Origin of the sequence: Caldanaerobius fijiensis DSM 17918 (genome assembly GCF_900129075.1) — a bacterium.
In the GTDB taxonomy this organism is placed as follows: Bacteria; Bacillota; Thermoanaerobacteria; order Thermoanaerobacterales; family Caldanaerobiaceae; genus Caldanaerobius; species Caldanaerobius fijiensis.
The window spans coordinates 1-57671 of the sequence record NZ_FQVH01000016.1 but is presented as its reverse complement, the minus strand read 5'-3'; the positions used below and the strand labels follow the sequence as shown (position 1 = coordinate 57671).

The 57671-nt window shown below is 40.1% G+C and carries 56 protein-coding genes, 2 tRNA genes and 2 riboswitches (1 of these 60 running past the window's edge); of the genes, 12 read left to right on the top strand and 46 right to left on the bottom strand.

Translation table 11 applies throughout. The features are described 5' to 3' along the window. The 5 genes from BUB87_RS07885 to BUB87_RS07865 form a co-directional block, all read right to left on the bottom strand. Nucleotides 1–1013, bottom strand: the 5' portion of a protein-coding gene (locus tag BUB87_RS07885; protein ID WP_073343766.1) for a M20 metallopeptidase family protein. The gene continues 148 nt to the left of window position 1, outside the view; 1013 of the gene's 1161 nt are visible here — the first part of the coding sequence; it begins with the start codon at nt 1011–1013; the stop codon falls past the left edge of the window. A 21-nt stretch (nt 1014–1034) separates the two neighbouring features. Then, nucleotides 1035–2546: a xylulokinase gene (gene xylB / locus BUB87_RS07880; protein ID WP_073343749.1), complete on the bottom strand. Its 1512-nt coding sequence runs from the start codon at nt 2544–2546 to the stop codon at nt 1035–1037. A 14-nt stretch (nt 2547–2560) separates the two neighbouring features. Continuing rightward, nucleotides 2561–3706 (bottom strand): TIM barrel protein, encoded by a 1146-nt coding sequence (locus tag BUB87_RS07875; protein WP_073343746.1) that lies wholly within the window; start codon nt 3704–3706, stop codon nt 2561–2563. Between the two features lie 14 nt (nt 3707–3720). Beyond that, nucleotides 3721–4887 (bottom strand): ROK family protein, encoded by a 1167-nt coding sequence (locus BUB87_RS07870; RefSeq protein WP_073343743.1) that lies wholly within the window; start codon nt 4885–4887, stop codon nt 3721–3723. 74 nt (nt 4888–4961) lie between these two features. Further along, nucleotides 4962–5795, bottom strand: coding sequence for an Asp23/Gls24 family envelope stress response protein (locus tag BUB87_RS07865; RefSeq protein WP_073343740.1), 834 nt, complete (start codon nt 5793–5795; stop codon nt 4962–4964). Nucleotides 5796–6020: 225 nt separating this feature from the next. Here BUB87_RS07865 and BUB87_RS07860 point away from each other — a divergent pair, with 225 nt between their 5' ends. Then, nucleotides 6021–8654: a calcium-transporting P-type ATPase, PMR1-type gene (locus BUB87_RS07860; protein ID WP_073343738.1), complete on the top strand. Its 2634-nt coding sequence runs from the start codon at nt 6021–6023 to the stop codon at nt 8652–8654. Here the strand turns inward: BUB87_RS07860 and BUB87_RS07855 are convergent, their stop codons facing one another. Together BUB87_RS07855 and pgeF are read right to left on the bottom strand one after the other, a co-directional pair. Further along, nucleotides 8655–9479, bottom strand: a complete 825-nt coding sequence (locus tag BUB87_RS07855; RefSeq protein WP_073343735.1) for an SDH family Clp fold serine proteinase — start codon at nt 9477–9479, stop codon at nt 8655–8657. It lies immediately after the preceding gene. A 153-nt stretch (nt 9480–9632) separates the two neighbouring features. Beyond that, nucleotides 9633–10442: a peptidoglycan editing factor PgeF gene (gene pgeF / locus BUB87_RS07850; RefSeq protein WP_073343731.1), complete on the bottom strand. Its 810-nt coding sequence runs from the start codon at nt 10440–10442 to the stop codon at nt 9633–9635. Nucleotides 10443–10613: 171 nt separating this feature from the next. Here pgeF and BUB87_RS14385 point away from each other — a divergent pair, with 171 nt between their 5' ends. Next, nucleotides 10614–10802, top strand: a complete 189-nt coding sequence (locus tag BUB87_RS14385; RefSeq protein ID WP_073343763.1) for an H-type small acid-soluble spore protein — start codon at nt 10614–10616, stop codon at nt 10800–10802. A gap of 76 nt (nt 10803–10878) precedes the next feature. Here the strand turns inward: BUB87_RS14385 and BUB87_RS07840 are convergent, their stop codons facing one another. From BUB87_RS07840 to gltX, 10 genes are all read right to left on the bottom strand, one after another. Continuing rightward, entirely contained in the window at nt 10879–12240 is a 1362-nt protein-coding gene (locus BUB87_RS07840) for a radical SAM/SPASM domain-containing protein (protein WP_073343728.1), read from the bottom strand. A 21-nt stretch (nt 12241–12261) separates the two neighbouring features. After that, complete coding sequence (locus BUB87_RS07835; protein ID WP_073343725.1) at nt 12262–12585, bottom strand: ArsR/SmtB family transcription factor; 324 nt, start codon at nt 12583–12585, stop codon at nt 12262–12264. 99 nt (nt 12586–12684) lie between these two features. Beyond that, complete coding sequence (locus BUB87_RS07830; protein WP_073343722.1) at nt 12685–12963, bottom strand: hypothetical protein; 279 nt, start codon at nt 12961–12963, stop codon at nt 12685–12687. Nucleotides 12964–13104: 141 nt separating this feature from the next. Next, nucleotides 13105–13503, bottom strand: coding sequence for a dihydroxyacetone kinase phosphoryl donor subunit DhaM (dhaM, locus tag BUB87_RS07825; RefSeq protein WP_073343719.1), 399 nt, complete (start codon nt 13501–13503; stop codon nt 13105–13107). 53 nt (nt 13504–13556) lie between these two features. Further along, nucleotides 13557–13907, bottom strand: coding sequence for a DUF1667 domain-containing protein (locus BUB87_RS07820; protein ID WP_073343716.1), 351 nt, complete (start codon nt 13905–13907; stop codon nt 13557–13559). Then, nucleotides 13907–15154 carry an NAD(P)/FAD-dependent oxidoreductase gene (locus tag BUB87_RS07815; RefSeq protein WP_073343714.1) on the bottom strand — a complete coding sequence of 416 codons (1248 nt, stop codon included), beginning with the start codon at nt 15152–15154 and terminating at the stop codon, nt 13907–13909. The genes BUB87_RS07820 and BUB87_RS07815 overlap by 1 nt, the downstream gene beginning before the upstream one ends. Beyond that, on the bottom strand, nt 15147–15602 hold the full coding sequence (locus BUB87_RS15190) for a (2Fe-2S)-binding protein (protein WP_327021795.1): 456 nt from the start codon (nt 15600–15602) through the stop codon (nt 15147–15149). Before BUB87_RS15190 ends, BUB87_RS07815 begins: the two co-directional genes overlap by 8 nt. Before the next feature lie 19 nt (nt 15603–15621). Beyond that, complete coding sequence (locus BUB87_RS07810; protein WP_327021794.1) at nt 15622–16596, bottom strand: NAD(P)/FAD-dependent oxidoreductase; 975 nt, start codon at nt 16594–16596, stop codon at nt 15622–15624. A 21-nt stretch (nt 16597–16617) separates the two neighbouring features. After that, on the bottom strand, nt 16618–18087 hold the full coding sequence (gene glpK, locus BUB87_RS07805; protein WP_073343712.1) for a glycerol kinase GlpK: 1470 nt from the start codon (nt 18085–18087) through the stop codon (nt 16618–16620). A 160-nt stretch (nt 18088–18247) separates the two neighbouring features. Beyond that, a complete protein-coding gene (gltX, locus tag BUB87_RS07800; RefSeq protein WP_073343710.1) occupies nt 18248–19702 on the bottom strand; it encodes a glutamate--tRNA ligase in 1455 nt (484 codons plus the stop codon). 210 nt (nt 19703–19912) lie between these two features. Between gltX and BUB87_RS07795 the strand changes: the two genes are divergently transcribed. Together BUB87_RS07795 and BUB87_RS07790 are read left to right on the top strand one after the other, a co-directional pair. After that, a tRNA-Gln gene (locus tag BUB87_RS07795) sits at nt 19913–19983 on the top strand. 6 nt (nt 19984–19989) lie between these two features. Next, nucleotides 19990–20062: transfer RNA gene (locus tag BUB87_RS07790), tRNA-Glu, on the top strand. A gap of 59 nt (nt 20063–20121) precedes the next feature. On the opposite strand, the gene pdaA is transcribed toward BUB87_RS07790, so the two are convergent. From pdaA to BUB87_RS07760, 6 genes are all read right to left on the bottom strand, one after another. Continuing rightward, entirely contained in the window at nt 20122–21093 is a 972-nt protein-coding gene (gene pdaA, locus BUB87_RS07785; RefSeq protein ID WP_234945994.1) for a delta-lactam-biosynthetic de-N-acetylase, read from the bottom strand. Between the two features lie 128 nt (nt 21094–21221). Further along, nucleotides 21222–22469 carry a serine hydroxymethyltransferase gene (locus tag BUB87_RS07780; RefSeq protein ID WP_073343706.1) on the bottom strand — a complete coding sequence of 416 codons (1248 nt, stop codon included), beginning with the start codon at nt 22467–22469 and terminating at the stop codon, nt 21222–21224. Between the two features lie 300 nt (nt 22470–22769). After that, entirely contained in the window at nt 22770–23666 is an 897-nt protein-coding gene (locus BUB87_RS07775; RefSeq protein ID WP_073343704.1) for a dipeptidase, read from the bottom strand. 15 nt (nt 23667–23681) lie between these two features. Continuing rightward, nucleotides 23682–24233 carry a GTP cyclohydrolase I FolE gene (gene folE / locus BUB87_RS07770; protein ID WP_073343702.1) on the bottom strand — a complete coding sequence of 184 codons (552 nt, stop codon included), beginning with the start codon at nt 24231–24233 and terminating at the stop codon, nt 23682–23684. 11 nt (nt 24234–24244) lie between these two features. Next, entirely contained in the window at nt 24245–25060 is an 816-nt protein-coding gene (locus tag BUB87_RS07765; protein ID WP_073343699.1) for a lipid II flippase Amj family protein, read from the bottom strand. Between the two features lie 80 nt (nt 25061–25140). Beyond that, complete coding sequence (locus tag BUB87_RS07760) at nt 25141–25872, bottom strand: class I SAM-dependent DNA methyltransferase (protein WP_073343696.1); 732 nt, start codon at nt 25870–25872, stop codon at nt 25141–25143. A 131-nt stretch (nt 25873–26003) separates the two neighbouring features. On the opposite strand from BUB87_RS07760, the gene BUB87_RS07755 reads away from it, so the two are divergent. Further along, nucleotides 26004–26876 carry a DUF2156 domain-containing protein gene (locus BUB87_RS07755; RefSeq protein WP_073343693.1) on the top strand — a complete coding sequence of 291 codons (873 nt, stop codon included), beginning with the start codon at nt 26004–26006 and terminating at the stop codon, nt 26874–26876. On the opposite strand, the gene BUB87_RS07750 is transcribed toward BUB87_RS07755, so the two are convergent. After that, nucleotides 26852–27355: a hypothetical protein gene (locus BUB87_RS07750; protein WP_073343691.1), complete on the bottom strand. Its 504-nt coding sequence runs from the start codon at nt 27353–27355 to the stop codon at nt 26852–26854. The two genes, BUB87_RS07755 and BUB87_RS07750, sit on opposite strands and share 25 nt — an antisense overlap. 140 nt (nt 27356–27495) lie before the next feature. Then, nucleotides 27496–27594, top strand: a riboswitch (SAM riboswitch). Between the two features lie 69 nt (nt 27595–27663). Here BUB87_RS07750 and BUB87_RS07745 point away from each other — a divergent pair. The 5 genes from BUB87_RS07745 to BUB87_RS07725 all read left to right on the top strand — a co-directional run bounded on the left by BUB87_RS07745 (nt 27664) and on the right by BUB87_RS07725 (nt 31260). Next, entirely contained in the window at nt 27664–28689 is a 1026-nt protein-coding gene (locus tag BUB87_RS07745; protein ID WP_073343689.1) for a methionine ABC transporter ATP-binding protein, read from the top strand. Beyond that, nucleotides 28670–29341, top strand: coding sequence for a methionine ABC transporter permease (locus tag BUB87_RS07740; RefSeq protein ID WP_073343686.1), 672 nt, complete (start codon nt 28670–28672; stop codon nt 29339–29341). The genes BUB87_RS07745 and BUB87_RS07740 overlap by 20 nt, the downstream gene beginning before the upstream one ends. Before the next feature lie 13 nt (nt 29342–29354). Beyond that, on the top strand, nt 29355–30215 hold the full coding sequence (locus BUB87_RS07735) for a MetQ/NlpA family ABC transporter substrate-binding protein (RefSeq protein WP_073343684.1): 861 nt from the start codon (nt 29355–29357) through the stop codon (nt 30213–30215). Nucleotides 30216–30306: 91 nt separating this feature from the next. Next, nucleotides 30307–30558 carry a DUF1540 domain-containing protein gene (locus BUB87_RS07730; protein WP_073343682.1) on the top strand — a complete coding sequence of 84 codons (252 nt, stop codon included), beginning with the start codon at nt 30307–30309 and terminating at the stop codon, nt 30556–30558. Between the two features lie 174 nt (nt 30559–30732). After that, nucleotides 30733–31260, top strand: a complete 528-nt coding sequence (locus BUB87_RS07725; RefSeq protein ID WP_073343679.1) for a helix-turn-helix domain-containing protein — start codon at nt 30733–30735, stop codon at nt 31258–31260. On the opposite strand, the gene BUB87_RS07720 is transcribed toward BUB87_RS07725, so the two are convergent. The 20 genes from BUB87_RS07720 to BUB87_RS07625 form a co-directional block, all read right to left on the bottom strand. After that, entirely contained in the window at nt 31237–32007 is a 771-nt protein-coding gene (locus BUB87_RS07720; protein ID WP_073343676.1) for an HD-GYP domain-containing protein, read from the bottom strand. The genes BUB87_RS07725 and BUB87_RS07720 overlap by 24 nt on opposite strands. Before the next feature lie 138 nt (nt 32008–32145). Further along, nucleotides 32146–32274, bottom strand: coding sequence for a cyclic lactone autoinducer peptide (locus BUB87_RS07715; RefSeq protein ID WP_084111028.1), 129 nt, complete (start codon nt 32272–32274; stop codon nt 32146–32148). Nucleotides 32275–32302: 28 nt separating this feature from the next. Next, entirely contained in the window at nt 32303–33154 is an 852-nt protein-coding gene (locus BUB87_RS07710) for a sensor histidine kinase (RefSeq protein WP_073343671.1), read from the bottom strand. Nucleotides 33155–33171: 17 nt separating this feature from the next. Further along, nucleotides 33172–33627: a hypothetical protein gene (locus BUB87_RS07705; protein ID WP_073343668.1), complete on the bottom strand. Its 456-nt coding sequence runs from the start codon at nt 33625–33627 to the stop codon at nt 33172–33174. Continuing rightward, nucleotides 33624–34253, bottom strand: coding sequence for an accessory gene regulator ArgB-like protein (locus tag BUB87_RS07700; RefSeq protein ID WP_073343665.1), 630 nt, complete (start codon nt 34251–34253; stop codon nt 33624–33626). Before BUB87_RS07700 ends, BUB87_RS07705 begins: the two co-directional genes overlap by 4 nt. A 133-nt stretch (nt 34254–34386) precedes the next feature. Next, a complete protein-coding gene (gene purD / locus BUB87_RS07695) occupies nt 34387–35646 on the bottom strand; it encodes a phosphoribosylamine--glycine ligase (RefSeq protein ID WP_073343662.1) in 1260 nt (419 codons plus the stop codon). 12 nt (nt 35647–35658) lie between these two features. Then, nucleotides 35659–37197: a bifunctional phosphoribosylaminoimidazolecarboxamide formyltransferase/IMP cyclohydrolase gene (gene purH / locus BUB87_RS07690; RefSeq protein ID WP_073343659.1), complete on the bottom strand. Its 1539-nt coding sequence runs from the start codon at nt 37195–37197 to the stop codon at nt 35659–35661. 30 nt (nt 37198–37227) lie between these two features. Beyond that, nucleotides 37228–37848: a phosphoribosylglycinamide formyltransferase gene (gene purN, locus BUB87_RS07685; RefSeq protein ID WP_073343656.1), complete on the bottom strand. Its 621-nt coding sequence runs from the start codon at nt 37846–37848 to the stop codon at nt 37228–37230. Continuing rightward, nucleotides 37845–38861, bottom strand: a complete 1017-nt coding sequence (gene purM / locus BUB87_RS07680; RefSeq protein ID WP_073343654.1) for a phosphoribosylformylglycinamidine cyclo-ligase — start codon at nt 38859–38861, stop codon at nt 37845–37847. The genes purN and purM overlap by 4 nt, the downstream gene beginning before the upstream one ends. Before the next feature lie 19 nt (nt 38862–38880). Beyond that, nucleotides 38881–40302 (bottom strand): amidophosphoribosyltransferase, encoded by a 1422-nt coding sequence (gene purF / locus BUB87_RS07675; protein ID WP_073343651.1) that lies wholly within the window; start codon nt 40300–40302, stop codon nt 38881–38883. Then, a complete protein-coding gene (gene purL / locus BUB87_RS07670; RefSeq protein ID WP_073343649.1) occupies nt 40269–42467 on the bottom strand; it encodes a phosphoribosylformylglycinamidine synthase subunit PurL in 2199 nt (732 codons plus the stop codon). Before purL ends, purF begins: the two co-directional genes overlap by 34 nt. 15 nt (nt 42468–42482) lie before the next feature. Further along, nucleotides 42483–43145 (bottom strand): phosphoribosylformylglycinamidine synthase subunit PurQ, encoded by a 663-nt coding sequence (gene purQ / locus BUB87_RS07665; protein ID WP_073343641.1) that lies wholly within the window; start codon nt 43143–43145, stop codon nt 42483–42485. 2 nt (nt 43146–43147) lie between these two features. Continuing rightward, nucleotides 43148–43393 (bottom strand): phosphoribosylformylglycinamidine synthase subunit PurS, encoded by a 246-nt coding sequence (gene purS / locus BUB87_RS07660; protein ID WP_073343638.1) that lies wholly within the window; start codon nt 43391–43393, stop codon nt 43148–43150. 10 nt (nt 43394–43403) lie between these two features. Beyond that, the gene (purC, locus tag BUB87_RS07655) at nt 43404–44111 is read right to left on the bottom strand and encodes a phosphoribosylaminoimidazolesuccinocarboxamide synthase (RefSeq protein ID WP_073343635.1); all 708 of its coding nucleotides are present in this window, start codon (nt 44109–44111) and stop codon (nt 43404–43406) included. Then, a complete protein-coding gene (gene purE / locus BUB87_RS07650; protein ID WP_073343633.1) occupies nt 44112–44603 on the bottom strand; it encodes a 5-(carboxyamino)imidazole ribonucleotide mutase in 492 nt (163 codons plus the stop codon). A gap of 62 nt (nt 44604–44665) precedes the next feature. Further along, the gene (locus BUB87_RS07645) at nt 44666–46027 is read right to left on the bottom strand and encodes an NCS2 family permease (RefSeq protein WP_268761618.1); all 1362 of its coding nucleotides are present in this window, start codon (nt 46025–46027) and stop codon (nt 44666–44668) included. A 174-nt stretch (nt 46028–46201) separates the two neighbouring features. Further along, nucleotides 46202–46303: riboswitch (purine riboswitch) on the bottom strand. A gap of 91 nt (nt 46304–46394) precedes the next feature. Next, the gene (guaA, locus tag BUB87_RS07640; protein ID WP_073343628.1) at nt 46395–47924 is read right to left on the bottom strand and encodes a glutamine-hydrolyzing GMP synthase; all 1530 of its coding nucleotides are present in this window, start codon (nt 47922–47924) and stop codon (nt 46395–46397) included. A gap of 9 nt (nt 47925–47933) precedes the next feature. After that, nucleotides 47934–49385, bottom strand: a complete 1452-nt coding sequence (gene guaB, locus BUB87_RS07635; RefSeq protein WP_407641831.1) for an IMP dehydrogenase — start codon at nt 49383–49385, stop codon at nt 47934–47936. Nucleotides 49386–49542: 157 nt separating this feature from the next. Next, nucleotides 49543–51774 carry a formate C-acetyltransferase gene (pflB, locus tag BUB87_RS07630; RefSeq protein ID WP_456059095.1) on the bottom strand — a complete coding sequence of 744 codons (2232 nt, stop codon included), beginning with the start codon at nt 51772–51774 and terminating at the stop codon, nt 49543–49545. 176 nt (nt 51775–51950) lie between these two features. Next, nucleotides 51951–52622: an N-acetylmuramoyl-L-alanine amidase gene (locus tag BUB87_RS07625; protein WP_234945993.1), complete on the bottom strand. Its 672-nt coding sequence runs from the start codon at nt 52620–52622 to the stop codon at nt 51951–51953. A gap of 123 nt (nt 52623–52745) precedes the next feature. On the opposite strand from BUB87_RS07625, the gene safA reads away from it, so the two are divergent. After that, nucleotides 52746–53693, top strand: a complete 948-nt coding sequence (safA, locus tag BUB87_RS07620; RefSeq protein WP_073343620.1) for a SafA/ExsA family spore coat assembly protein — start codon at nt 52746–52748, stop codon at nt 53691–53693. 46 nt (nt 53694–53739) lie between these two features. On the opposite strand, the gene argH is transcribed toward safA, so the two are convergent. After that, entirely contained in the window at nt 53740–55110 is a 1371-nt protein-coding gene (gene argH, locus BUB87_RS07615) for an argininosuccinate lyase (RefSeq protein ID WP_073343619.1), read from the bottom strand. Further along, nucleotides 55107–56318 (bottom strand): argininosuccinate synthase, encoded by a 1212-nt coding sequence (locus BUB87_RS07610; RefSeq protein ID WP_073343755.1) that lies wholly within the window; start codon nt 56316–56318, stop codon nt 55107–55109. Before BUB87_RS07610 ends, argH begins: the two co-directional genes overlap by 4 nt. A gap of 260 nt (nt 56319–56578) precedes the next feature. Between BUB87_RS07610 and BUB87_RS07605 the strand changes: the two genes are divergently transcribed. Then, complete coding sequence (locus BUB87_RS07605; protein WP_073343616.1) at nt 56579–57472, top strand: hypothetical protein; 894 nt, start codon at nt 56579–56581, stop codon at nt 57470–57472. The last annotated feature ends 199 nt before the right edge of the window (nt 57473–57671 follow it).

Genomic DNA, 57671 nt, shown 5'->3' with positions numbered 1-57671 from the left:
GGTGCAACCTGGTTGTAGAATGAAAAATCCTCTGCCAGCATCACAGGATCCATCTCTACTACAGTTTCACCAGGAATAGATTTCAAGACCAACTCGTACAATTTCTCATCATTTAACACAGGAGGATAGGTTTCCCTTATATCCATGTCTATCTTTGCACTGTTTGCCAGCGCCAATCCCCCCGCTATGCCCTGTAATTCCTCCTTTATGTTCAGAAAAACCTCTCTATTAAGAGCCCTTATAGTTCCCTCCAGCCTGACTTTATCTGCTACAACGTTTCTTACTGTACCCCCAGCAATCTTACCAAAAGTTATAACAGCACTCTCCAGTGGATCCACGGTCCTGCTTATTATGGTCTGAACATGCTGTATAAACTGCGACGCTATCACGATGGCATCCCTACCTTTTTGCGGCATGGCCCCGTGAGAACTTCTCCCGTAAATATCCACATCAACTTCAACAGCCATAGCCATAAGTGGGCCTTTTTTCAGCCCGATCATGCCCTCCGGTAAATCAGGATATATATGATACCCAAAAATACCATCAACTTTGTGCCTATCAAATACACCTGTTCTTATAAGGTTTAGAGCGCCGCCTGTTTGCTCCTCAGCGGGTTGAAAAATCAACATAACATTCTCTTTAAGAAAATTTTTATGCTTTGACAGATACTTAGCAAGGCCCAATAATATAGCCATATGTCCATCGTGACCACAAGCGTGCATAACCCCTTCATTAGCAGATGCAAACTCCACACCAGTTTGTTCCTTTACAGGAAGTGCATCCATATCTGCCCTAAAAGCATACGTCCGATTTCCTGTGCTACCTTTTAAAAATCCTATAATGCCATTTCCTGCAATCTTATTTTCATAATAAATACCCAGCGTTTTAAGGTATTGACAAATAAACTCAGCTGTATGTTCTTCTTTAAAGCTCAACTCAGGATATTTGTGCAAATGCCTCCTTATATCTGTGATTTCATCCTTTAGCGCCATAATATCTTCTTCTATATGCATAAACAATTTACATCTCCCGTTTTACGACCTGTATAAATTTTTAAGCGCAGGATACAGTTGTGTGTACAATTTATAATTTTTTTCGTATACCCCTGATACTTTTTCATCAGGATACTGTACATTTACCCTTTTTATTATTGCATCACAGGCTTCCGATACATTAGCATATATCCCTGTGCCTACCCCTGCAAGAATAGCAACTCCCAATGCAGGTCCTTCTGCTGAATTAATGGTTACTATACTGGTCCTAAAAACATCGGCCTGTATCTGCCTCCAAAGCTTGCTCTTACCCCCTCCACCGGATGCCCTGACCTCTTCGACCGGTATACCCATACCCTTTATTATTTCAAGACAATCTCTTAAACTAAACACAACGCCTTCCAGTATAGACCTTATCACCTCGTGTCTTCGATGCTTTGCCGTAAGGCCAAAGAAAACACCTTTGGCATAGGGATCCAAGTGTGGGGTACGTTCACCCATGAGATATGGCAGATAGATTAATCCTCCACAACCCGGTTCGGCCTGTTCCGCTTCTTTATCCATATATACATAAGGATCGGTATCAGTCAACATACCCAATGTTTTTTCTTCAAACCCAAAGTTATCTCTGAACCACTTTAGTGAAAGTCCTGCGCCCTGGGTCACACCCATAACATGCCATGTATCGGGTATAGCGTGGCAAAAGGTGTGAACACGGCCTTCTGGATCAATTGTAACTTTATCCGTGTAAGCAAATACCACGCCTGACGTACCTATGGTAGATGATACCAAACCCTTTTTTACAATACCATTGCCTACCGCACCGGCTGCCTGATCACCGCCTCCACCGACTACCGGAGTTCCTTCTTTTAATCCTGTCAACTCTGCCGCCTTTTTACATACCTTGCCGCTTATCACTTGGGATTCATATACCACCGGCAGCCATTCCATATTCAAACCCAATTTTTCTACGATCTCCTTGCTCCATTTTCTCTCTCTAACGTTTAAGAAAAGTGTACCGCTGGCATCAGATACCTCTGTTGCAAATTCGCCTGTGAGTTTATACCTTATGTAATCTTTAGGAAGCAATATATGGGCAATTTTCTCAAAAATTTCAGGCTGATGTTTTTTTACCCACATAACCTTGGGAGCTGTAAAACCTGTCAAAGCAGGATTTGCCGCAATCTCAATTAAACGGTCATATCCAATGATATCCGTTATCTCATCGCACTCATCGCTGCTCCTCTGATCGCACCATATGATAGCACTTCTCAACACATTACCTTCCTTATCCAGCAATACCGCACCATGCATCTGCCCTGAAAGGCCCACACCTTTTATGTCTTCCGGCTTTATACCGCTCTTTTTTATCACATTATTGAGGCTTTGACATGTAGCTCTCCACCAGTCCTCAGGGTCCTGTTCTGCCCAGCCTATCTCGGGTTGAAACATATCATATTCCACCGTACTGCTGGCAATGGTATTTCCATTTACGTCAAATAAAACCGTCTTGGTCCCGGACGTGCCTATATCAATACCTACAAGGTAACCCATTGCAATCACCTCAATTATTTCTTAACTACAGAACTTATTGGTGGTAAGCTTATAGTTTTTGGCGCTCTGGCCCTTATTAAAATAGCTTCCAGCAATCCGCGGTGCTGGTCCGGTTTGTTTACAGCTTCCAGTATTGCCTCGTGATCAAGTTCTTCAATTCTGGCGTTCATGCTTCTAAGTGCATCGATGTTGTTTTTAACCGCCACATCCACAGGCATCCTCTCGGGATTGATATCAATGCCAAAATATCCTTTATACCCGTGCATTTTTAAAACATACAGTGCTGCCTCTGCCTGTTCAGGTGAAACCACTCCTACATTGAGGTCCTGATCATAATTCCCCAAGGGCTGACTGTTCCAGTGGGTGTGCATTAGCTTGCCGTATTCCATGGCAAGGCTGAAGGCATAGGGTAAATCCTCGTACGCCATCAGTACATGGCCTACTTCAGGATTTAATCCTACCAGGGAATGGCCTTCGCTGAGAATCCTCCTATTCTCTTCATTTCTAAGTGCTCCTTCTACCTTCTGGGCCACCAAAATCCCTTCAGCTGTTGTACCATAAATTATCCTTCCACGAGGTTCATAAGGCTTGGGTTCAATAGCAACTCTTACACCAGGAACCTGGTCCATAGCTTCTGCTATCCCGTACGCAAACCTATCCCTCATAGCCATAAAATCGATGCCAAAGGGATTTTCGTAACCATCACCGCCATGCCATATTATTGCAAAATCTGTGTCAAGTTCTTTGTTGAGCTGCAAGGATATTTTTAATCTTTCAATGGCCTTCTGACGCACCTCTTCAATAGGTGAAGCCAATGAAGAAAACTCCCACTGTTTTTGGAAAAACAGGTTTGGTATAACCGTCAATATCCTTATCCCCGTGTCTCTTGAGAATTTTTTGTACAAATCCATATTGTCTTCATTTATTTCGTTAGGATAATGAGCCTCCAGTGCGCTCACTCCATAATCCTTAAGCGATGCTATTATATCCAGCCTCTCTTCAATCGACTTAGGCGCTGACGCAGCCTCTTTAAACCTGCTACCCGATGGTGAAAAGTACCATATACCTACTGAAAACTTGAGGTCAAGATGAAAATTTTTAAGTTGTTCTAACATCTTATCTGGTGATTTCCTCATCATTTGATCCCTTATATCAAACATATTAACACCCTCTTTCATATTATATTTGATAGATGAGACTGCAGGGCCAATATTCCGGCACCTACTACCGGCGCTGTTTTGCCCAGAGAACTGATCTTTACACTACAACTGTTTACAGAAGTTGAAAGGGCTTTCGACCTCATAGATTGTTCAATCTCAGGAAGTATAATCTCTCCATATTCTACAGCATCTCCACCAAGTATAACCAGCTGTGGATTCAGCAGATTGACAGCCATGGAAAATGCTATACCTATATACTTGCCTGTATCTCTCAGGACCTCAAGCGCTATATGATCACCGGATTTTGCGCTATCTGCAATCACCTTTACATCGACAGCCATATGCATATCGCCTTTTTTCTTTTTAAATCGCTCACATATGGCTGGCGTAGACGCTATGGTTTCAAGACAACCATAATTTCCGCAAGAACATCTCCTGCCACCTTCATCTACTGTAATATGGCCTATTTCACCGCTGCTGCCTGATATGCCTCTATATATAAGACCATCTATTACAATTCCTGAGCCGACACCCGTCCTGAAATTAACAGCAATAAAATTATCGATATTTTGAGCGCATCCGGCCCATCCTTCTCCCATCGCTGTTACATTGGCCTCATTATCGAGGTATACAGGAATTTGCAATTTTTCATTGAGGCAGAACTTTAAATCCACATCCTTCCAATTTAAATTAGGAGCAAACGCTACCACCTGGGTTTTAGGGTAAACCCATCCAGGAATACCTACACCGGCAGCAAGAACCTTTCTATTGGAATCCCTGCTCACATCTGTAGCCAATTCTTTCACAATATCCGCGACATTATTTATATCGCTATCTGCTAATTTCTTTGATCTTAAAGCAATAATAGTCCCTTTTAAATCCATTAAACCTACCGTTACAATAGCAGGATCTATATCTACACCCAAAACACCCCAATGAATCTTATCTACGTCGAGAAGTTTCGGCGGTCTTCCACCCGTTGACATACCACCATCGTATTCTATAATCAAGCGATTTCTCAGAAGGTCTCCTACGATATTTGATATAGCTGTCGCCGTAAGACCAGTCTTTTTTTGTAGATCAGCCCGGCTCAAGGCACCGTTCTTGCTTATTTCCTCAAACACCGTGCATCGATTTAATACCCTTAAATACTGCTGATTCGCCGTCAGATTTAATACCACTCTACACCCTCAATCTCCTTCTCCTTTTTAAAATTATTTTAGTAAGTTTATTATACGCCTAAGATTATGGACTTTCAAGAATTTTTATTTCTAGCTATACTTTTTAAATCAATACCCCTTACATAGACATTAACTTTAAGGACATTTATAGCCGTCATATATTCCACTTGATTTTTTACATTTGCTTGAACGTTTAAAACTATCTCCGGTATTTTTCTCCCGTATTCCACCGTTACCTCGACGCCAACGATAATTCCATCATCTCCTTTTTTTATATCAATCCTCCCTGTTTTTGTGACGCCATCCACCTTCAAGGCCTCGTAGGATACAATAGAAATAATAGCAATATCAGCTATTTCATATCTACCCATATAGCTATAATGAGGCCTTATCAAAGTTTTTTCTATCACCACACTTTTCTGCCCTATCCTGCGCAACACCTTTAGTGGATCCATGAAAAAACCAGAAAAGCTATTTTTTATCTCAAATGTAGGTACAGGTATCACATGTGTACCGTTCAAGGCTCTGTCGCTCTGTGCTTTCTTTATTTCCCACGGTTTTGAAACATCTTCTATGTGTATTATTTCAGATATAGGCGGCAATCCCAAGCGCTGAGCAATTTTATGTACCATCCCCTCAGATGTCCCCAAGATCAATATGCTCTTCAAATGCATTGATTGTATGGCGTCTTTTACCGCATTTGCATGAGCATCCTCTACAAACAGCGCCCTTTTTATAGCTGCGACTTTGGTAAGCTCCTTTTTAGCCGACTGACCTGCTATAACCCTATTTCCCATAATTAAAAGTCCATCGTCTATAATAGCTTCTATGCCACGCTCACCAGCAATTAGTATTGACTTATATGATTTGCCGGAACCACTCGGCCCCACAAGTGCATATACCTTCATAAAAAAACCTCCACATGTATTATACCAGAGTTTTGACACCTATTGTACACCAAGATAAACTTCAATTTGTAATTTATAATATTTACAAATAAGTTGTTCAAATTGCAAATTAAAGTAATACAAAATTGTAAGATCTTTAACCATAATACCAGCGGGCATATTAATATGCATGTTTTAATATAAATAACAATAGGTATTTAGCTCATAGATTAAAGGAGTGTCCCTATGATAAAAGAAGATGAGTTATTTTTATTTAATGAAAAAATCAAATTAAGTGGTTTATCTCAGAAAGAAGCTCAATCGCGTTTAGAAAAATATGGCTTTAACGAGTTGACAAAAAAAAGCGGTATATCGCCCTTAACAATATTTTTAAATCAATTCAAAAACTTCATCATAATTGTATTGCTGCTTGCTACTCTCATATCTTATTTTTTAGGAGAAGTAGCAGATGCCGCCACTATAACAATTATTATAATCATGAATGCCATATTAGGCTTTATACAGGAGTATCGGACAGAAAGATCACTTGAAGCTTTAAAGGAATTATCTGCACCTCATGCAACGGCAATAAGAGATGGAAAACAGATTATCATTCCAGCTAGAGAACTGGTCCCAGGCGATATCGTCATATTAGAAGCGGGGGATAGTGTCCCGGCAGACTGCGCCCTTATCGAAGCATATAACGTACAAGTAAACGAATCCATCCTCACAGGTGAATCCACACCTGTAGAAAAAAAATCTGCAGGCTATAGATCTGATTCACTAAAAAGCGCGCACAAAGATAATATGCTTTTCATGGGAACAACGATAACCGCTGGCAGGGCTAAAGCCGTGGTTGTCTCTACAGGAATGCGTACAGAAATGGGTAGTATCGCTGATATGATGAGAAATACAAATTTTGAAGCAACACCATTACAGAAACGTTTAGACCGGATCGGTAAGGAATTGGTCCTTATAAGCATTGGAGTATGCATACTTATTATATTTGCAGGAATATATCACGGTGAGTCTTCTTACAACATGTTTTTTGCAGGAGTCAGCCTAGCTGTAGCTGCTATACCCGAGGGGTTGCCTGCTATAGTGACAGTATCACTGGCAATTGGCGTACAGAGGATGCTAAAGCGCAATGCTCTAATAAGAAAGCTCTCTGCTGTAGAAACCCTGGGAAGCACCAATGTGATATGCTCTGATAAAACAGGAACAATCACTGAGAACAAGATGACAGTGACAAAAATATATGTGGACGATAAAATAGTAGACGTAACAGGAACAGGGTATGATGTGGAGGGAGAATTTAAATTAGAAGGTGGAACAATTACTCCTGAAAACAATATACCTTTACAGATGCTTCTCACCATCGGTGCCCTCTGTAATAATGCCGAATTTTCAACATCTAGAGTATATGGGGATCCTACAGAAATCGCCATAATGATCGCATCTAAAAAGGGCCACATTGAAAAAAAGCTCTCACAATACCAGCGCATAGCAGAAATACCCTTTGATTCAGACAGAAAATGCATGAGTGTAATATGTAAGGATAAAAATAACCAGCTTTACGTATTCACCAAGGGTGCACCTGACAGGGTACTTGATATGTGCTCAAAGAAATTAAATAACACTGGTATTTCTCTTCTAACTACCGCTGAAAAAAAACATATTCTCAGCGCAAATGAACAGATGGCGGGTCAGGCACTGAGAATCTTGGGGTTTGCCTATAAAAAACTGGAATTTTTGCCACGGGAAATTAAAAATATAAATATAGAAAAAAATTTGATCTTTGTAGGTCTGGAGGGTATGATAGATCCGCCACGACCTGAAACCATAGAATCCATAAAAAATTGTTATAGTGCAGGTATAAAACCTGTAATGATAACAGGGGACCATAAAATTACCGCTATAGCAATAGCCAAAAAAATTGGGCTCGATATCGATGAAAGCAACGTACTCACAGGTGATGAGATAGAAACCCTAAGCGACGCTCAATTGGAAAAAAAAGTACCCAACATATCGGTATTCGCAAGGGTAACACCAAAGCACAAATTCAGGATCGTCAAAGCCTTTAAAAAACACAACAATATTGTAGCCATGACCGGTGACGGTGTCAACGATGCACCGGCGTTAAAGGAAGCTGATATAGGAATAGCTATGGGAAAATCGGGAACCGATGTGGCTAAAGAAGCATCCTCCATGATCCTCCTGGATGATAATTTTGCCACCATAGTGGCCGCTGTAGAAGAGGGAAGGATTATATATGACAATATAAGAAAATTCATAAGATATCTACTTTCATGCAATTTCGGCGAAATACTGACAATGGCAGTAGCCACATTTTTAGGTCAACCTGTACCCCTAATACCAATCCAGATATTATGGATAAACCTGGTTACAGATGGCCTGCCCGCACTGGCGCTGGGCATAGACCCACCGGATGGCAATATCATGGAACGTCCACCTCGCAAGTCTAAAGAAGGAATTTTTTCAGGAGGATTAGGTATTCAAATACTACTATCTGGGTTATTAATAGGTGCCAGTTCATTGGCGGCTTTCACCGTTATGATGTTTCTTTCCAATGGCGATCTTGTAAAAAGCCGAACGGTAGCATTTGTCACCATGATAATATCCGAACTCATCTATTCCTTCGAAAGCCGCTCAGAACACAAAAGCATCTTTGAAACAGGTTTTTTTACAAATCCGTACCTTATACTGGCTACATTGTCATCCTTTATACTGACGCTCATCGTCATATATATACCGTTTTTATCTGCCATATTTAAAACCGTACCTCTGGACTTTATATCATGGCTGATAGTATCGGGATTTTCACTGGTAGAGTTTATAGTAAATAGCCTCCTTACTTGATTATTCATCGCGCCTTTTCCTATAAGGCAATGGAACGTACTGAACCGATGGCCTCCTCTGAACAGGTTGCGGGTAGAGTTCCATAAGTCTGTATACCTCTTGAGGCAGATCATTGGATACTTGAAGACCCATACTTCGCAGTTGCTCACAGGATATGGGATAGTCATGGGTCCAGCGTCCCTGTGTAAATATATCAGCAAGTTCACGAGATTTATCCTCATCAAATCGCTTGGATAATATCCTGAATAGGCTATCCCTGACCTGTACTATAGCTTTTTCTGCCATATCAGCCATAATCAAGGTCTCATCATCTATTTTTTCAATAGGTTTTTCTTTCAATACCCGTTTAAGTGAAACAGCGGGATAATTTCCTAACTGCGGGTCTACAGGACCCAAAACCGCGTTTTCATCCATCATTATTTCATCAGCAGCCAGGGCCAATAACGTTCCTCCTGACATAGCATAATGAGGTACCATAACAGTAACCTTACCTCTATGCTTCATAATCGCATGAGCAATCTGTTCCGCCGCCAGTACCAACCCCCCAGGTGTATGCAGTATAAGATCAATAGGCATATCGTCAGGAGTAAACCGAATCGCCCTTAACACCTGTTCGGAGTCCTCTATATTGATATATCTGCTCAACGGCAAACCCAATATGCTCAGCATTTCCTGGCGATGTATCATCACAATGACCCTGGTACCCCTTTTCTTTTCAATATCCTGTATCATTTTATAACGCTTTATCTCTATATTCCTCTGCTTTAAAAGCGGCATAAACGTGTACAAGATAAATATTAACCATATGATATTCCATATCCACATTGAAATACCTCCACTAATTCGGTGTTTTAGCAAAAACTTTTACTCATCACTTATTTTGTGTTGTCATACAACCATCGCTGTTTTTGCACTCAAATCATTATTTAGTATCTTCATATTTATAAAAAATAGCATAAAAATTCACATCCTCAAGCCTTATAGTTGCATGAAAGCAGCCATGCTACCAGTGATACCTCTATCCCTCCTGTAAGAATAAAAGTCGTGGTTACAGCTGGTACATATCCCGCTTATTGTAATATTTTCATCAGGTACTCCTGCCTCAATAAAAAGGTAATAATTAATCTTCTGCAAGTCTAGCATCCACTTTCCATTTCCCTTAGATTGAAATACAGGGGTAGGAGTTTCTATATCCTGAAACTGTCGAATCACATCATCTCCCACCTCATAGCAACATACACCTATGGAAGGCCCAATAGCTACAATACAATCCTCTGGCTTTGTTCCATATTCCTTTCCCATAGCAGCCAGCGTTTTCTGGGCAATCCGCAAAGCCGTTCCTTTCCAGCCCGAATGAGATAAAGCTATAGCCTTATTGACTCTATCATAAAAAAACAACGGAACACAATCCGCATAAAAGGTTACAAGGGTGACCCCTTTATCGCAAGTCATAAGCCCATCAGCGTTGGTAATATCACTTTCCCTTGACAGCCCTTTTCCTTTATCCTCCACACCAACTTTTACAATCCTATCGCCGTGCACCTGATCAGAGAGAACAAGAGCATCATAATCAAATCCACCTACATCACATATTCTATGAAAATTTTGATATATTTCTTCTTTTCTATCGTATCTATTGAGGCTCAAATTTAAAGACTCATAGCACCCCTTGCTTACACCTCCAATCCTGGTAGTAAACAGGTGCTTTATTCCCTCCTTTTCAAAAGAGGGTATAGTATAAAAGACCACGCCGTCAACTTCATTTCTTTTAAAACCAATCTGCGGCATACAACCACTCCTTACATAACAAATTACTTATATATTATATAATGTTATTATATAATGTATTATAGTGCAAAAATATTTTTGCTTGTGGCTATATTGTTTAGAGTAATTTATGGTTCAAAGGTATATAATAAATCATATGAGGACTATCCTGTAAACGAAAGGAGTATCCACATGGATTTCAAAAGAGCGGTTGACATAGTAAATTCTAAAGAAACCTATGAAGTCTTATACAATGGAAAATCAGTATGGATTACAGGTCTACACCCTGATGATGAGACAGCAGACATCAATGTGCTGGAAAATAATAAAAACATCAATGTTCCGGTAAAAGAACTAAAAGAAGGCAATAAATTTTCTTAAAATGAAAAGAGCCACCTATAAAGTGGCCCTTTTTTCTCTAACATCTTTTATAACGTTTCTACTAGGAGTATCTCTTTTAACTAGCATTACTCTTTGATTTTTCCTTCTCCTCCCAGATCTCATCCGAAACCTTGCCCCATGCCTCAGAATAATCCTTTAATTTATCTGCTAAAACCCTGATATCTGTATCGTCGTGCTCCTGTGTATTATGAGCTCCAGACTCAATGACAATATCCCTCAGCATCTCGGGATTATCTATTAAAGGACATGGCCTTAACATATTTGTATTAAATGGCTGCCGCTTCTGATAAGCTCTAAATATAGGCGTCTTCAAAGCTTCTTTCAAGCTCATATCCTTTATATTGTCATTGGCATAGTGTATAAAGGCACACGGTTCTATATCGCCCATGGCATTTATGTGGAAATATCTTCTTCCACCCGCTATGCAACCGCTGCTGGCTTCACCGTCATTCCAGAAATCCACTACGAACAAAGGCTTTGTCGCCCTTATCTGATTAACCCTTTCGTACATGTACTTCCTCTGCTCTGGTGTCGCCATAAATTCCAGATCGGATTCGGCGCCGACAGGAATATACGTGAAATACCACCCAAACTTTGCACCTTTTTCTATCATGAGATCTATAAATTCGTCACTTCCCACTTCCTCTGTGTTAAGCCTCGTGTATGTAGTAGAAAAACCAAATACTGCACCTTTTTCCCTCATTACATCCATGGCCCTCATGACTTTCTGGAAAACTCCTTTGCCGCGCCTGTAATCTGTAGATTCTTCTAAGCCATCTATGCTTACCGCAACAGTCACATTCCCTAATTTAACCATTCGATCTGCAAAATCCTCATCGATCAACGTACCATTTGAAAAGAGATGAAATACCATGTCATTGTGTTTTTCTGCTAATTTAAATATATCGTCTTTTCTTACCGTGGGCTCCCCGCCTGAAAGTACAATAAAGTATATGCCTAACTCTTTGGCCTCCGTGCATATTCTATCCATAAGTTCAAAACTCAACTGGTGCGCTCTCGCATAATCCCCTGCCCAGCAGCCTTTACACCTTAAATTGCACGCTTCTGTTGGATCCATCAAAATCGCCCATGGCACACCTACGCCTAGCTCTTTTTCAGCTTCCTGCTGTTTTGGAACACCGTATAGAGTAGCATTGACAAAGAAATTAATACCCATCCTTTTTATCACATTGGGATGAATATCTTTAAATATGCTCATGGTAAACTTGTGCCAGTTACTGTTTTTATCCAGCACATATTTCTCTACGCTCCTGGCCAGTTGTTTGTGGTTGGGATTTATGGCCAAACGCTCACCAAACGCCATGATATTGGCAAGATTTTTTTCAGGATTTCTCTCAAGATAACTTATCAGTCCGCTTACAGCTGCCTCTTGTAAATATTGCTTTAATGGCTTCATAGAAACCCCTCCTAAAAGTATTTATAAACTGGGTTGAACTTTAGAATTTTTATATAGACTCTCTATAAAATTTGCTATGACCGCATCGGCGGTTTTCAGGATATCCAGTATCTTTTTATCCTGGATAAAATAATAGATATTTCTCCCTTCCTGTCTGCTGCCAAGAATTCCCCATTCCTTCAAGCACCTCAAGTGCCCTGATATGTTTGCCTGAGTACTTCCGATTTCCTCCACTAATTCAGAAACGGTTTTTTCCCGCTTTTTTAAAGCTTCAACAATAGAAAGCCTCGTATAATCTGAAAAGCCCTTAAACAACTTCACCTTCAATTCCTGGATATCTGGCATAATCCTTCCTCCATTTGCATTCGTAAATAAACCTGTCCATAAAATAGTTATCAAAAAGCAGATTAAGGGGAGGCATTAAATCTAATCCTGTAATCTAATCTATGCCTTTGTAGACGTAGATTCTGATGATTTATCCTGAGCTATTAAATCCCACACAAAATTAAATACAACAGATCCTATGAGTCCTGCGATAACATTATATGATGCCAACATCCAACCCCAATTGCCCAAAACTGCATCTCCTACCCAAGCACCTAAAAGCGATGCTATAAGTACTGACCAATACCCACCGTACTTAAAAGTTTTCCCTTTAAAAAATATAGGATTAAACAACAGGCTTACAATAAGGCCGACAACTATCAAAACTACCCAATACATAAACATCCCCCTTTACAATTTTTATTACCTCCCCTTATATCTGTATTATCCAACATATAAATATATAACTATATAATTATATATTGGATAACAAAACCCATTATGAAAATAGCATAAAAAAAATAAAATGTCAAGATTTACTCACACGATTTTTCCATAATCTCTCGCCTGTTGTGCAGCATTTAAAACATCTTCAATTTTTCCTCTTATTGATGCCTCTAGCACCGCCGCCACAGCACCTTCCAAAAACGGGCAATCCGCAATCCTGACATTATTTCGTTTTTTCTCATCTTCTATCATGTTTATCGCCATCTGTGCACTTACAACCGCGCTCCCGAGATCCGTTATAACTACAACCCCGTCATCTGTATAGACTTCTTCAATCGCATTAAGTATCCTTCCCGCATCGGTGCCAAGAGAATCGCCCTCTAGACCTCCCACGGCGACCACTCTCACTGAATCCTTTACCATATCATAAAGTAAATCCTGCAAGCCCTCGGCCATCTTTTTACTATGCGACACAAGTACAATATTTACCATATTTATCCCTCTCTTAACTAGATTGTCTATATTATATCATATCTTTTATTAATTTAGTACATATTATCTGTGGCAATCACATCCACACCTGTTCCAAGGATATCCCTTAAGACAACATCCCCTATTTTCACCGGTGGCTTTACCTTAATGGTAGCTAATTGCTTCATTGCTTTAAACAGCAACTCTTTAGGGATGGGTTCTCTCGTCCTTACCGGAAGAGGTCTTTTTCTACCCTCTACCAAAACCGTCGTGGTAAGCGTCCTCACAGGATGGATAGCTTCTTGCCTGGCATAGTCTAGTCCTCTTTTACATTTATAGCCTCTTACATCAACGTTATCCCCATCAACAGTGACATTAAGACGGCAACCCTGCGGACATCCTATGCAAATTAAAGTCTTTTCCATTATCGCTCAACCTCCACAATCAACTGCCCCTTAATCCCTTCTAGATCTGAACGCTTAACCTTCAAAACCTGCATCTCACCAGGAGTCAAATAGTCCCTTTTAAAACGCTTTACAGTTTTGTCATCGTTTTTCAACACAATGTACGTATTTTCAAAGATATCTGTTACCCTCATATTCAAGGTTATATCATCTCTGCCATCTGCTGTTATTTTCTGAGGTACTACATACCTTATACCATTTCCAGCTCGTGTATAGATGTACTCCTCGGCTCTTCTAAGTTTACCCTGGGCATATAGAGCAGCACTTTTGCCTGCTATTCTACTCTCCTTCGTCACGTTGTCTACCAGGTCGTGAACTTGCAATACGTTGCCACATGCGAATATACCATCAATGGATGTGTGCATATATTCATCTACAACTGCACCACCAGTTACTCTATCCAACACAACTGATGCTTTCTTAGAAAGCTCATTCTCAGGAATCAAACCTACGGACAGCAGCAAAGTATCACAGCTTATATACTTTTCGGTACCGTGAACAGGCATTCTTCTTTCATCTACTCTAGCTATAGTTACACCTTCTACCCTCTTTTTCCCATGTACCTCTATAACCGTGTGATTTAGCAGTAAAGGTATATCAAAATCGTTCAGACACTGTACGATATTTCTGGTCAACCCTGTAGAATAAGGCATAATTTCCAGAACACATTTTACAATTGCCCCTTCTAAGGTTAAGCGTCTTGCCATAATAAGGCCGATATCGCCAGAGCCTAATATAACCACTTCTCTGCCCGGCATATACCCTTCTATGTTAATAAACCTCTGAGCTGTTCCCGCGGTATAAACCCCAGCAGGTCTTGCACCAGGAATGCCTATAGCCCCCCTGGTTCTCTCCCTACATCCCATTGCCAGCACTATAGAACCTGCCTTTATGGACATCACGCCATCTTTACTGTTTACAGCGTAAACAGTTCTCTCAGGGGTTATATCGAGAACCATGGTATTGAGCTTTACATCAATATCCCTGGCCTTTACCTGTTCTATAAACCTATTGGCATATTCAGGACCTGTCAATTCTTCCTTAAACTCGTGCAAACCAAAGCCATTATGAATACACTGCCTGAGGATTCCTCCCAGTTCATCGTCTCTTTCTAATATTAAAACTTTAGAACCGGCATCACAGGCTTCTATTGCAGCACCCAATCCCGCAGGGCCACCTCCAACTATTACCACATCGTACTTAAGCATTCTCCTCACCTCTTAAGGTCTCTTTTATTCTGCCGACGAGCATATAAGAACCATCGCCGCTTTTCGTCACTTTATCCATGGGTATATGAAGTTCTTTTGATAAGATCTCCGCAACCCTCGGTGAACAAAAACCACCTTGACACCTGCCCATGCCGGCCCTGGTCCTTCTCTTGACGGCATCCACGCTCCTTGCCCCTCTCTTTATTGCATCAACAATCTCCCCTTCAGTTACGGTTTCACATCTACATATAATCTTACCATATCGCGGGTCCTTTTCAATCAGCTCAGCGCGTTCCTGGAAATTTAGATCTCTAAACCGTACTACAGTGCGAGTATCAATAAAATCATCTTTTTTCACCAATTTTAGCCCTGCTTTACTTAAAATTTCCCGCACCTCCACGGCAATAGCCGGAGCTGCCGTAAGACCTGGAGACTCTATACCCGCCACATTGATAAAACCGTATATCTTAGATGAATGCCCTATTATAAAAATCTCCGCTTAAAGGCACCGCCCTTATGCCGGCAAAGTTGGTGATCCTATCCCTAAGATCAAAGCCCGGAACACTTTTTCTGGCTCCTTCTACAACTTCGTCCAATCCCTTCTGAGTGGTTATATTATCGTCTTTGTTGCCAATATCAACAGCGTTAGGACCTACTATAAGGTTACCATCGACAGTAGGACTTACCAATATACCTTTGCCATACCTTGTCGGCGTCTGAAATATCACATGGTTCACAATGTTCCCCTGAGATTTGTCTAATAGCACATACTCTCCCCTTCGAGGTACTATTTTAAATTCTTCAGCACCCGCCATCTTGCTTATTTCATCAGCGTAAACTCCTGCAGCATTTACGACGTAAAGGGCCTTTATAGTACCTGATGTAGTTTCGACTATAAAGCAGTCCTCTTTCTTAATTGATACAACTTCACTATCAAATACAAAGTCTACACCATTCTCTCTGGCATTCTCGTAAAAGGCTATGGCAGCTTCGTACGGACATATTATCCCTGCTGTAGGAGAATAAAGTGCAGCAACTGCATCATCGCTAACATTAGGCTCCATTTCTTTCAGCTCATGGCTTTCTATAATCTTCAGCCCAGGAACACCATTTTCCTGCCCTCTTCTATAGAGCTCGTTTAACATCATTCGCTCTTCACTGTTAAAAGCCAAAACCAGAGAACCAATCCTCTTAAAAGGTATATCCAGTTTTTCAGTTAATTCGCCGTACATGGCATTCCCTAATACGTTCAATCGCGCTTTTAATGTGCCCGGTATAGGATCATACCCTGCATGTATTATAGCACTATTAGCCTTAGTGGCACCTCCAGCCGCCACATCTTCCTCCTTCTCTATTAATACGACAGACACATCGTACTTAGATAATTCCCGGGCAATAGCGCAACCCGTTATACCACCGCCAATTATAGCAACGTCGTACATGAAAACACCTCTATTCCTATATTATATTGCCCAGCTTTTGGACCTTTCTACAGCCCTTCTCCATCCTTTAATGGCTCTCGCCCTATCAAAATCTATGTCAGGTTTAAATACCCTATCTTCTTTGTTTAATTTTTTTAATATTTCCATATCCCAGACACCAGCTGTTAAACCTGACATATATGCAGCACCTCGTGCAGTTGTCTCAAGGTCTTCGGGCCTTATTACGTCTACGCCCAATATATTTGCCTGAAATTGCATAAGAAAATTATTAGAACTGGCACCTCCATCCACCTTTAGTGACTTTATCGCAAAGCCTGAATTATTTTCAACCATGTCAAATATGTCATACACCTGATACGCCATGGCTTCCAACGCTGCCCTAGCTATATGGGCCTTTGTGGTTCCTCTAGTAATACCTATTATAAGGCCCCTTGCGTACATATCCCAGTAAGGAGCACCCAAACCTGTAAAAGCTGGAACTATATAAATACCCCCGTTGTCACTGACCTGCAAAGCCAGTTCTTCAGACTCCTGAGCAGTCTTTAATATGCCCATCTGGTCCCTCAGCCATTGAATCAGCGCTCCACTTATAAATATGCTTCCTTCTATGGCGTAAGTTGCCTTTCCCCTTATAGTCCAGCCTACGGTATTCAAAAGCCCTGAAGGAGCTTTGATATAATCCCCGGTATTAATAAGCATGAAACTACCCGTCCCATAGGTGTTTTTAGCTTCTCCAATATCAAAGCAGCACTGGCCAAACAGCGATGCCTGCTGGTCACCTATAATCCCGCCTATTAGCACAGGATCACCCAGTACACTGGTATAGCCCACCTTTGATGACGAATCCACCACTTCTGGCAACATATCAATTGGGATATCAAAATACCTAATTAAATCCTTATCCCATTTTAGCTCTTTTATATTAAATAACATCGTCCGAGATGCATTGGTGGGATCGGTAACATGCTTATGCTCTTCTGTTAGCTTCCAAATAAGATATGAATCTATAGTCCCTGCAATCAGCTGTCCATTTAGGGCTTTATAGAGAGCCCCAGGAACATTCTCTAAAATCCACTTTATTTTTGTTGCAGAAAAGTAAGCATCAACTTCCAGGCCTGTTTTATTAAAAATTTCTTCCGCCATACCTTCTGCTTTTATTTTTTCACAAATATCCGCCGTCCTACGGCACTGCCATACTATAGCATCATAAACAGGCATACCCGTCTTTCTATCCCATACTACAACGGTTTCTCGTTGATTGGCAATACCTATAGCTGCAATATCTCTGGCTGCAACACCTGCTTTATTTATAAGTTCTTTTAATACATCTACCGCCTTACCATATATCTCTTCCGCGTCCTGCTGTACCCAGCCCGGCCGTGGAGTTTTTATCTTTATAGGCTTAGATGAACTAACTATCGCTTTCCCTGTACCGTCATATAAAATTGCACGTACACTGGTAGTACCTTCATCCAGCGCTATTATGTACATAAAATCTCCCCCTGATTGATTGTATGATACTTTATCATAACAAGTCAAGATGATATTGTTATAAATTCACTTTTCCCTTTTTAAAATATGAACCAATCTGGGGGGTAGCTTATTACTCAAAAAATACAGGATAGGGCTTACAGGCCTTATCCTGTATTTTTTAAACATTTGATAGCTTATCGATACCGATTTTGATCCGCCTAAGAGTTTCCTCTTTACCTAAAAGGCTGCTCAGTTCAATGGCACCGCCCGGTGTAAATTGCTTACCTGAAACAGCTGTTCTGATAGGCCATAAAACCTGTCCATTTTTTACGCCCAGCTCCTGAATAAGCTTAAATAACGCATCGTGAATATGCTCATCATCCCATTCTTGGACATCCTGCAATACTTCATAAGCTTTTTTAAGGTGCTCCAGTGAATTTTTAAGATCTGTCCTCATCTTTTTATGGACGTACATATTCACATCATAATCAGGCAATTCTTCAATAAAATCTATATTCTCAGGTATCTCACTCAACACCTCTGTTCGCGTATGCAAAAGGCTGCTCAGCTTCATAAAGTCAATATTCTGCCTTTTGATCACTTTTTTATAATAGGGCATCGCGGCCTCATTAAACTGCTCAAGGCTCATTCGCCTTATATACTCTCCATTCATCCAGCGCAATTTATTGATGTCAAAAACTGCAGGAGATTTATTAAGTCCTTCTATAGAAAACCTCTGTTCCAGCTCCTTAAGGCTAAATATTTCCTCATCGGTGCCGGGGCTCCACCCCAAAAGGGCGATGTAGTTTATTATAGCCTCTTTAAGGTACCCTTTTTCATAAAAATCCTCAAAAGAAGCATCACCTTCCCTTTTGCTCAACTTTTTACCGTCAGGCCTGACGATCAAAGGCAAATGAATATATACGGGAATATCCCATCCAAAAGCCTTATAGAGAAGGACATATTTAGGTGTTGAAGAAAGGTATTCACTACCTCTTACCACATGAGTAATACCCATCAGATGGTCATCTATTACATGGGCAAAATTATATGTAGGCATGCCATCCGATTTTATCAAAATGTTGTCATCGAGGGTATCATTGGATACAGTTATGTCTCCATATACCTCATCATGGAAACCAGTTCTGCCCGTCATAGGGATTTTCTGTCTTATGACATACTGTTCACCTTTTTTTATTCTCTCTTCTGCTTCTTCTTTGCTTATGTTTCTACAATGGCCATCGTATTTAAAAGGAATACCTTTTTTCTTACATTCTTCCCTCAACGCCTCAAGGCGTTCTTTGGAACAAAAGCAATAATAAGCACCACCTAAATCAATCAATTTTTTTGCGTATTCAGCATATATATTTTTTCTCTGGCTCTGAATATAAGGACCATAAGCACCTCCTATATCCGGCCCCTCATCATACTGTAAACCAACCAATTTCAAAGTATTGTAAATTACGTCAACGGCCCCCTCTACGTACCGTTCTTGATCCGTATCTTCAATACGAAGTATAAATTTTCCATTGTTTTTTCTGGCAATGAGATACGCATAAAGAGCCGTCCTCAAATTGCCGATATGCATATATCCCGTCGGACTGGGTGCAAACCTCGTTCTTACTTCTGCCATTTAAAATCCTCCCTAATATATTTATACTAACACGTATCTACGTAAAAGCTTAAAAACAATTATACATTAGATGAGCAGTTAAATGCAACTTTTTCAACTAACTACATATAAAACTCCATATGGTTATCTGCACATATTTTTAAAAAAGGTATTGCAATGTGAAAAAAGTCATGTTATAATATCATCTGTCAGCTGAAGTGGCTGTGATATTGCGGGATTGTGTAACGGTAGCACGCATGACTCTGGATCATGCTGTCTAGGTTCGAATCCTAGTCCCGCAGCTACGTGGCCCTATCGTCTAGCGGCCTAGGACGCCGCCCTCTCACGGCGGAAACTGGGGTTCGATTCCCCATAGGGCTATCTGAGTATATGAGGACATACTTAAAATAAAAGGAATCTCGTAGAAAAAGAGATTCCTTTTATTTTAATTGTTCTATGCTCTTAAATACATAACCTTGCTTTTTTATATCTTTCAAGATCCTGTCAAGGGCTTCCGTATCATCCTTTGAAACAGCGTGGAGCAATATCACTGCACCCGGATGAAGGTATTTCATAACCGTATTGTAACTTTCCTCTGGACCTCCAGGTAATGGCTGCCAATCAGCCAATGCTAAACTCCAGAATACAGTCTTATAACCCAATGCTTTGGTATATGAAAGGGTACGCTCATTAAATTCACCCTTAGGCGGCCTTACATACTTCATCTTATAATTGGCCAGCTTATATACAGCTTCTTGAACACCATCTAATTCTTCCTTTATTTTCTCGTTGCTGATAGTCGGCATACTGGGATGATTTACCGTATGGTTACCTACCACATGACCCTCTCTTATCATGCGCACCACCAGGTCCGGTTGAGTCTTAACAAAATGTCCCGTTACAAAAAATGCCGCTTTCACATCATTTGCCTTTAAAATATCTAAAATTTTAGACGTATTTCCCGCTTCATAACCTTCATCAAACGTAAGATAAACCTCCTTTTTGCTGGTATCACCTATATAATAGCCATTGTACTTTTTTAACATGGCAATCCAGCTATCGGGCACTTCTGGAGGTTTCTGAACATTTTGCTTTAAACCCCATCCTATTATTTGATTATCGTAACCCGGCTGATTTGAAACTTCATTGCTTTTCGTTTCGCTGTTGTCGACTATATTGCTCTTTCTGTCATTGTTCTCTGTACCACTTCTACCTATATCATTAGTCTTTGTCACACCATTCCCAACATTAACATCACCTGACGCTATCTTAGCAGATTGCATCGGCTTAGTATCTCTCTGAACCTTGTTGATGTCTTTGTGGTCTTGCTTTTCTCCTTTCTGCTGCACTTTTTGAGGATAGACCTTTGAAACTTTAGGTTTCGGATTCCAGCTACATGCCGCCGAAATCAAAGCAACTCCAACAACAGTCAGTAATAAAAATTTTTTCAGTACACGTCACCTCCCCAGTATAATGGTCACACCATATAGTGTAACCATTATACTGAATAATAAATACCGCCGTTTCACATGGAACAAATTTACAACAATGTCATATCTGCGTATAATGGATAAGAATCGCAGAGCGATTTGACCATTAATCTGGCCTTTTCTGAATCGGCAAAGTCCGGTCTAAGCACCATATCGATGATTTCTGCTATAGTTTCCATCTCTGCTTCCTTCATACCCCTTGTAGTAACAGCAGGCGTACCCAATCTCAATCCACTGGTAATATTCGGCTTCTGAGGATCGAAGGGTATGGCATTTTTGTTTACAGTTATACCTATGTCATCAAGCCTTTTCTCAGCCTCCTTGCCGGTCAGGTTCCTATTTCTCAAATCTACCAGCATCAGATGATTATCAGTTCCCCCTGATACCAAATCAAAGCCTCTTTCTAAAAGTGCCTGAGAAAGAGCTTTGGCATTTTTTACAATCTGCCGCTGATATTCTTTAAACTCATCAGAAAGAGCCTCCTTAAAGCACACAGCTTTCGCAGCAATCACATGCATCAGCGGGCCACCCTGCAACCCCGGGAACACGGCCTTATCTATAGCTTTTGCAAACTCACCCTTACATAGGATTGCTCCGCCTCTAGGTCCTCTAAGGGTCTTATGTGTAGTTGTGGTAACAAAATGTGCATATTCCACTGGATTAGGATGCAGTCCGGCCGCTACTAAGCCTGCTATATGAGCCATGTCCACCATTAAATACGCACCACATTCATCAGCGATTTCACGAAACTTCTTGAAGTCAATGATTCTGGGATATGCGCTGGCCCCAGCTACAATTAACTTAGGCCTATGCTGCAGTGCCAATTCTCTTACCATATCATAATCTATATATCCGCTATCATCTACACCATACGATACAAAGCGATAATATCGTCCTGATATATTCACAGGACTTCCGTGAGTCAAATGTCCTCCGTGAGCCAGATTCATACCCATAACAATATCACCAGGTTCTAGTACGGCAAGGTACACCGCTTCATTAGCCTGAGCACCTGAGTGGGGTTGCACATTGGCGTGTTCAGCACCATACAGTTTTTTCAGCCTTTCTATGGCCAGGTTTTCCACGATATCCACGTACTCACATCCACCATAATACCTCTTCCCAGGATAACCTTCAGCGTACTTATTAGTAAGAGGAGTACCCATTGCCTCCATTACAGCAAGGCTCACAAAGTTCTCCGATGCAATCAACTCTATTTTATTTCTCTGTCTGCCAAGCTCCTGCAGGATAGCATCAGCTATTTCAGGGTCTACCTTCCTTATAACACTTATTTCCATATCATATCCCCTTTCATAAATATGGACTTAAAATAAGACCTCCAATCTCGACAAAAATGGCACCGATATTATACACGTATTATACCATTACAGAAAAGTCAACGCAATTGAGATTTCTTTGCGGTGTGTTTATGAAAACGGTATTGTTAACTTTTTGTAAACAATTGTAGAAAAGTGTTGATAATATGTATAAAATGTTGTATATTATAAATCGGTCAATACATTGACTCCCCCTTTAATATAGATCTAATCTATTCTAAAAGGCTCTGTACAATACAGAGCCTCAATTTTTTATTATTTTCACCCTACAACGTCTTTTATAATCCTAAGCCAGTTCTTATACATAATCTTATCTACATCTTCATCAGAATAACCAAACCGTTCCTTTAGCAATGTGGGTATTTTCTTTATATCTTCTATGTCCATATCCTCGGGAAAACTACACCCGTCATAATCAGACCCCAATGCCACATGGTCTATCCCTATACAATTGACAGCATAATCTATATGCTTAATGACATCTTCAAATTGAGCCTTTCCTTCATTTAGAAACAAATCAGCATAGGTTATACCCATAACTCCTCCACATTGAGCCAATACCTTCATTTGATCATCGCTTAGATTACGCTTATGGGAACAAAGCGCCTTGCAATTAGAGTGAGATGCAATAACAGGAGTCGAAGATATTTCTAAAACATCCCAAAAACCTTTTACGCTCAAGTGAGATACATCTACAAGCATGCCAAGGCGATTCATCTCCTTCACAACGCTTTTGCCGAAACGGGTAAGACCACCTCCAGCTTCCTCTCCTATTCCATCAGCAATCTCATTTCTACCATTCCATGTAAGAGTGAGAGCTCTAACCCCCAGCCTATAGTAGATCCTTAAGAGTGATAAACTTCCTTCCAGCGCTTCGCCTCCTTCTATAGAAAGCATACAGGCCACCTTATCATCCTCCATCGCTTTTACAAAATCCTCACAGGATTTAGCTAAAAGCAGATTTTCATCGGCCTCAATCTCACTATAAAACGCCTCTATCATCTCCATAGCTTTCACGGAAAAGTTTTTTCTATAAACGGGATCCATAAACACAGCAAAAACCTGGCCTCTTATCCCCCAGTTGGCCAGGTCGTGGCTTGATATCCTTTTTCGTTCATTTAAAACCTTTGTAAGCGTGTCGCAATGAAAATCAATCACCTAAGACAACCCCCTTTATTTTATCAGCTCAAAAAATCTTTTTCTCATATTCTCATCGGTATCAAATATTCCTCTTGTCGCTATAGTAACCGTTGTTGATCCGGGCCTTTTAATACCTCTCATGCTCATACAGAGATGCTCTGCCTCCAGCATTACTATAACACCTTTAGGTTCTAACCGTTGATTCATGGCATCAGCTATCATCTGAGTCATTCTTTCCTGTAGCTGAAGCCTCTTGCTCACTATATCCACTAAACGAGCTATTTTGCTCAAACCTATAATTTTTCCATCAGGCAAGTAACCTACATGGGCCTTCCCAAAAAAAGGCACCATATGATGTTCACATACAGAATAAAACCTTATATCTTTAACAATCACCAGCTCTTTATGTTGTTCATGAAATACGGCTGTCAAAACATCCTGAGGATCAGAACCAATGCCCGAAAAGATTTCTTTATACATCCTGTATACCCTGTCAGGTGTATCCCTCAGGCCTTCTCTGTCAGGATCTTCGCCTATTTCCTCCAGTATAACCCTTATCGCATTTTTTATCCTCTCTTCATTCAATCAAAACACCTCTAGACGATCAATTTTGCTATGAAGACAATAAATTCAGCAGCGGGCACAAATATAATCTGGCCTAAAATAGTACCAAGGAGCTTTCCACCTACAAGGTAAATCACCATCGCGTTTACATCTTTGAGCGTCCTTTTACCATGAAGGGCCTGATCGGTAACCATAGCAGCTATGGGATCTACTACCACTGCCAGGAGTATCGTCGCTATACCATTAATAATACCCGACAGCGAACTCGCTGTCAATCTAAATTGAGGCAACAGCGCTCCTGCATAAATGGCTGATAACATTCCTACGGTATAAATGGCGGTTATAAGTACATTGAAAATCAAAAAACCTTTTGGTATATTGGCGTTCCTAGTATTTTGTATCATATCTATTCTAGGCCTCACAATGTTCTGAGATAGATCCTTTATGCGCCTTATTGACATAGAATCAAGTATAAGGCGCGGAACAGAACCCGCCACATCCAATCTATTTATAGCCTTAGAAAATATTCTGACAAAAGATGGTATAAATAGAATCCCTAATATGGTAGCCACTGTAGCTGACAATATTACAAGTCTAAACACTATAGCCAGAGATGCAACCTTATGCTCTTTTATTGCGATGTCAACAATACTACCAAGGAAAGGGGTCTGTATCATATTAGAAAGCCTTGATATCAATGCCAGGATATTAAAAAGCGACAAGGCAATTGCTATTTTACCCGTCCTCACGCCTGATGGCCTTATTGAATAAGATAGCGTATCAATAAATTGAATTATAAAGGTAGCAATGCATACTAAAAGCAACCTGCCCAAATCTACATCAAGCATTTAATCACCCATCCAATTCCTAATGTTATAAACCTCTTCAATTATATTTTATAATCGCAGTCTTTGCAACAAATTTATTGTCATGCCCTGCAGGATATAAATGCTCTATCAAGGCTTTCTGTTTCTACCAGTTTAAAATGCCTGTTTGTAATGGTTACATTAGTAAAGCCAATGTCTTTCAGCGAAGCTACTACTTTTTCCAGTGGAAAACTAACCTCCATTATGCTTTCCTCATATCCTTCGAAAAGTCCGTTTTCTTTTTTTATAAACGCTGTAAAAGTTACACAGGCCATATCTCCAAAAGATATACTTTTGGAGATGAGGTAATCTCCTCTGGGGTGTTTTTTAACCTTTATGTTGTTCCAATTTTCTCTTAAATCCTTCAAGGTATTCATATCAAATATAAAAAGCCCGCTGCTGTTTAAATGTTTTTTAACACATTTAAACATAGAAACCCATTGTTCAAAGGTTCGCAGATGGTTAATCGCATCAAAAGTACATGTAATGAGATCATATTTCTTATTTAGGTCAAAATCACACATATCACACTGGTGATATACCACATTAACACCGGCTTCTATAGCATTTTTCTTAGCCTGTTCCAGCATCTCACTAGATATATCCAGACCTTCAGCTTTTATACCATCCCTTGATGCCATAATCGCCAGCACACCTGTACCACAGGCCACGTCTAACATATTCTCAGGTTTAAAATTTATGCTATTCATATACTCCACAATCAACGGCCATAAAGATTTAGCATATTCTCCCCAACCTAATTTATCATAAAACCTGGCAAATTGTTCATACATCATATCACCTCGAAATCTTATAAATATAAATTTATTCTACAATATAAATGATTTTGTTGCAATAGCTCTATATGGTATAATAATTATTAGTAAACACATATTTTTACTATTTATTATATGAGGTGAGATTAGTGAAACAATTTAGCATAGAAGACAAAAACATCTTTAACGAATTTTTTAGAAAGTATCCTCCACAAAATTCCGAATACACTTTCACAAACCTTTACATGTGGAATCATTATTATAACCTTTATTATGAAATCATCAACGATTGCCTTTGTCTTATCTCTCAAAGGGACAACATTACTGCTATTCTGCCGCCGATAGGTGATGAATTAAATATAATAAGGGCTTTTGAGGTGTTATATAAAAGATATAAAGACGAGGGTTCAAATACATTGTTGGAGAGATTCCCAGAAAAGCTGGCTAAAAAAATAAGCGAAATATTCTGTATAGAAATGGAGCTTGATGAAGATAATAGCGACTACGTGTACAATACCAGTGACCTCATAAACCTCTCCGGCCGTAAATATCATGCCAAAAAGAACCACGTAAACCGTTTTAAAAAACTATATAACTATAGTATCGAAACTCTAAACGAAACCAATATCATGGAATGTCTGTATTTTACGGAAAAATGGCTTCAGGATAAAGATATTCAAGAAAATCCTGGTCTTCTAGATGAATTCCAATCTATTAAGACCTTTTTTGAAAGCTATCGATATTTTGACGTAAAGGGTATTGTTATACGGATTGGAGGAAAGGTGGAAGCATATACCTTCGGCGAACTACTAAATCCCGAAACTGCTGTGATACATATTGAAAAGGCAAATCCGGATATACCAGACCTCTATGCATTTATAAATCAATGCTTTGCAGAAAAGGTATGGTCGCACATACCTTATATTAACCGAGAGCAAGATATGGGTATACCCGGTTTAAGAAGAGCCAAACAATCCTACCATCCAGTAAAAATGGTTTACAAGTATAAAGGGCAGATATAATTTCTGTCCTTTTCTTTTATAAGATTGTTATAACCAAACATCTCGTATAAAATAGTCTCGGCGGCCTTTAAATGCTTGTACACTGTATCGGTAGAATTATAGCATTTTATAGATATACCATTACACAAAATAAGGTCCTGTTCCTTAAACTCCTTCATATTCACACAGCAATAGTTAATATAGCCGGTCGTTTCTCCACCGGTCCCACTTTGCCTTAATTTCAAAGGCATCATTATTATATCTTTTCTAAAAGGTACTGGAAGATATAACTTTTTCCCTAATATTCTGCTACATTCTTCTCTTAAAGCATCCAGATCCACAGCAAAATACCACGCCATATATTTTAGAACATATTTAACCTTTCTTGGTACATCATATTTATTTCCAGAAATATCTATCAACACGACAGAAGCTCTGCTATTAAACAACTTAGGTATTATTGCACATATCTGATCGGCCTTTATAGGAATATTTAACACCTTTTACCACCTCAAATATATTATATATCGAACTTATGTTCGTGTCAACTGTCCTTTCGATAACAATTAAAAATAATAAAAATTATGTTGACATATTAAACATTTTTTAATATACTTGTTGCATAAATCAATAATGCAAACTCTTATCGAGAGCGGTGGAGGGACTGGCCCGATGAAACCCGGCAACCGGCATCAGGCACGGTGCTAAATCCAGCAGGGTTATCCCTGAAAGATGAGAGAGGAACACACCTCTTTCAAGAGAGGTTTTTTTGTTGTAAATAAAGATGTAAAAAAGACGGAGGAGTAAAATGATAAAAATACAAAATTTATCAAAGATATACGATGCTGGAGGTCAAAAAGTAATAGCATTAGACAATATCAATTTGACCATCAAAGATGGCAGTATATTTGGGATCATTGGTTTAAGCGGTGCTGGTAAATCTTCTTTAGTAAGATGTATAAACAGGCTTGAAGAACCCACTAGCGGCCGCATATACATCGATGATATAGATATTACTTCTCTGGATAAAAAAAGCTTAAGAGAAGCCCGCAAAAAAATCGGCATGATCTTCCAGCACTTTAACCTGCTGTCAAATGCCACCGTCTTTGAAAATGTAGCTTTTCCTCTTATGATAGCAGGTTATCCGAAAAAAAAGATAAAAGAAAGGGTATATGAGCTGCTGCGGCTAGTAGATCTGGAAGAAAAGTCCCAGGCCTATCCCTCACAGCTAAGCGGCGGGCAAAAGCAAAGGGTCGGTATAGCAAGGGCATTGGCCAACCATCCTCGAATTCTCCTGAGTGATGAAGCTACCTCAGCACTGGATCCCAAGACCACCAAGTCTATTCTCCATTTGCTAAAGGATATAAATAGAAAATTTGGCATCACAATTGTAATAATCACACATGAAATGGACGTCATAAAAGAGATATGCGATGAAGTGGCTGTTATTGAAAATGGAAAAATAATTGAACAGGCCAGCGTAGTGGATTTATTTACCAATCCATCAGCAGATACTACCAGGACTTTTATCGAAGATATAACGGAGAGTTTACCTGAAAGTATAAAAATCAGTAGTAAGCCCGATGAAAAATTTGTAAAAATAAGTTTTAGGGGATCTATCACCAGTGAACCTGTCATCTCCAGGATGATAAAAAAATTTGATGTGGACGTAAATATAATCAAAGGTAGCGTAGACAATGTCAGAGATATATCTATAGGCAAACTTCTCATAAGTATTACAGGTAATCCTGATAACATCTTGCACTCCATTGAATACTTAAAGGAAACCGGCTTGAAAGTAGAGGTGTTAACAAATGAGCTTGTTGACAGATGAACTCGTAAATTTATATAATATCATAGCTCCATCCTTGCTCCAGACCATTTACATGGTATTTTTCTCTACGCTCTTTTCTGTCCTTATAGGAGCACCATTGGGAATTATCTTAGTAATAACACGTGAAGGAAATATATGGGAGAAACCTCGCTTGAACAACATACTGGGGTTCATTATAAACATGGCAAGATCTGTTCCTTTCATTATCCTCATGATTGCCATATTCCCGCTTTCCAGATTGATCGTAGGTACTACCATTGGGACTACAGCCGCTATTGTTCCCTTGGCTTTATCAGCGACGCCTTTCGTAGCAAGGGTAATAGAAAATTCATTGCTGGAAGTAGATTGGGGCATCATAGAAGCTTCTCTATCCATGGGCGCATCAATACCCCAAATCATATTTAAAGTACTGCTCCCCGAAGCGAGATCTTCACTGGTTCTCGGAATTACCCTTACAATAATAAACATCATAGGCTATTCAGCCATGGCCGGTGCCATCGGCGGTGGGGGATTGGGCGATCTTGCTATAAGGTACGGTTACATGAGGTTTCAGACTGATGTATTGATTGCTACTATAGTAATACTTGTTTTATTGGTTCAGGCAATCCAATCCGCAGGCAATTATATTGCAACAATATTAAATAAAAAGTAAAGGAGGAACAAAATTGAAAAAATTTTTATCAATTTTCTTGGTATTATACCTTGTACTGTTTTTAATAACAGGATGTGTCAACAAAACAACAGCTGGCTCCGGTAGCAATTCATCTTCAAGCACAAATAATGCTGCCAACAATAAAAGTAAAACCGAAGTAGTACTTAAGGTAGGGGCATCCCCTGTCCCTCACGCCGAAATATTGGCTTTTGTCAAGCCAATGCTGGAAAAACAGGGCATAAAGCTAGAAATACAGGAAATGACAGATTATGTAACACCTAATGAAGCAGTTTACGACAAACAGTTGGATGCAAATTTCTTCCAGCATAAACCCTATCTCGATGAATTTAACAAGGAAAAAGGAACAAATCTAGTTGCCGTTACTAAAGTTCATATAGAACCCATGGGTCTGTATTCAACCAAAATCAAAAAAATCAGTCAACTAAGAGACGGAGCAACCATCGCTATACCCAATGATCCAACTAATTCAGGTAGAGCATTGCTCCTATTGCAGAAATACAATATCATCAAGTTAAGAAAAGGCGCTCCTCTTACAGCAACGCAAAAGGATATTGTAGACAATCCAAAACACATCAAATTTCAAGAGCTTGATGCCGCTCAACTACCTCGTGTATTACAAGATGTAGATGGCGCTATAATAAACGGCAATTACGCCCTTGACGCTAAATTAAACCCGCTAAAAGACGCTTTGATAATAGAAGATAAAGATTCTCCTTATGCCAATATACTGGTAACAAGGCCTGATAATAAAGATAACCCCGCAATTAAAGCATTGGCAAAAGCCTTAAATTCTCCCGAAGTAAAGAAATTTATTGAGGATAAATACAAAGGCGCCATCGTACCAGCATTTTAAAAAGTTTCTTCTTAAATTTCATTCTGGTATATTACCTCCTGTATTTGACTAATAATAAACATAGAAATAAATTTATAAGGAGGTAATCATAATGCCACAACAGCATATCCATTGCAGCGTAAATAACTGCCATTATTGGGGTTCAGGCAATATATGCCAGGCCAATGAAATTCTTGTTACATCAGATAAAGTAGCTAACGAAAAAGGCGAATCATTTGATGCACCCCGAAATGCTGCTACAATGGCCACAACACCTGTAAGCACATGTATGGAAACATGCTGCAAGACGTTTACCGATAAAAACACCGGTAACTATAATGCAGATGGTGTATACAGGCGCTAAAAAGAGTTCCTATCAGGAACTCTTTTTTGTTTTTTGTTAAGCTGCTATAGTCTATTGCAACTTAATAAAAAAATTTCTATAGTAATACTTTACAATAGTTTTATAATAATGTATAATAATGGTAAATAAAACTTGATGTGGAATTATAATACCATATCGTAAGGGGGAAACGTGATGGAAGATGCAGAAATCATGATCTCCATTGGAGAAATGGCAGAAAGATTTAATACCACCATTCAAACCATACGATGGTATGAAAAAGAACTAAACCTTAATATACCGAGGAATGAGCTGGGACAGCGGATATTTGGTAAAGCAGAGATAGAACTTTTCGAAAAAATATTTTTTTTAAAAGAGCAAGGACTTAATCTAAAAGCCATAAAGAAAATACTGGAAAACAATAATGTCATTGAACAGACCCCACAAACTGATATTGTAGCAAAAGATAATTCCACGGAGATAGCGCTATACAACAATTTTATCGATTACATGGAAGCATTTAAATCTCAACTGATGGACGAAATACGCCAAGAAAATACACAAAGCAGAATGTACATAATCAACACCATTAATGATATAAAAACCGAAATCGCAGCAACCAATATGGAATTTGATAAAGTCGATAAATTTATAGAAGAATGGAGGCAAAGGCAAAAAGGATCGCAAAAAAAATCAATATTAGCGAGGATTTTTAGCAAATAACACCGAAACGTAATATTCATTTATTAACCTGTCTAATAATAAACTAAAACTATTTACGTAATCAAAAGGTATGTTCCACTCAAGTAATCGATTAAGCCAGCCTTTTCCCCGTTCTATTATTTCTTTCAGTACATTAATATTTGCATCATTGCCATCATAAAATCCATAATAGTTATTTATTGTCTGAACGATATAAGGATCAAACTGTGTACCGCTACACCTACATATTTCTTTGATAACGGCTTTAAAATCTAACGCTTTCCTGTAAGGCCTTATCATATACATAGCATCAAAAGCATCTGCTATAGACACAATTTTAGCGCCTAAAGGCACCGACTTACCCTTGACCCCAAAATACCCTTTCCCATCAAATCTTTCGTGATGATACCTGACAATAGGAATGATATCTTTGAGCACTTTATATTCATCACTTACAATTTTTACACCGTAAATTGGATGCTTTTTTATTTCCAACCATTCTACAGGGCTTAACGGCCCCTTTTTATTAAGTATATCATTGCTTATCTTCGTCTTACCAACATCGTGAAGTAATGCCCCGGTAATAAATAGCTCTATTTCTTCTTCGTCTAAGTTTAACGCTTCGCAGATAAGAGCAGTATAAAAAGCAGTATTATTCATGTGATCAAACAACGCCTTTGAATAATCACGTATTCGCAAAAAGTTAGTATTAAATTTGATATAAATTATTGGAGGGTGTGGTAATAAATACCCCCCCCCCCCCCCCATTCCACATTTTTCATCATTTGTAATATCCTCCAAAGCAACTTTTTTACAAATGTGATTATAATATAATTATAGCACAAAAAAGGGCGCAAAAGCACCCCTAAGTAATAAAATAATGGAATATTTCATTATTTTGCTACATCATTTCTTCAATTTATAGGGAATTTCTGGCTGATGAAATGTCCACCACGACGCAGAACTAACGTCAGCAATGGCTACCAGCCTTATCAAGGATACAAGCAACGACCATAACGTACCATGATTTTTCATTTTTACTCCCCCTCATTTTTATAATATGTTAACAGGATGATGTTTTTTTAACGTATATTCTAAATTCTACTCCATCATCCAGGTTAACAGCCTCTATTTTTCCACCCTTAGCTGAAAGCAAAGAGTTTGCTATATAAAGTCCTACTCCACGGCCCTCCTTTTGCTTTGTGCTAAAGCCATAGTCAAATATATTATACCTTATTTCCTCCGGAATATTTGGCCCTTTATTATATACATCAAAATGATAATAAATTTCATCCTCATACACCTTTATGTATATAATCTTTTCTTCCTCCCCTTCAACAGCTTCTATGGCATTATCAATTACATTGCCCAAAATTTGCGTGATCTCATGGGGCATTAAATCAAGATACTCTAATTGACTCCTTACATCAAATCTCATATCTATATTTTTAATCTTAGCAATAGAATACTTTGAATTCAAAAGAGCATTCACAGCTATATCTTTTGTCTTAAATATATTTTCAAATTTTTTCAGCTCCGTAAACATTTCCTGTATATACTTCATTGCTTCATCTGGCATATTAATAGATAAAAGTCCATATATGACCTGTATATTGTTTAAAAAATCATGCCTTTGCACCCTCAGGCTTTTATTTATCTCCTCCAGGTTTTTATAATTTATCTCTCTTATCATGTGCTCATTTTCAGTCTCTATCATCTTAAATATATTCCTTATCATTATAATACCATAAATTGCAAATAATAGCAATACTACGTCCATAACTATTAAGCCAACAAGTCCTGTGTTATAATCCATAACCCCTGTAAAAATGTAATAGTAGCCAAAATTTATCAACGCCAATAACAACAACAAAACAACTATATACACAATAATTGACATAAATTTTTCTTTCATGGTTTTCCTTCTTTCACCTATGCACTGGTTATGGTTATATTAAACCTGCGCAAAATAAAATATATGATAACCATATACAATAACTGAGGCACAAAGACCACAAATTCCCACAGCTGATTGTTCATAACTTCACTTAAAGTTTTGTGCAAAACCTTCAATACCAAATATATTGACAGTTGTTCTATGAAGCCATATACAACAACGGTTATGACAAGTGCTACAAACACCAGTTTAAAATCAATTTTAAATAAATAAGCGACTATCAAAATACACATAAAAATCTGCAGTATAGAATGCAACAATGAATATATATGTATCTGCCTTATAACAAAGGTAGCAAAACCCTGCAATACACTTGCTACCAATATTTTTTTTAAATTTAATTTTCTATCTAATAACTGCAACACTACCAACAGCGTCACAAAAGTTTCAGGTATGGTAATAATAAACACATCAATAAGTTCATAAGTCATGGGTCCACCCCCTTCCCAGCTGCTAATTTAGCAAATAACGTATCAAAGACTTGTGTAACATAAAAACCCAAAGGGGTTATAAAAAAGGCCTGAAAAAGCATAGCAATGCTTATACTAATAGATAAAACTCTGTAATCACGCGTATACAGGATAAACACAGCTATAAAAGTCATCATTACAAATAATAATGATGTGACTTTATATCGAAAACGCAATTCATCAGCTATAGGTTTAATTGATATCTGTGAAGGAGCATAAAAAAAGCAAGCAATTCCTATTAAAGAAAAAAGAATGTATATGTGATGTAATTTAATATAATTTGTTATTATCATATAATTTGCAATTATTCCTGACAATGGGTATAAAATAATAGAAAAGGTATAACATGAACCAAAAGTTGTACAATGAGCTCCACCGGATATGAGCTTAAAGACTCCAGCCACCAGCACTATCACAAGCGTTTCAATAAAAATTCCTAAAATAAGAGCAATGATCAGGATGGTAATTACTTCTATTAAACTCTCCAGGATAAGCTGGAGACCGAGGTACACGTAATCCCTCTGTTCCTCGTTTAATGGTATTTTATTCTCTATATATTCCAATATTTTTCGTGCCACCTTTTCCATGCGCTTGCCTTCCTTTTATATATCCTTTTAACCATTGCCCATGACTATAATTCTACAAAGTTTTACAAAATCCTTCTTTTTATATAAAAAAAAAGACCCCTGTAATGGGGCTTATTGCACATCTGCAAATAGTTCATACTTTAACTTTTCCTATATCCCTTCTATACTGTATACCCTTAAAATCAATGCGATCTATATTATCATATGCTTTTGCCCGGGCTTCCAACAGTGTATCGCCAATAGCCGTAACAGCTAAGACGCGCCCACCAGCCGTCAACACCTTATCACCATCCGCTTTTGTCCCGGCATGAAATACCATCACATCATCATCTACCTCGTCAAGCCCACTTATCTCAAAACCTGTCTGATATTTACCAGGATAGCCACCCGAAGCTGCGACAACACATATAGCAGTTTTATCCAGCCATTTAACCTGTATACTATTCAACCTCTCTTCGATAACTGCATCCATGATATCAACAATATCGGTATCTAAAAGCGGTAATATGACCTGGGTTTCAGGATCTCCAAAACGAGCATTAAATTCCAGCACCTTAGGCCCGTCCTCTGTCAGCATAAGGCCTGCATATAGCACCCCTTTATATTTCCTACCCTCCATATCTAAAGCCTTTATAACAGGTTTTAAGATCTTCTCCATCACATCTGTATTTATTTCATCGCTGTAATAAGGGTTGGGCGCTATGTTGCCCATGCCACCGGTATTAGGCCCCATATCGCCATCGTATATCCTCTTGTAATCCATAGCGCTCACCATGGGAATCACCGTCTTCCCATCGGTAAAAGCCAGCACAGAAGCCTCTCTGCCTTCTAAAAATTCCTCAATTATGACGGTATCACCTGATTTGCCAAAAATCCTCTTTAACATTATATCTTCAAGAGCCTTTTGAGCTTCTTCTCTATCATCAGCTATGATAACGCCTTTACCCTGTGCCAGCCCGTCGGTTTTAATCACCGTAGGGTACTGAATATCGTCCAGATATTTTACGGCTTCTTCATAATTGTCAAATGCTTTAAATCTAGCCGTAGGGATATTATACTTTTGCAGTAGCAACTTTGCAAAGTACTTGCTCCCCTCTATAACTGCTGCATCTCTAGAAGGTCCAAATATCCTGAGACCACGCTTTACAAATACATCAACGATACCCTTCATAAGAGGGACCTCAGGACCTACTACTGTCAAATCTACGGCATTTTCTTGTGCAAAGTCCGCCAATTCATCTACAGCATCTGCAGGTATATCCACACACTGAGCAATACGGGCTATTCCAGCGTTACCAGGAGCACAATATATTTTATCTACCCTGGGGCTCTGCGCTACTTTCCAGGCAATAGCGTGTTCCCGGCCACCGCCTCCAACGACTAATACTTTCATCATAAAACCTCCTTAGTGTCTGAAATGTCTGATACCTGTGAACACCATAGCAATACCGTATTTATTGGCAGCTTCAATGGACTCCTCATCCCTTATAGACCCTCCTGGTTGAATTATTGCAGTAACCCCAGCTTTTGCAGCAGCTTCCACCACATCAGAAAATGGGAAAAACGCATCAGATGCCATTACAGAACCCTTGGACTTTTCTCCCGCCTGCCTTATAGCATTTTCAGCTGCCCATATCCTGCTTACCTGTCCCGGCCCTATTCCTACAGTCTGCCCATCCTTTGCCAGCACAATCGCATTAGACTTGACATACTTTACAACCTTCCAGCTAAAGAGTAGGTCTTCCATTTCCTTCTCCGTAGGTTTTCTATTTGTAACAACCTTAAGCTGATCCATATCAAGGTTTACCGTATCCATATCCTGTACCAGCAATCCACCATTTACTTTTTTCATATCAAACCGTGACGTTTCTGGCCTGCTCATATCCAGCTTGAGTATTCTCACGTTTTTCTTTTTCTTCAGAATATTAAGAGCATCATCATCATAATCTGGTGCCACAATTATCTCCAAAAATAGCTCGTGCATCTTTTCTGCTGTTCTGTAATCAACTTTACGGTTTAATGCTACTATGCCTCCGAAGATAGAAACAGGATCGCATTCATAGGCCTTCATATAAGCCTCAAATATATTATCAGCTATACCCACACCGCAGGGATTGGCATGTTTTAAAGCCACAACAGCTGGACCGTCAAATTCCTTAACAAGCTCAATAGCCGCATTGGCATCGTTTATATTGTTAAAAGAGAGCTCTTTGCCATGGAGTTGAACCGCATTTACAATGTTTGATGACTTATTTCCTATCTCCCTGTAAAAAGCAGCGCTCTGATGAGGATTCTCTCCATACCTAAGATCCTGCACCTTTTCAAAGGTCAACGTTAATATTTCGGGATACTTCTCATATCCCACCTGCTTTTTCATGTAATCAGCAATGAGCGTGTCGTAATGGCTCGTGTGTATAAATACTTTAGCAGCAAGCCTGAAACGAGTCTGATAGCTTACATCACCGGTGGTCTTCAATTCCTCCAGCACGGTCTTATAATCCTCGGGATCCACTATCACCACCACATATTTATAATTTTTGGCCGCTGCTCTGAGCATACTGGGGCCCCCGATATCGATATTTTCAATAGCCTCTTCCAGCGTAACACCTTCTTTTAACACGGTTTCTTTAAAGGGATAAAGGTTCACCACTACCATATCAATGGGTTTTATGCCGAGTTTCTCAATTTGGGCCATATGATCGGGATTATCCCTCACTGCTAAAAGTCCACCGTGAATGTTGGGATGCAATGTTTTAACACGCCCGTCCATTATCTCAGGAAAACCAGTCACATCGGATATATTTATGACATTTATACCGCTTTCCTTTAAGGCCTTAGCTGTCCCACCTGTAGATATGATCTCCACACCCATACCTGCCAGTTCTCTGGCAAAATCAATAATTCCCTCTTTATTCGATACGCTTATCAATGCTCTTTTAATCAATTTCATCCCTCCAATAATTATTTTTTATAATTACGACTGTGATATATATACCTTTCTGCCCCGAATCTTTAATCTTCCCTCAAAAAAATATTTAATAGCTTTTGGCAACAATCGATGTTCGTGTTCTAGTATCCTTCTGGCAAGGGTTTCAGGGGTATCATCGTCTTTTACCTCTACCGCTTGCTGAAATATTATAGGTCCTGTATCCGTTCCCGCATCTACAAAGTGTACGGTGCAACCGCTCACTTTCACACCATAATCTATAGCCGCTTTGTGTACCCTTTCACCATAATAACCCTTGCCACAAAAAGACGGTATAAGAGATGGATGAATATTGATGATCTTTCCTTGAAATCTCTCAACAAATTCACTGCTCAGTATAGTTAAAAATCCCGCCAGCACCACCAGGTCCGGTTTAAAAGCTTCTACAGTTTCCAAAAGCTTACGGTCAAAATTCTGCTTGCCCAGCTCCTTCCTGGGTATGCAAATGGCCTCTATACCGTTTAGCCGTGCCCGTTCCAGAGCATACGCGCCGGGCCTATCCGATATAACCGCTGCTATATCTATATTCAGATAACCAGAATTGACGTTATCAATAATGGACTGGAGGTTTGTGCCACTGCCCGAAACCAAAACTACTACCCTATTCATATCTCTACACCTTTCTTATCTGTGACAATACCAATTATATAGGCATTATCGCCATAGTCTTTAAGGGCTTTCACTATATCATCGGCTGCACCCTGATCCACCACCAGTACCATACCTATTCCCATATTAAACGTCCTGTACATCTCAAGTTCAGGAACATCTCCCAGCTTCTGTATAAGGTCAAAGATAGGTGGTATCTCATAAGCGCCCTTAAAAATCTTAACTCCCAATCCATGTGGCAATATCCTTGGAATATTTTCAATGAAGCCTCCGCCTGTTATATGTGCTATACCTTTTATTTCATAGCCGCGAGACCTTAAAAATTTTAATGTCTTTACATAAATCCTGGTAGGCTTTATAAGTTCTTCTCCCAAAGTGCAACCCAATTCTGGTATATAATCTGATACGGAATAGTGATTCATGTTAAAAAACACATGTCTTACCAATGTATAACCATTGCTATGAATTCCGCTGGATACCAGCCCTATCAGCGCATCACCTGCTCGTATATTCTTGCCGTCAATTATAGCATCCTTTTCCACTGCTCCCACGCAAAAACCCACGAGATCGTAATCCTCTTTAGCATATATACCTGAAAGTTCAGCGGTTTCACCACCTATCAGTGCGCACTCTGCCTGCTTACACCCTTCAGCCACACCTTTTACTATTTCAGCAACCAGTTCTGCCCTCAAAAGACCTATGCCTACATAATCCAGAAAAAATAGCGGCTGAGCTCCATGACACGCCACATCATTGGCGCACATAGCTACACAGTCGATGCCTACTGTATCATGCTTTTCCATCATCTGCGCTATCTTGAGCTTCGTGCCCACTCCATCGGTGCCCGAAACCAGCACCGGATTTTTGAAACCTTTTACCTCAAAAAGTCCACCAAAGCTACCTATACCACCTATAACGCCATCTATAAAAGTAGCCCGCGTATAACCCTTAATGAGCTCTACCACTCTGTTGCCTTCGTCTATGTTTACACCTGCCTCTTTGTAATCTGCCATAATATACCTCCATTATCCATTAGATAGTTGAAAAATCATCAAATATGAATTTGCTGCCTTCTTCAGGTACTTTAATAGGATAATTCCCGTCAAAGCATCCTGTGCAAAATCCCTTATCTTTAAAACAGCTCAACAACCCTTCCATGCTCAAATAGCCAAGGCTGTCGGCACCGATCATCTTCCTTATATCCTCTACCGACGCCTTAGAACCTATAAGTTCTTTTTTAGACGGGGTATCTATACCGAAGTAGCAAGGAAATTTGACTGGTGGTGCGCTTATCCTTAAGTGCACCTCTTTTGCGCCCGCATTTCTCAACATTGCCACAAGCCTTTTGCTGGTAGTTCCCCTAACGATAGAATCGTCTACCAGCACAATCTTCTTGCCTTTTACCATCTCTGACATCACATTAAGCTTAAGTCTTACCGCGATTTCCCTGTGAATCTGATCTGGCTGTATAAATGTCCTGCCCACATACTTGTTCTTTATAAGACCTTCTCCATATGGAATACCCGATACTTCTGAGTAACCTAAAGCGGCAGGGATACCCGAATCAGGCACCGGAACAATAAGGTCCGCATCCACGGGGTACTCCAATGCCAACCTCCTACCCATTTCCTGCCTTACCGAGTACACGCTGACATCCCTTATGACGCTGTCAGGTCTGGCAAAATATATATACTCAAATATACAAAAAGCCTCTTTTTTTGATCCATCGTACTCATACGTCTTTATGCCTTCTTTGCTTATTTCTATAATCTCCCCGGGGGATATCTCCCTTACCAGCTTAGCACCTATAATGTCCAGTGCACAGCTCTCTGATGCAAAACAATATGAATCATCCATAAGACCTAAGCAAAGAGGTCTCAACCCATTAGGATCTTTTACAGCATAGATAGCTTCATTGGTCATTATAATAAGGGAATAAGCGCCTTTGATCTTTTTCATAGCCATCTTTATAGCTTCTACCATGCCATTTGCTATATATTTTACTATAAGGTGTATTATTACCTCCGTATCCGTTGACGTTTGAAAAATACTGCCACTATCCTCCAGTTCTTTTCTCAGCTCATCAGCATTGATAAGGTTGCCATTGTGAGCTAAAGCCAAATACCCGTTTTTATATCTAACAACTATAGGCTGTGCATTGTAAATCTGATTTAACCCCGTAGTAGAATAGCGCACATGGCCTACAGCTATATGACCTTTTAAGTGCAAAATGTTTTTTTCATCGAAAACCTCTGTCACAAGACCGTTCCCTTTGTGATAGTTGATCTTTTTACCATCAGATACGGCAATGCCTGCACTTTCCTGACCCCTGTGCTGCAATGCGTGCAAGGCATAATAGGTTATACGAGCGGTATCATGACCATTTATATCATAAATCCCAAAAATGCCGCACGCTTCTTTTAGCCCATTATACTGCTGATTTTCTCTCTCCATTGAGACTCAATCTCCTCTATCTTTATATCAATAAGCCTTTTTCCGTTCAAATCAATCATTAAACTATTTCCATCCACTCTACCAATTTTTTCTACAGGCACATCGTATTTTTTAGCTATATCTTCTATCTTATGCCAATTGTTTTCATCGGCACTCAAAATGATTCGGGATTGAGATTCACCAAACAACAGTCCATCAGGCCTTATATCCGAATCCAGTTTTATCTGTGCTCCAATTTTCCCTGATATACAGCTTTCGGCTATGGCTACTGCCAGACCGCCCTCACTTACATCGTGAGCTGATTTTATAAGTCCCTGATTTATGGCATCCCGTATAAAGCTCTGCACTCTTTTTTCAAAATTCAGGTCAATTAAAGGCGCATTGCCTTTTTCCAGCCCATATATCTCCTTGAGGTATTCTGTTCCACCCAATTCGCAGAGGTTTTTGCCTGCCAGAATTATTACATCACCTTTATCTTTAAAACCCTGGGTGGTCACATGATTCAGGTTTTCCAGAAGGCCTACCATCCCTATAACCGGTGTGGGATATATGGCTTTCCCCTGGGATTCATTGTAAAAACTCACATTGCCGCTTATAACAGGAATGCCCAGTACTTCGCAGGCTTCTTTTATCCCAAGTATGGCTTCGCGGAATTGCCAGTAAACTTCTTTTTTCTCAGGATTGCCGAAGTTTAATCCATCTGTTATGGCCATCGGAATGGCACCACTGACTGAAAGATTCCTGGCTGCTTCAGCCACAGCTATCTTTGCCCCTTCTCTAGGGTTAAGATAGCAGTACAACCCGTTGCAGTCGATGGTCATGGCGATACCCTTATTTTTGCCCTTTATCCTCAATACTGCCGCATCTGACCCGGGTATTACCACAGTATCTGTCCTAACCATATAATCGTACTGCTTATAAACCCACTCCTTGCTGCATATATCCAAAGAACTCATAAGCCTCAGCAGCACGTCATTATAATCCGAAGGCAACGGTATTGAATCAATATCCAGATTATTCAAGTCATCCTGATACGAAGGTTTCTCATATTCCCTCTCGTACACAGGGGCATTTGCCAGAGATTTTGCAGGTACTCTCGCCACCACTTCTCCTCTGTCTTTAACCGTCAGCATTCCATCATCTGTTACCACACCTATAACCGCTGCATGCAATCCCCATTTGTCAAATATGTCCATTACTTCCTTTTCTCTACCCTTTTTGACGACTACCAGCATTCTCTCCTGAGATTCAGACAACATAACTTCAAAGGGCGTCATACCTGTCTCCCGTTTTGGCACCTTGTCTATATCTATTTCTATTCCTGTGCCAGCTCTTGCCGCCATTTCACAGCTAGAGGAGGTTATACCAGCAGCGCCCATATCCTGTATGCCTACCACAGCGTCAGATTCAAATAACTCCAGACAGGCCTCCAGCAGCAATTTTTCCATAAAAGGATCCCCAACCTGAACCGCAGGCCTTTTCTCCTCTGATTTCTCGCTTAATTCCTCAGAAGCAAAACTGGCACCGCCTATGCCATCCCTTCCGGTAGTAGAACCCACCAACATTACGGTGTTGCCAACGCCGCTAGCCACACCTTTTTTTATCTTGTTTTTGTTCATTATACCCACGCTCATGGCATTGACCAGAGGATTACCTTTATAGCTCTCATTAAAATATACTTCTCCAGCTATTGTGGGTATACCCATACAGTTACCATATCCCGCTATCCCTGCCACCACGCCGTTAAAAATATACTTGACCCTGTCATCGTCAAGGTTGCCAAAGCGCAATGAATCAAGCGTTGCAATAGGCCTTGCACCCATAGTGAATATATCGCGCAATATACCTCCTACTCCCGTAGCAGCGCCTTGATATGGCTCTATAGCAGAGGGGTGATTATGACTCTCAACTTTCATTACAATGGCATCGTCATCGCCTATATCAATAATACCCGCATTCTCTCCAGGACCTTGCAAAACGTAAGGTCCTTTTGTAGGCAAAAGCTTCAACAACGCCTTAGAATTTTTATAGCCGCAATGTTCTGACCACATGACGCTGTACATGCCCAATTCCACGATGTTGGGTTCCCTACCAAGTATATCCTTTATCATCTCATATTCGCTGTCAGTAAGGCCCAGTTTGATCCATATCTTTTCCTGCTCCATTTGCACCCTCCAATCTTAAAGCAGATATTCCACAACCGATTCAAAAATCGCCCTTCCGTCTTCACTGCCTAATATGCTCTCAGATGCCCTCTCTGGATGTGGCATCATGCCAAGTACATTTTTATTTTCATTTAAGACGCCGGCAATGCGATCAACAGAGCCATTGACGTCTTCTAAATACCTGAATGCTATTAAACCTTTATCTTTGAGCTTTTCAAGGGTATCATTATCTACATAATAATTGCCTTCTCCATGAGCAATAGGAATATTTAGGATTTGACCCGATTTGAGTTTTTTTGTGAAAGGTGAATCAGTGTTCACAGCCTGTATTTGAACAGTATCACATATGAACTTCAAATTTTTATTTCGCCTTAAAACCCCTGGTAACAATCCGGCTTCTGTCAGAATTTGAAATCCGTTGCATATGCCTATAATAGGCACACCTTTTTTTGCCGCATCTATCACGCTGTTCATAACGGGCGAAAATCGGGCAATAGCACCTGCCCTTAAATAATCGCCATATGAAAAGCCACCTGGGAGCACTATCAGATCCAGATCACTTATGTCAGTATCTTTATGCCATACATACCTGGTATCAACAGATAGTACGTCCTTTAAAACGTGATAGCAGTCTACATCACAATTAGAGCCCGGAAAAACCACTACCCCTGCCTTCATCTTTACACCTCCGTTATCTCAAAGGTGTAATCCTCAATAACAGGATTAGCCAGCAGCTTTTCGCACATCTCTTTAACCTTCTCTTCTGCCGTCTTCATTTCTTGCTCATCGATCAAAATTTCGATATATTTTCCCACTCTCACATCCTGGACATTTCCAAAACCCAAAGTCTGAAGTGACCCTTTTATAGCTTGACCCTGCGGATCTGATATGCCTTTTTTTAACGTAACTTTTATCTTCGCTATCATGATTTACCTCCTATTCGCCAATTACCCTTCTTAAAACCTCTTGATATGCCTCTTCAACACCGCCCATGTCTCTTCTGAACCTATCTTTGTCCAGTTTTTCCATGGTTTTTGCATCCCAGAACCTGCAGGTATCAGGAGAAATCTCGTCAGCCAGGACAATCTTATCACCGTATCTGCCAAACTCTAGCTTAAAATCGGCTAATATAATTTCTTTCTTTAATAAATACTCTGTCAATATTTCGTTAACTTTTAGTGAATACTCCTTTATCACCTTTACCTCTTCTTCTGTTGCAAGACCCATGGCTTTAATATGGTCCTCATTTATGAATGGATCTCCCAGCTCATCATTTTTATAGCAAAACTCCAGAACAGTACAATTAAGCCTTGTCCCTTCTTTAATACCCAATCTCTTAGAAAGACTACCTGCCGCGTAATTCCTGATCAGCACTTCTACAGGCACGATTTTTACGGCTTTGACCAGCATCTCCCGGTCAGATAGTAATTTTTCAAAGTGGGTGGGAACACCTCTGTCTTCCAGCATCTTAAAGAAAAATGCCGACATCTTATTGTTCACTATTCCTTTATCTATTATAGTACCTTTTTTCAGACCATTAAACGCTGTCGCATCATCTTTATATTCTACTACATAGAGATCAGGATCGCTGGTCCTATAAACCTTTTTCGCCTTGCCTTCGTACAACATCTCCAATTTTTCCATTTAAAACACCTCATTTCTTATTTCATTATCTTTTTTTATAACATCCTGTGCCATTTTATCTCTATACGCTGCTATTTTTTCGGATAATTCTGGATATTTTAAGGCCAATATCTGAATTGCTAAAAGCGCAGCGTTCTCGGCACCATCAATAGCCACCGTAGCCACAGGTATTCCCTTGGGCATTTGTACCATAGAAAGTAGCGAATCCATGCCATCCATCGTAGAGGATTTTACAGGAACACCTATGACCGGCAATGTGGTCATAGCCGCCAAAACCCCCGCCAGATGAGCCGCTTTACCTGCTGCTGCAATTATAACTTCATAACCTTTCCCCGCAGCACCTTTTGCAAAGTCAGCAGCAACATCTGGCGTCCTATGCGCCGATATTATCCTGACGTCAAATTGCACATCAAATTCTTTTAACACGTTTATACACTTTTTCATCAAAGGCAAATCCGAATCGCTGCCCATGACAACAGCTACTTTTGGCATAATATTCCCTCCTTTAAATACTGAAGTTCGATATTGCTATCGAACTTCAGTGGTCAACCTCTTTATGCTTTTAAAAACGCATATCGCAAGATAAATAGTATTGTAAATATATACATCATGGGGTGCACTTCTTTAGCTTTCCCCTTAACGATTTTAACCAAGGTGTAGAATATAAATCCTGCAGCAATCCCATTGGTTATGTTGTAAGTAAATGGCATGAGCACAACTGTCATGAAAGCGGGCAATGCTTCTGAAAAGTCATCAAAGTTTATACTCGTTACTGCGCCGAGCATCAAAACTCCCACTATTATCAGCGCCGGAGCAGTTGCCTGAGCCGGGACAATGCCTACGATAGGCGCAAAGAATAACGCCAAAAAGAACATTATTGATGTTACAACTGAAGCCAGACCTGTCCTTCCACCTGCGCTTATACCGGCCGTGCTTTCTACATACGTCGTCACATTGCTCGTACCCAGAAGAGCACCCATAGATGTAGCTATCGCGTCAGCAAATAAAGCCCTGTCCATCTTGGTAGGAAATCTACTTCCCTTCTTAATCTCACCATTAACGTCATCAAATACGTTAGTCCTTCTTGCAGTACCTATAAAGGTTCCTATGGTGTCAAAAGTATCTGCAAGGCTAAATGCAACTATAATCGTTATAACTCCTAAAATACCGACTTCAGGTCTAAATAAATGAGCAAAGTCTAGCTTAAGAAATGTAGGTGCAAGGCTAGGAGGCAGTGATACAATAGCTGTAGGGACCTTTGAGATACCCATCGGAATACCTATTATAGTAGTTATTAATATACCCAGCAGTATAGCACCTCTTACCCTTAAAACCATAAGCAGAGCTGTTATGATTAAGCCTATAAGTGTCAAAAGTGTTGTAGGTTTAGAAAAATCGCCCAGCTGTACAAGTGTATCCGGATTCTTAACTACCAAACCGCCCTCAACAAAACCGATCAACGCTATAAAAAGTCCAATCCCAGCACCTATAGCATTTTTTAGCGAATCCGGAATAGCCTTCACAATCATAATACGCAATTTCGTAACAGTTATAATTATATTGATAATACCGCATACAAACACCATCGCCAGCGCCGACTGCCATGAATACTTAAGCTGGCCTACTACATAAAAAGTAAAAAACGCATTCATACCCATTCCTGCTGCCAGTGCAAATGGCACGTTAGCAAATAAGCCCATTATCATTGTTGCAATGATAGCGGACAATATGGTGGCAACAAAAACCGCACCCTTATCCATTCCTGTGTTGCTTAAAATCAAAGGATTTACAAAGATGATGTAGGCCATTGTTATAAATGTAGTTATACCTGCTATGATTTCAGTTCTCACCGTTGTGCCATGCTCTCTAAGCTTAAAGTACCTGTCTAAAAAACTTCCATTTTCCACACTATCCAATCCTCCTTTAATATTATTTTTAAAGCTTTTACCTGAACAAAAAACCCGAACAAATAGATTCCACTCACGAGTGAAACCTATCCGTCCGGGCTTTTCTCCCACACCGGTGTGGTATTTACATACCTGTACCGCTTGGACCAAACACTCCACGATGACCCTTCGCAGAGCTGGAACCCTAGGTACACTTTCACTCATAGTCAGGTAGTTTACGGCAACCTGGTAGAGACTCTTGAGCCATATCCTCAAGATTATATGAGCTTATTGTTCGTATTTTATTGTCTTACGCAATAATAATAACAGAAATTCTATGCTGAGTCAATATATATACGCTCAAATTTCCCACTTTTTCGCAATTAATGTTCGTGTTTTACTCCCATTCTATAGTGGCAGGTGGCTTTGACGTTATATCATAGACAACCCTGTTTACACCCTTTACCTCGTTGATGATGCTTCTAGATATAGAATCCAACAATTCCAATGGCAGTCTGGCCCAATCAGCTGTCATACCGTCTGAGGATGTCACAGCCCTTAATGCCACCGTATATGCATATGTTCTTTCATCGCCCATAACGCCCACCGACTTTATGTCAGGCAATACAGCAAACGCCTGCCATACCTTATTGTAATAACCGGCTTCCTTTAATTCCCTTATGAAGATATGATCAACCTGTCTAAGTAAATCCAGCTTTTCTTCTGTCACTTCTCCCAAAACTCTCACGGCAAGCCCTGGCCCCGGGAAAGGATGTCTGTATAAAATCTCCTCGGGTATTCCCAGCTCTTTCCCTACAAGGCGGACTTCATCTTTAAACAGGTTTTTAAGAGGTTCCAAAAGCTTAAATTTCATATCTTCAGGAAGCCCACCTACGTTGTGATGGCTTTTTATCGTAGATGCCACCTTGCTCCCACTTTCAATGACATCAGGATACAACGTCCCCTGTACCAGGTACTCAACACCCTCAAGTTTATTAGCCTCTTCCTCAAACACCCGTATAAATTCATTGCCGATGATTTTGCGCTTCTGCTCAGGATCAACTACGCCCTTCAATTTAGATAAAAAGCGCTCCCTTGCATCTACTCTGATGAGATTGATATCGAACTTATCCCTGAAAACTCTTTCTACGGTATCAGCTTCGTTTAGCCTTAAAAGGCCATTGTCTACAAAAATACATGTCAGCTGGTCTCCTATAGCTCTGTGCACCAATACCGCCGCCACCGATGAATCTACTCCACCGCTTAGCGCACAAATAGCCTTTTTATCGCCTACGGTTTTCTTGATGCTCTTTACCGTCTGCTCCACAAACGAATCCATAGTCCAATCGGCGCTCATATCGCATATCTCAAAAAGAAAATTCTTTATCATATCTTTTCCCAGAGGAGTATGTTCTACCTCTGGATGAAACTGTACAGCGTATAATTTGCGTTTCACATCAGCCATGGCCGCAACAGGCGTATGGGCTGTAGATGCTATAACCTTAAAATTCTCCGGTAACTGCTCTATGAGGTCAACATGACTCATCCAGCAAACCGTCTCCCGCTCAATACCTTTAAATAGAGGTACGTTGTTGTTTACTACCAGTTCCGTCTTGCCATATTCGGCAACTTCAGCCCTTTCTACTGCCCCACCTAATAACAATGCCATAAGCTGAGCACCATAACATATACCTAAAACAGGTATTCCTAATTTGAATATTTCAGGATCGCATTTAGGCGCATCTTTTACATACACACTGGCCGGTCCACCCGACAGCACAATACCCATAGGTTTATATTCCCTTATCTTCTCAGGCGAAATATCATACGGAACTATTTCGCAGTATACATTTACTTCGCGAATCCTCCTGGCAATAAGCTGGGTGTACTGTCCGCCGAAATCAAGGATTAATATTGTCTCTCTCATCTTTTCACCTCATGTCACACTATAATTAGGAGCTTCTTTTGTTATCATTATATCATGAGGATGGCTTTCTTTTAAACCTGCTGATGTAATTTTTACAAACCTGGCATTGCGTCTCAATGCCTCCAGATCTTTTGCGCCACAATAGCCCATACCTGCTCGCAATCCTCCTATGAGCTGGTATATGGTCTCGCTTAAGGGCCCTTTAAAAGGCACCCTTCCTTCAACCCCCTCAGGAACCAGCTTTTTAGCATCTTCCTGGAAGTATCTATCTTTGCTGCCTGATGCCATAGCTCCCATGGAACCCATACCCCTGTACACTTTAAAGCTTCTGCCCTGATATATTTCCATTTCGCCGGGGCTTTCTTCGGTACCCGCAAATAGACTACCTATCATAACGACACTGGCACCTGCTGCAAGGGCTTTTACGATATCACCTGAATACTTTATACCTCCATCTGCTATTATAGGTATACCGTACTTATCTGCAGCTTCAGCGCAATCCATAATCGCCGTCAACTGAGGCACACCTACCCCTGCCACTACCCTTGTAGTGCAAATAGAACCCGGCCCTATACCTACTTTTACGCAATCAGCGCCGGCTTTAATAAGATCCTCCGTCGCCTCTTTTGTAGCCACATTCCCGGCTATAAGCTGAACATCAGGATACGCCTCTTTTATTTTCTCTACAGCCTCAATAACCCCTTTAGAGTGCCCATGAGCGGTATCCACCACGATGACATCCACACCGGCATTTACCAACGCCGCAACCCTTTCCATCATATCCCTTGTGACGCCAACCGCAGCACCAGCCAGCAGCCTACCTTTTGAATCCTTCGCTGCATTGGGATACTTTATGCTCTTTTCTATATCTTTTATGGTTATAAGACCTTTTAAGTTGAAATCTTCGTCTACCAGAGGAAGTTTTTCAATCTTATGCTTTTTAAGTATCCTTTGGGCTTCAGCAAGGGTTGTACCTACAGGAGCTGTAACAAGGCCTTCTTTTGTCATAACCTCGCTTATCTTTTTGCTCAAATCATCTTCAAATCGTATATCCCTATTGGTAATTATGCCTACCAGCTTGCCATTGACTGTAATGGGTACCCCGGAAATATGGTACCTTTCCATGAGCTCCAACGCATCCCTTATGGTATGATCAGGGGACAAATAGAAAGGATCTACTATAACTCCATGCTCTGACCTCTTTACCTTGTCTACCTCTGAGGCCTGCTTTTCTATAGACATATTTTTGTGAATGATGCCGATCCCGCCTTCTCTAGCTATAGCAATGGCCATTTTAGACTCCGTGACCGTGTCCATTCCCGCGCTCATAAGGGGTATATTGAGTTTGATTTTATTGGTCAATTTTGTGGACACGTCCACTTCTTTAGGCAAAACCTCTGACTTTGCCGGAACTAAAAGCACATCGTCAAATGTCAAAGCCTCCTTAATTACCTCTGCCAACAGTTTCATCTCCCTTCAATAGTAATTTAAACTCAGCTTTATTTTTTACCTCCGTGTATTTTGTATTACTATAGCAGATAAAAAAAAAGGTGTCAAGAAAATTAAGTCATCAGAATTTCTTGCACCTTTTATATATACCCTTTTACTTTTATTTGCTCTATATGGATTGATGGAAAGTCCTGTTTATGACATCCAGCTGCTGCTCCCTTGTAAGCTTGATAAAGTTCACCGCATATCCCGATACCCTTACCGTAAGCTGAGGATATTTTTCCGGATGTTCCATAGCATCCAACAGGGTTTCTCTGTTCAATACGTTTACGTTTATATGGTGTCCACCCTTGGATATATATCCATCCAATAGTGCTACCAGATTATTAATGCGGGATTCTTCATCTTTACCCAAAGCCTTGGGCACAATGGTAAATGTATTGGATATGCCATCAAGGGCATCGTCATAAGGCAACTTTGCCACAGAATTCAATGAAGCAATAGCTCCTTTCTCGTCTCTGCCGTGCATGGGGTTGGCGCCAGGAGCAAATGGCTCACCTGCTTTTCTGCCATCAGGTGTTGCGCCGGTCTTTTTCCCATAAACCACATTAGATGTGATGGTCAAAACCGACATGGTGGGTATAGCATTTCTATATGTTTTATGCTTTCTTAGCTTTCTCATGAATCTCCTAACAAGATCCACCGCAATGGAATCCACCCGGTCATCATCATTTCCGTATTTCGGGAAATCACCCTCTATTTCGAAATCTACAGCTATACCCTGTTCGTTCCTGATAGGCTTTACCTTAGCATATTTTATAGCGCTCAGTGAATCCACTGCCACCGATAATCCTGCCATGCCATAAGCCATAGTCCTAACCACATCTTTATCGTGTAAAGCCATTTGAGACCTCTCATAGGCGTACTTATCATGCATATAGTGTATGACGTTCATGGTATTTGCATAGGTCTTGGCCAGCCATTCTAAAACCTGATCGTACTTTTCCATCACTTCATCGAAATCCAGATACTCTGAGGTTATAGGTTCAAAGGGTGGTGTTACCTGCTCGCCATATACTTCATCTTTGCCTCCATTTATAGCGTAGAGAAGGGCTTTTGCCACATTTACCCTGGCTCCAAAGAACTGCATCTGCTTACCTATAGGCATAGCTGAAACACAGCATGCGATGCCATAATCATCCCCATATATAGGCCTCATCAGGTCGTCGCTCTCATATTGTATAGAGCTGGTGTTGATCGACATTTTCGCGCAAAATCTCTTAAACCCTTCTGGTAGGTTTACCGACCATAAAACTGTAAGATTGGGCTCAGGTGCCGGTCCTAAATTGTTGAGGGTGTGCAATATCCTGAAAGAAGTTTTTGTAACCATGGGCCGTCCATCAACGCCCATGCCCCCTATAGATTCAGTTACCCACACAGGATCTCCGCTAAATAGCTCATTGTATTCAGGGGTTCTTAAAAATCTGACGATCCTGAGCTTTATGACAAACTGATCTATAAGTTCCTGAGCTTCTTCCTCCGTCAATGTACCTTCTCTTAAATCCCTCTCTATATATATATCTAGAAATGTAGAAACCCTGCCCAGGGACATCGCTGCACCATTTTGCTCTTTTATAGCCGCCAGATACCCAAAATAAGTCCACTGCACAGCTTCTCTAGCATTTTCTGCTGGTCTTGATATATCAAACCCATAATACGATGCCATTATTTTCATTTCTTTTAGTGCCTTTATCTGTTCAGCGATTTCTTCCCTAAGCCTTATAATATTTTCATCAAAAACATCTACTTCCAGTTCCTTTAATTGCTCTTGCTTATCCTCTATAAGCCTGTCTATGCCATACAGGGCCACACGCCTATAATCACCTATTATTCGACCTCTTCCATATGCGTCAGGCAACCCTGTTACTATGCCCACATGTCTTGCCAATTTCATTTCGGGTGTATAAGCATCAAAAACACCGTCGTTATGGGTTTTTCTGTATTTTGTAAATATCTCATCAACTTCTGGGTCTAATTCTAGATTATACGCTTTACACGAATTTCGAACCATTCTGATACCGCCAAAAGGCATTATGGCTCTCTTTAGAGGCTCATCTGTTTGCAACCCTACTATTACCTCATTATCCTTATCTATATAACCTGGTCCATGGGAAGTAATCGTAGAAATTGTTTTTGTATCAGCCGCTAATAAACCGCCGTTTTCTATTTCTTTCTTTAAAAGCTCCTGTACTTTATTCCAAAGCTTTTCTGTTCTCTCTGTAGGTGGTTTTAGAAAGCTATCATCACCATAGTATGGAGTATAATTATTCTGTATAAAATCCCTCACATCCACTTTCTCGCGCCATTTATTTCCTTTAAAACCTCTCCACGCTCTTTCCACACATATCACTCCTTCATGTACTTTGTATACCATCTGGTAATCAGCATCATTCCCGTCATGTACTTATATTATACTATAATATTTTCTTGTAGTCAATATACTGTATACAGTATATACTAAACTTTTCCTCTTTCAAATGTTCAAATCTTCACTATCTATATAAAATATAAATACGGTCATTTGCCCAAGTATGCACTAATACCCCTATATATAGCCTCAGCTATTCTGGTCTGATAGCTATCATCTTGTAGCAACTTTTCCTCTTCGGGATTGGACAAAAAACCGCATTCCACTATTACAGCGGGTATCTTTGTATTTCTGAGCACATATAAGCCATCAATCGGCAATGCCTCACGGAAATTACTGGTATCTACTTTTTTTAATTCAGCCTGTATTATCTTCGCCAGCTTTTCTCCCTCTATCGAACCCCTCTGATAAAAAGTCTGCGCTCCATAGTATTGAGGATCTGGAAAACTATTTAAATGTATACTAATAAACACTTTTGCACCCGACGAATTGGCCATATCTGCTCTTCCCTTTAACTTGGATGCATCAGAACCATCCTCCAGTTTATCAGCCCTTTTGCGCGTCATAAGAACTTTTATGCCATTTTTCTCCAAAATACTGCTGAGTTTATACGCAATTTTGAGGTTTATAATATCTTCTCTTACCCCATTAGCGCTTACTTTGCCAGGATCCCCTCCTCCGTGACCGGCATCTATAACCACATCATAATTATAGCGATTAAATACCATTGTGATTGCGCTGTCATAAAAGATGTCAAGACCCAAAATCAATGCAAGAATAATTGCTACAATTGCCAAATGAAAATCCTTAATGTACAGCAACCTTTTCTCCTCCCCCGGTAACGTTAAGTTCAAACTATCCCACTGATAAAATTTATATGCATCAGTCACAAAAATAACCCTCCATCATAGGATGTTAATAGATAAAAAGAAAGGAGGATAATTATGCTCACTCGAGAAATAACCTATATAGTTCAACCGGGGGATACCATTTATTTAATTGCCAAAAAATTCAACACTTCGGTGGAAGCTATCGTGGCTGCAAACAACCTTGCAGTTCCTGCTCTTATATATCCTGGACAGATACTTCGCATTCCCGTAACCGGTGTAGAATATATAGTACAACCCGGTGATACGGTATATAGTATTGCTACAAAATTTGGCGTGCCATATTATACCATCATATACGTGAACAATATAATGTATCCATATACAATATACCCTGGCCAGAGACTATTTATACCTACCATGAGCCCGATCACATACAGTGAAACGACTATTGAAGAGCAAAGCCATATGCCGCCATATCCAATTCCATGCCAGTATTTCTATACCGTAAAACCAGGCGATTCTATGTGGAGCATTGCCAATATGTTCGGCATACCTCTGGACTGTTTGATCAAGGCCAACCCGCATATACATCCCAATAAAATATATCCAGGACAGATCCTTTGCATACCCGCATACTGCCCGCCTGCTCCACCGTCTCCATGTAAGACATACTACACCGTAAAGCCCGGCGACTCTATGTGGACCATCGCCAATATGTTCGGCATACCTCTGGACTGTTTGATTAAAGCCAACCCGCATATACCCGATCCCAGCAAGATATATCCGGGACAGGTCCTTTGCATACCTGCATACTGCCCACCTGCTCCACATCCACCAGCACCATGCCAATGCCAGACATACTACACCGTAAAAGCTGGTGATTCCATGTGGTCAATCGCCAAAAAATTCGGTATTTCTTTAGATGCACTTATTAAAGCCAACCCGCAAATACCCGACCCCAGCAAAATATATCCTGGACAGATCCTTTGTATACCTGCTGACCCCCCATCACAGCAAGAAATAGAAAAAAGCAAAGAAACTGAAACTGAGAAAAGTGAATAAAAAAATTAAAGAGGGCTCTCTTTGAGCTCTCTTTGTTTAATGTAAATCATGTCAGAGCTTTCCTAAATTCATTTATAGTCATGTGAACCATCTCTTTAGCAGGACCACCTATCACCGATCTGCTCTGAACGCATTTATACAGGTCCAGCACCTCATAAATATCATCTTCAAAGAGATCAGAAAAAGAACGTAATGTATCTATACTTAAATCTTCCAGCGCACATCTATCATCTAAGGCCTTCTTAACCACCTTCCCCACGACCTCGTGAGCTTTCCTGAAAGGCATACCCTTTTTCACCAGATAATCAGCCATATCTGTAGCGTTCATGTATCCATATTTAGCTGAATTCCTCATATTGTCCTTATTAAATTTTATTGTTTTCATCATCCCATCAAATACCCTTATGCACGCCTTTAACGTATCAATACCGTCAAATATCGCTTCTTTATCTTCCTGCATGTCCTTATTATATGCCAGGGGCAAACCTTTCATAAGCGTTAGAAGAGCTATAAGGTCACCATACACTCTGCCCGTCTTACCTCTTATGAGTTCCGCTGCATCCGGGTTTTTTTTCTGTGGCATCATGCTGGATCCTGTAGCAAAGCTATCATCCATCTCTATAAAGCTGAATTCTTTTGAGTTCCACAGTACCAGTTCTTCGCAAAAGCGGCTTAAATGCATCATTATTATGGCAGCAGCGCTTAAAAACTCAATTCCATGGTCCCTGTCACTGACAGCATCAAGGCTATTCGGTGTAACGCCGTCAAACCCCAATAATTGCGCGGTATATTCCCTGTCCAGATTATAAGTAGTACCTGCCAGAGCTCCTGATCCCAACGGCGAAAAATTCATTCTTTTTACGCAATCTTCCAGCCTGCCTATGTCTCTTAAAAACATGCTGCAATAGGCCAGCATATGGTGAGCTAAGGTAATAGGCTGCGCCCTCTGCAAATGGGTATATCCTGGCATCAAGGTGTCCACATTATCTTCGGCTATATCCAGAAGGGTATTTACCATCGATTTTAAAAGTTCGATTATGCCCTTTATCTCATCTCTCATATAAAGCCTTAAATCCAATGCCACCTGGTCATTTCTGCTTCTGGCCGTATGCAGTTTTTTCCCCGCTTCTCCTATCCTGCTGGTCAACAGCGCCTCTATATTCATGTGAATGTCCTCATTCTCCTTGGTAAACTCTACTTTGCCTTCTTTTATATCATTCAATATACCATTGAGGCCATCCACGATCTCTTTAAGTTCATCATCGCTCAATATACCGGCCTTGTGCAGAGTCATGGCGTGGGCTATGCTTCCTTTTATGTCCTGTTCGTACATCCTCGCATCCACATCTATAGAGGCATTAAACTCCTCCAAAAGTTTATCTGTATCCTTTTCAAATCGGCCTCCCCACAGTTTCATTTTGCCTTACCTTTCTCCATCAATGCCCTGATCTTCAAAGGCAATCCAAAGATGTTTATAAAGCCTTCCGCATCTTTCTGATTATACACCTGATCTTCGCCAAAGGTAGCAAATTCCTGGCTGTACAAGGAATAAGGAGATTTAGCACCAGCTGGGGTACAGCTGCCTTTATACAGCTTCAGCCTGACGGTACCTGTCACATTCTTCTGCGTTACGTCTACAAAGGCATCCAATGCTTCCCTGAGGGTTGTAAACCACATGCCATCGTACACCAATTCTGCGTACTTATGGGCTACCATATCCTTAAACCTCATGGTCTGTTTATCAAGGGTCAGGCGCTCCAATTCCCTATGGGCTATATATAAAACAGTTCCCGCCGGTGTCTCATATACGCCCCTGGACTTCATCCCTACTAGACGGTTTTCTACAATGTCCGCTATGCCCACTCCATTTCTCCCTGCTATTTCATTCAATACTTTTATTAATTCAACAGGACCGTACTCCACACCGTTAACTTTATAAGGTATTCCTTCTTTAAAATCTATTTCTACGTATTCAGGTTCATCCGGAGCCTGGGTAGGCGGCACTATCATCATATAGAGGTCATCTTTAGGCTCATTCCATGGATCTTCAAGATCACCGCCCTCATGGCTTAAATGCCATAGATTTCTGTCCATGCTGTAGGGCTTCTCTTTAGTTACAGGCACAGGGATACCTTTCTTTTGCGCATACTCTATCTCATCTTCCCTAGACTTAAACTCCCATTCCCTCCACGGCGCTATCACCTTTAATTCAGGAGCTAATGCTTTTATAGCGAGCTCAAAGCGAACCTGGTCATTACCTTTACCTGTAGCGCCGTGGCATATGGCCTCTGCTCCCTCAGCCAATGCGATATCCACCAGTTTTTTAGCAATCAACGGCCTGGCAAAAGACGTACCCAAAAGGTATTTATCTTCATATATTGCTCCTGCCTTCAGTGTGGGAAATATATAGTTAGTGACAAATTCCTCTACCACATCCTCCACATATACCTTTGATGCCCCGCTCTTTAAGGCCTTTTCCTCAATGCCCTCTAACTCATCTCCCTGACCCACATTCACACAAACCGCAATTACATCGTAATCGTATTTTTCTTTTAACCACGGAATTATAACAGAAGTATCCAATCCTCCCGAATAAGCTAAAACCACCTTTTTGTTTTCACTCATCATCATTTCTCCCCTCGCGACAAAATCTTTGTATTATTATACATTAATATTTATATTTATGCAAGGATAAGTATAGATAACTTTAATCCACAATTTACAATATTTACAATAGTTGCTTCCGAAAAAATTCAATAGCTTCGGCAGGTGACTTTGAGGGGATGTGTTATGCTTGTTCTATTATATTAGATATCATTCCATAATATAGTTGATATTCCGTATATATATAATATAATTATTCCTGGAAAAGAGGAGGAAATATTATGAGAAAAAATATTATTATCTCGCTTTTATTAGCGCTGTCTTTTTTATACTTCCCAATTATATCAATGGCAAGTCCCGTTGATACAGCAATCCAACAGCAATCATTGACTAACTCAAAGGAAAAATTAGATGTAGAAAAAGCAATAACAAATGGCAATATAAATCCAAAAGATTTTCTTTTCAGAAGAAAAAATGATCTGGGAAGAGAGGAATTAAAGAATATTACAAGCCCAGAGAACCTGTCCTATGGAAAACCTTACAAAGTCGTATCTGCCAACAAAGAACTTATAGAAAACTTAATGTATAATAAACCAATATCAATGACGTTGAAAAATGCTCGATATCACTGGGAAATACCTGTTATTTATAGAAATGGTGGTTCCGCAATCCCTGTAGCTTCTTTTTCCATCGACTACATCAACGGTAGATGGGAAGTAGTGGAGATCGGCGGACATCTATCCCCAGAATTAAGCTATTTTAGCAGCAACCAAAAAGATCTCGTAGACTATTTCAAGCAAAATAAGATTTATAATGCAGATTTATTTATTCATTTTCGTATTCCATCCTTAGGAAGCGATTTCTTATACATTTCGGCGGGTAATAACGAATATTTTGTACCCTTAATATACCGTCCGGGTGGAAATGTCTTTGGGCTTAAAAATAAAACCCTATATACCAGGGATCAATTTGTAACTACCCTTAAGCCTTTTCTGGAAACCACGCTTGAATATGACGAATCGGGCTTGGCAGGTGGTGCACCTATAGGTAAAAAAAGTACCACACCAACAAGCACCGCACCATTGTATTATAAATACTCTTTAATATTCATTCCCATTGCTATTATAGCAATTATAGCCATAAAAAAATCTGTATCTCATTCGAATAGAGGATAGATCCAGGTTGCGGGCATACCGTACGAATATAAAGGGGAAATCAAATTTCCCCTTTTTCTTTCTCTTTTATCTTATTTTTTATTTTCTCTAGAGTGTTATAATTCTCCAATATATCTTTCACCGCTTTATCATAGTGTCTTTCTTTGACCGCATCAGTCAATGATGTCTCCAGCTTGCCATCGTCCTTTACAACGTAAAC

Bases quoted from the DNA above. Each gene is read 5' to 3' on its own strand.
- BUB87_RS07835 (WP_073343725.1), bottom strand. From the start codon at position 12,585: ATGCCAGATATCCAGGAATTGAAGGTGAAGTTGTTTAAGGGCTTTTCA.
- purL (WP_073343649.1), bottom strand. From the start codon at position 42,467: ATGGAGCAGGAAAAGATATGGATCAAACTGGGCCTTACTGACAGCGAA.
- purS (WP_073343638.1), bottom strand. From the start codon at position 43,393: ATGATAGCGAAGATAAAAGTTACGTTAAAAAAAGGCATATCAGATCCG.
- purN (WP_073343656.1), bottom strand. From the start codon at position 37,848: ATGAATAGGGTAGTAGTTTTGGTTTCGGGCAGTGGCACAAACCTCCAG.
- BUB87_RS07715 (WP_084111028.1), bottom strand. From the start codon at position 32,274: ATGAAAAATCATGGTACGTTATGGTCGTTGCTTGTATCCTTGATAAGG.
- BUB87_RS07710 (WP_073343671.1), bottom strand. From the start codon at position 33,154: ATGAAAGAAAAATTTATGTCAATTATTGTGTATATAGTTGTTTTGTTG.
- BUB87_RS07865 (WP_073343740.1), bottom strand. From the start codon at position 5,795: ATGAAGGTATATGCACTTGTGGGGCCGAGTGGTTCCGGCAAATCATAT.
- BUB87_RS07720 (WP_073343676.1), bottom strand. From the start codon at position 32,007: ATGGGGGGGGGGGGGGGGTATTTATTACCACACCCTCCAATAATTTAT.
- BUB87_RS07860 (WP_073343738.1), top strand. From the start codon at position 6,021: ATGATAAAAGAAGATGAGTTATTTTTATTTAATGAAAAAATCAAATTA.
- purE (WP_073343633.1), bottom strand. From the start codon at position 44,603: ATGCCAAAAGTAGCTGTTGTCATGGGCAGCGATTCGGATTTGCCTTTG.
- xylB (WP_073343749.1), bottom strand. From the start codon at position 2,546: ATGGGTTACCTTGTAGGTATTGATATAGGCACGTCCGGGACCAAGACG.
- BUB87_RS07745 (WP_073343689.1), top strand. From the start codon at position 27,664: ATGATAAAAATACAAAATTTATCAAAGATATACGATGCTGGAGGTCAA.
- BUB87_RS07810 (WP_327021794.1), bottom strand. From the start codon at position 16,596: ATGTACGACGTTGCTATAATTGGCGGTGGTATAACGGGTTGCGCTATT.
- BUB87_RS07820 (WP_073343716.1), bottom strand. From the start codon at position 13,907: ATGGAAAAGACTTTAATTTGCATAGGATGTCCGCAGGGTTGCCGTCTT.
- BUB87_RS07765 (WP_073343699.1), bottom strand. From the start codon at position 25,060: ATGCTTGATGTAGATTTGGGCAGGTTGCTTTTAGTATGCATTGCTACC.
- BUB87_RS07855 (WP_073343735.1), bottom strand. From the start codon at position 9,479: ATGTGGATATGGAATATCATATGGTTAATATTTATCTTGTACACGTTT.
- purQ (WP_073343641.1), bottom strand. From the start codon at position 43,145: ATGAAGGCAGGGGTAGTGGTTTTTCCGGGCTCTAATTGTGATGTAGAC.
- gltX (WP_073343710.1), bottom strand. From the start codon at position 19,702: ATGGCAGAAGTAAGAACGAGGTTTGCACCCAGTCCGACGGGATATATG.
- purD (WP_073343662.1), bottom strand. From the start codon at position 35,646: ATGAAAGTATTAGTCGTTGGAGGCGGTGGCCGGGAACACGCTATTGCC.
- BUB87_RS07725 (WP_073343679.1), top strand. From the start codon at position 30,733: ATGGAAGATGCAGAAATCATGATCTCCATTGGAGAAATGGCAGAAAGA.
- dhaM (WP_073343719.1), bottom strand. From the start codon at position 13,503: ATGGTAAATATTGTACTTGTGTCGCATAGTAAAAAGATGGCCGAGGGC.
- BUB87_RS07605 (WP_073343616.1), top strand. From the start codon at position 56,579: ATGAGAAAAAATATTATTATCTCGCTTTTATTAGCGCTGTCTTTTTTA.
- purF (WP_073343651.1), bottom strand. From the start codon at position 40,302: ATGGAGAGAGAAAATCAGCAGTATAATGGGCTAAAAGAAGCGTGCGGC.
- BUB87_RS07760 (WP_073343696.1), bottom strand. From the start codon at position 25,872: ATGTATGAACAATTTGCCAGGTTTTATGATAAATTAGGTTGGGGAGAA.
- BUB87_RS07875 (WP_073343746.1), bottom strand. From the start codon at position 3,706: ATGTTTGATATAAGGGATCAAATGATGAGGAAATCACCAGATAAGATG.
- purM (WP_073343654.1), bottom strand. From the start codon at position 38,861: ATGGCAGATTACAAAGAGGCAGGTGTAAACATAGACGAAGGCAACAGA.
- glpK (WP_073343712.1), bottom strand. From the start codon at position 18,087: ATGTACATAATAGCGCTGGATGAAGGTACTACCAGTGTACGTGCAATT.
- BUB87_RS07730 (WP_073343682.1), top strand. From the start codon at position 30,307: ATGCCACAACAGCATATCCATTGCAGCGTAAATAACTGCCATTATTGG.
- safA (WP_073343620.1), top strand. From the start codon at position 52,746: ATGCTCACTCGAGAAATAACCTATATAGTTCAACCGGGGGATACCATT.
- guaA (WP_073343628.1), bottom strand. From the start codon at position 47,924: ATGAGAGAGACAATATTAATCCTTGATTTCGGCGGACAGTACACCCAG.
- BUB87_RS07610 (WP_073343755.1), bottom strand. From the start codon at position 56,318: ATGAGTGAAAACAAAAAGGTGGTTTTAGCTTATTCGGGAGGATTGGAT.
- BUB87_RS07740 (WP_073343686.1), top strand. From the start codon at position 28,670: ATGAGCTTGTTGACAGATGAACTCGTAAATTTATATAATATCATAGCT.
- BUB87_RS07780 (WP_073343706.1), bottom strand. From the start codon at position 22,469: ATGGAAATAAGTGTTATAAGGAAGGTAGACCCTGAAATAGCTGATGCT.
- BUB87_RS07830 (WP_073343722.1), bottom strand. From the start codon at position 12,963: ATGTATTGGGTAGTTTTGATAGTTGTCGGCCTTATTGTAAGCCTGTTG.
- BUB87_RS07840 (WP_073343728.1), bottom strand. From the start codon at position 12,240: ATGAAGCCATTAAAGCAATATTTACAAGAGGCAGCTGTAAGCGGACTG.
- pgeF (WP_073343731.1), bottom strand. From the start codon at position 10,442: ATGCCGCAGATTGGTTTTAAAAGAAATGAAGTTGACGGCGTGGTCTTT.
- argH (WP_073343619.1), bottom strand. From the start codon at position 55,110: ATGAAACTGTGGGGAGGCCGATTTGAAAAGGATACAGATAAACTTTTG.
- BUB87_RS14385 (WP_073343763.1), top strand. From the start codon at position 10,614: ATGGATTTCAAAAGAGCGGTTGACATAGTAAATTCTAAAGAAACCTAT.
- BUB87_RS07700 (WP_073343665.1), bottom strand. From the start codon at position 34,253: ATGGAAAAGGTGGCACGAAAAATATTGGAATATATAGAGAATAAAATA.
- purC (WP_073343635.1), bottom strand. From the start codon at position 44,111: ATGGAAAAATTGGAGATGTTGTACGAAGGCAAGGCGAAAAAGGTTTAT.
- BUB87_RS07705 (WP_073343668.1), bottom strand. From the start codon at position 33,627: ATGACTTATGAACTTATTGATGTGTTTATTATTACCATACCTGAAACT.
- BUB87_RS07815 (WP_073343714.1), bottom strand. From the start codon at position 15,154: ATGCTTAAGTACGATGTGGTAATAGTTGGAGGTGGCCCTGCGGGATTG.